This is a genomic window from Pseudomonas sp. SWRI99 (assembly GCF_014270125.1).
Lineage (GTDB): Bacteria > Pseudomonadota > Gammaproteobacteria > Pseudomonadales > Pseudomonadaceae > Aquipseudomonas > Aquipseudomonas hamedanensis.
In genome coordinates, this window is sequence record NZ_JABWQR010000002.1 from 1 (window position 1) to 57,671 (window position 57,671).

The window sequence follows — 57,671 nt, forward strand, 5'->3', positions numbered from 1 at the left end:
GCTCCCGCTGGGCTGCGTAGCAGACCCACGATTCTGGGCCGCTTCGCGCCCCGGCGGGAGCAAGCTCCCTCGCCACACAGGCTCGCTCCCTCAGGAGTTCCTCACAAGATTACGGGAGACCACCATGCCGCGTTTCGCAGCCAACCTGTCCATGCTGTTCACCGAACAGGATTTCCTTGCCCGTTTCGACGCCGCCGCCAAGGCCGGTTTCACTGGCGTGGAATACCTGTTCCCGTACGACTTCAGCTCTGCCGAAATCAAGGCAAAACTGCAAGCCAACGGTCTCACCCAAGTGCTGTTCAACCTGCCGGCCGGTGACTGGGCCAAGGGCGAGCGTGGTATCGCCTGCCTGCCGGACCGGGTCGAAGAGTTCCGAGCCGGGGTCGATCTGGCGATTGCCTACGCGCAAGTGCTGGGCAACACCCAGGTCAACTGCCTGGCCGGTATCCGCCCGCAAGGCGTCGACGATGCCACGATTGAAAAGACCTTCGTCGCCAATCTCAAATACGCCGCCGACAAGCTGCAAGCGGCGGGCATCAAACTGGTGATGGAAGCGATCAACACCCGCGACATCCCCGGCTTCTACCTGAACAACACGGCGCAAGCCCTGTCGATTCGCGAGCAGGTCGGCAGCGCCAATCTGTTCCTGCAATACGACATCTATCACATGCAAATCATGGAAGGCGATCTGGCCCGCACCCTGCAATCGCACCTGGGCGAGATCAACCATGTGCAGCTCGCGGACAACCCTGGGCGCAACGAGCCGGGCACCGGTGAGATCAACTACCGCTTCCTGTTCGAACACCTCGACCGCATTGGTTATCAGGGTTGGGTGGGTTGCGAGTACAAGCCGTTGACCACCACTGAAGCAGGCCTGGGCTGGCTGAAGTCGCACAACGCAATCTGAAATCGAGTTTGGCCTTTTGTGGCGAGGGAGCTTGCTCCCGCTCGGCTGCGCAGCAGTCGCGAACCCTGCAAACCGTTTTTGCCTGATACACCGCAGTGGATGGTCTGGGGGTGCTTCGCCCCCCAGCGGGAGCAAGCTCCCTCGCCACATCAGGTGCCAGGCAGATTATTTGGCTACACAAAAACAAGAGGAATTTCTCATGGCTAAAATCGGATTTATCGGCACCGGCATCATGGGCCACCCAATGGCGGCGAACCTGCAGAAAGCCGGTCACAGCCTGTTCCTGTCGCAGCACCACGACGCTGCCCCGGCCGATCTGGTCGCCGCTGGCGCCGTCGCCTTGGCCAACCCGCGCGAAGTGGCGCAGGAAGCCGAATTCATCATCGTCATGGTCCCGGACACCCCGCAGGTTGACGATGTGCTGTTCCGCGCCGACGGTGTTGCGGCTGGCATCGGCAAGGGCAAAGTGGTCATCGACATGAGCTCGATCTCGCCGACCGCCACCAAGGCCTTCGCGGCGAAGATCAACGAGAAACGTGCGCAGTATCTCGACGCGCCGGTGTCCGGCGGTGAAGTCGGCGCCAAGGCCGCGACCCTGAGCATCATGGTCGGTGGCGATGCCGATGCCTTCGAACGCGCCCTGCCGCTGTTCCAGGCCATGGGCAAGAACATCACCCTGGTCGGTGGCAACGGTGACGGTCAGACCGCCAAGGTCGCCAACCAGATCATCGTCGCACTGAACATTCAGGCGGTCGCTGAAGCGCTGCTGTTCGCCTCGAAAAACGGCGCCGATCCAGCCAAGGTGCGCGAAGCGCTGATGGGCGGCTTCGCTTCTTCGAAGATTCTTGAAGTGCACGGCGAGCGCATGATCAAAGGCACCTTCGACCCAGGCTTCCGCATCAGCCTGCACCAGAAAGACCTGAACCTGGCCCTGCAAGGCGCCAAAGAATTGAACATCAACCTGCCGAACACCGCCAACGCCCAGCAAGTGTTCAGCACCTGCGCAGCCATCGGTGGCAGCAACTGGGACCACTCGGCGCTGATCAAGGGCCTGGAACACATGGCCAACTTCTCGATTCGCGACAAAAAATAATCTGCACCTCTGGCTCGCTCCCTGTGGGAGCGGGCTTGCCCGCGATGACATCGACTCGGTCTGCCTGAAAGACCGCAGCGCCTGAATCGCTGGCAAGCCAGCTCCCACAAGGACCGCGTCGCTGCTCCGTTGTCGCTCTGTCCCAATAACAAGAATTCCGGGAGCCCGCCATGTCGGTCGATCCGCAACAACTGCTGCGCGAGCTGTTTGCCACAGCCATCGACGCGGCCCATCCGAACCAAGTCCTCGAAGCCCATTTGCCCGCCGACCGCAGCGGCCGGGTGATCGTCATCGGTGCCGGCAAAGCCGCGGCCGCCATGGCCCAGGTCGTCGAGCGTTGCTGGGAAGGTGAAGTCACCGGCCTGGTGGTGACCCGTTACGGTCACGGCGCCCCGTGCGAAAAAATCGAAGTGGTCGAAGCCGCCCATCCGGTGCCGGACGCCGCCGGTCTGGCCGTGGCCAAACGCGTGCTGGAACTGGTCAGCAATCTCAGCGAAGACGACCGTGTGATCTTCCTGCTCTCCGGCGGCGGCTCTGCCCTGCTCGCCTTGCCGGCCGAAGGCATCACCCTCGCCGACAAGCAATCGATCAACAAAGCCTTGCTCAAATCCGGCGCGACCATCGGCGAGATGAACTGCGTGCGCAAGCACCTCTCGGCGATCAAGGGCGGGCGCCTCGGCAAAGCCTGCTGGCCTGCCACGGTTTACACCTACGCGATTTCCGATGTACCGGGCGACCTCGCCACGGTCATCGCGTCCGGCCCGACCGTGGCCGATCCGAGCACGTCGGCCGAAGCCCTGGCGATCATCAAGCGCTACGGCATCGACATTCCGGCCTCGGTGCGCAACTGGCTGCAAAGCCCGGAATCGGAAACCGTCAAACCCGGCGACCCGAGTCTGGCGCGCAGCCATTTCCAGTTGATCGCCCGTCCACAGCAATCGCTGGATGCCGCGGCGGTGAAATGCCGTCAGGCCGGTTTCAGCACCTTGATTCTCGGCGACCTCGAAGGCGAATCCCGCGAAGTGGCGAAAGTCCACGCTGGCATCGCCCGACAGATCATCAACCACGGCCAGCCACTCGCCGCGCCGTGCGTGATTCTTTCCGGCGGTGAAACCACAGTGACCGTGCGCGGCAACGGCCGTGGCGGACGCAACGCTGAATTCCTTCTCAGCCTGACCGACAGCCTCAAGGGCCAGGCCGGCGTCTATGCGCTGGCCGGCGACACCGATGGCATCGATGGCTCGGAAGACAATGCCGGCGCGATCATGACCCCGGACAGCTACGCCCGCGCTGCGGCGTTGGGTTTGAACGCCAGCGACGAGCTGGATAACAACAACGGTTACGGCTACTTCCAGGCGCTTGATGCGCTGATCGTCACCGAGCCGACCCGCACCAACGTCAACGACTTCCGCGCCATCCTGATCCTTGAGAACTGCAAATCATGACGCCTGATAAAAAGGTCAAAATCCTCGCCACCCTCGGCCCTGCGGTTGATGACATCGACGACATCCGCGAGCTGGTCGAGGCCGGGGTGAATATCTTCCGCCTCAACTTCAGCCACGGCGATCACGCCGACCATGCCAAGCGCTATCAGTGGATCCGCGAAGTCGAGCGCCAGCTCAATTATCCACTGGGCATCCTCATGGACCTGCAAGGGCCGAAACTGCGTGTCGGCAAGTTCGCCGACGGCAAGGTGCAACTGCATCGCGGTCAGGCGTTCCGTCTCGATCTTGATGCGACGCCGGGCGATGAACGCCGGGTGAACCTGCCGCATGCGGAAATCATCGCAGCGCTGGAAGCCGGTATGGATCTGCTGCTCGACGACGGCAAACTGCGCCTGCGCGTGGTGACCAAATACGCCGATGCGATCGACACCACGGTGCTCAATGGCGGCGAACTGTCAGACCGCAAAGGCGTGAACGTGCCGCAAGCGCTGCTCGACCTCAGCCCGCTGACCGCCAAGGATCGCCGCGATCTGAGCTTCGGTCTGGAGCTGGGTGTCGACTGGGTCGCGCTGTCGTTCGTGCAGCGTCCGCAAGACATCATCGAAGCTCGCGCGCTGATCGGCGACAAGGCCTTTCTGATGGCGAAAATCGAAAAACCGTCGGCGGTCGAACAACTGCGCGAAATCGCTGAACTGAGCGACGCGATCATGGTGGCGCGCGGCGACCTTGGCGTCGAAGTGCCGGCCGAAAGCGTGCCGCAGATTCAGAAAAACATCATCACCACCTGCCGCGCGCTGGGCAAACCGGTGGTCGTGGCGACGCAGATGCTCGAATCGATGCGCTTCTCCCCGGCACCGACCCGCGCCGAGGTGACCGACGTCGCCAACGCCGTGGCCGAAGGCGCCGATGCGGTGATGCTGTCGGCGGAAACCGCGTCCGGCGAGTATCCGCTGGAAGCCGTGCAAATGATGAGCAAGATCATCCGCCAGGTGGAAAACGGCCCGGATTATCAGACCCAGCTCGACGTCAGCCGACCGAAAGCCGAAGCCACCGTTTCCGATGCTATCAGCTGCGCAATCCGCCGTATCAGCAACGTGCTGCCAGTGGCGGTGCTGGTCAATTACAGCGAGTCGGGCGCCTCGACGTTGCGCGCATCGCGCGAGCGACCGAAAGCGCCGATTCTCAACCTGACGCCGAACCTGCAAACCGCGCGGCGCTTGAGCGTGGCGTGGGGGATCCATTCGGTGGTCAATGATCGCCTGCGTCAGGTCGATGAAGTCTGCTCGACGGCGCTGGAGATCGCCCAGGCGCAGGGCATGGCCGAGCGTGGTGACACCCTGCTGATCACCGCCGGCGTGCCGTTCGGACAGCCGGGGTCGACCAATTCGCTGCGCATCGAAACGTTGATCTAAAGATAGTTACACAACCCTGTGGCGAGGGAGCTTGCTCCCGCCTCGGCTGCGCAGCAGTCGTCGGTTTCAGGGACATGACAGTTTTCACAGAAGAACCGCATCAACCCGGTTTGGGGCCGCTTCGCGACCCAGCGGGAGCAAGCTCCCTCGCCACAGTTATTTGCAAGACCTTTTGATTTTCCAACTGCCCAGACTTTCTCAACATGCCTGCCAATCACTTCAACACCCACTGCCCCGACTGGGCCGAGGCCTTGCTCAACGGTTTCAGTCAGATTTTCTTCCAGCGCCATCCGCTGTGCGGCCTGCTGTGTCTGTTGGCTATTCTGCTGACCGCGCCGGTGCTGTTCGCCGGGGCGTTGCTCGGTGGCGTCGCCGGGTTGCTGACCGCGCAACGGCGCAACTACGCCAAGGCCGATCGCCAGGCCGGATTGTTCAGCTATAACGGCGTGCTGCTGGGCCTGCTGCTGAGCCTGTACTTCCCGTGGTCGCCGCTGCTGCCGCCGCTGATTCTGGCGGCCGGTGGCTTGAGCGCGATGCTCACGCAGCAATGGCTCCAACACGTGTACCGCAGCCGCGCCATACCGGCCTACACCTCGCCGTTCGTAGCGATCAGTTGGGTGCTGCTGGTGTTCGCCGAACCGTCCGCGCCAGCGCCCACCATCGAATTGAACACCGTCAATGTGCTGGCCGCTGAACTGCGGGGCTTCGGCCAGGTGATGTTCCTCGACCATCCGTTGGCCGGGGCGTTGATCGCCAGCGGTTTGCTGATGGCCGACCGCCGGGCTTTCTGCTGGGCGCTGTTCGCGTCGGCAATCGGCCTCGGTTCGAGTCTGCTGCACCACGAAACCTCTGCCGCACTGGCCGGACTCGGCAGCTACAACGCCATACTCGCCGCCCTCGCCTTCAGCGCTCAGCGCCAACATCCGTGGCTGCCGCTGCTCGGAATCGTCCTGGCACTGTTGGTGACGCCGTTGTTCGCCGCGCTCGGACTGGCGACGCTGACCGCGCCTTTCATCCTCGCCTGCTGGCTGATCCGCGTCGGCCTGCAGATGCTTGGCAAAGCGTCGCTGGCGCATGAGCCTTGCGCTCACGGGGACAATCACCCTAGGCTGCGCTGATCTTCGATTCAGGCGTTATCCATGGACAGCAGCAACAATTGGCGCGAACGGCTTTTCGTCATGATTTTCCAGAGCGACACCCCGGCCGGGCGTCGCTTCGACGGCATTCTGCTGTTGATCATCCTCGCCAGTCTGGTGATCGTGATGCTCGACAGTATCGACAGCGTCCACCGCAATTACGCCGACCTGCTGGCCTACATCGAGTGGGGTTTCACGGCGATCTTCCTCGGCGAGTACATCCTGCGCCTGTATTGCTCGCCCAAGCCGCTGCGCTATGCCTTCAGCTTTTACGGACTGGTGGACCTGCTGGCGATCGTGCCCGGCATCCTCGCGTTGTATTACAGCGATGCGCAGTACCTGCTGATCATCCGCATCATCCGCATGCTGCGGATCTTCCGCGTACTCAAGCTCAGTCCGTACCTCAAGCAAGCCAACTATCTGATGTCGGCGCTGCGCGGCAGCAAGCAGAAAATCGTCGTGTTTCTGGTCAGCGTCTGCACGCTGGTGACGGTGTTCGGCACGCTGATGTACGTGATCGAAGGCCCGGAACATGGCTTCACCAGCATTCCAAAAGGCATCTATTGGGCGATCGTGACCTTGACCACGGTGGGCTTCGGCGACATCGTGCCGAAGACGCCCCTGGGTCAGGTGATCTCATCGCTGGTGATGATTACCGGTTACTCGATCATCGCCGTGCCCACTGGCATTTTCACCGCAGAACTGGCTAATGCCATGCGCGGCGAGCAGCTGCAACATGACTGCCCGGGGTGTCAGAAAAAGAACCATGAGCAAAGTGCGGCGTTCTGTTCGCGCTGCGGCAGTCAGCTGTTCAAAAAAGTGGAATAAGCACAGAGCTTTTTAATCTTTAAGCGACTATGCCGGCACCGTTATAGTCAGTGGCAATTAAACATCACCCCCGTTTGACGATAATCAACAAGGAATGCGCAGTGAAAAAACTCTTTGGCGCCTCACTTCTCGCCGCTGGCCTGGCCTTGGCCAACATCGCTCACGCAGCCCCGACCCTGCTTAACGTTTCCTACGACGTGATGCGCGATTTCTACAAGGACTACAACACTGCGTTCCAGAAACACTGGCAAGCCGAGCACAACGAAAACATCACCGTACAGATGTCCTTCGGCGGGTCAAGCAAGCAGGCGCGCTCGGTAATCGACGGCTTGCCGGCCGACGTCATCACCATGAACATGGCCACCGACATCAACGCCCTCGCCGACAACGGCAAACTGGTGCCGGACAATTGGGTCACGCGCCTGCCGAACAACAGCGCGCCGTTCACCTCGGCCACGGTGTTCATTGTCCGCAAGGGCAACCCGAAAGCCCTGAAGGATTGGCCCGATCTGCTCAAGGACGGCGTGCAGGTGATCGTGCCCAACCCGAAGACCTCCGGTAATGGCCGCTACACCTATCTGTCAGCCTGGGGCTACGTGCTGAAAAACGGTGGCGACGAGAACAAGGCCAAGGACTTCGTTGGCAAACTGTTCAAGCAGGCGCCAGTGCTGGACACCGGTGGCCGCGCCGCCACCACCACGTTCATGACCAACCAGATCGGCGACGCGCTGGTGACCTTCGAGAACGAAGCGGAAATGATCGCCCGCGAATTTGGTCGCGATCAGTTTGAAGTGGTCTATCCGAGCGTTTCCGCCGAGGCCGAGCCACCGGTGTCCGTGGTCGACAAAGTTGTCGACAAGAAAGGCTCGCGCGCTGCGGCTGACGAGTACCTGAAGTACCTGTGGTCGCCACAAGGTCAGGAAATTGCTGCAGCCAATTACCTGCGCCCGCGTGATCCGGCGGTGCTGGCGAAATACACCGACCGTTTCCCGAAAGTCGATTTCCTCTCGGTGGAGAAGACCTTTGGTGACTGGCGCACGGTGCAAAAAACCCACTTCAATGACGGTGGGGTGTTTGATCAGATTTATACCGGACAGTAAGGCCTGCTCGATCAAAACAAGGCGACCCACTGAGGTCGCCTTTTTCATGCGTCTGCATCACCCTCACTCACTCATTCAAAATTAAGTAACCAATCATTACCACGAGTAATAAGAGTTATTATCCGAAAGCGCCTTCTGCCGACCCGCGCTGTCCATTAGCCTCACCGCTTTCCCTGTGCCCGACCTGAGTAATCCTATGACCGCCCCCCCTCACGCAATGACCCGAGGCATGGTCCTGCTGTTCGCTTTCTGCTGCGGCGCCATCGTTGCCAACATTTACTACGCACAACCGATCATCGGCCTGATCGCGCCAGACATCGGCCTGTCCGACACGATGGCCAGCTTCATCGTCTCGCTGACTCAGATCGGTTATGCGTTGGGCCTGTTCTTTCTGGTACCGCTGGGTGATCTGCTGGAAAACCGACGCCTGATGATCATCACTACGGTGGTCGCGATTGCCAGTCTGCTGGGCGCCGCGTTTACCGAGCAGCCCAATGTGTTCCTGCTGATCTCATTGCTGGTCGGCTTCAGCTCGGTGTCGGTGCAAATCCTGATTCCGCTGGCGGCGCATCTGGCGCCGGAAGAATCTCGCGGTCGCGTGGTCGGCGGGATCATGGGCGGTTTGCTGCTGGGCATTCTGTTGGCGCGACCGGTGTCGAGCGTGGTCGCCGATCACCTTGGCTGGCGGGCCATGTTCATGATCGCCGCCGCGTTGATGGCGGCGATCAGCGTGGTCTTGGCGTTGACCGTGCCCAAGCGCCAGCCCGATCACAGCGCAACCTACGGGCAACTGATCGGCTCGCTGTGGACGCTGCTGCGCCAGCAACCGGTGCTGCGCCAGCGCGCGTTTTATCAGGGTTGCATGTTCGCCACGTTCAGCCTGTTCTGGACCGCCGTGCCGCTGGAACTGGCACGCAACCATGGCCTGTCGCAAAGCGAAATTGCGATCTTCGCCCTGGTCGGCGCCATCGGTGCCATCGCCGCGCCCATCAGCGGCCGTCTCGCCGACGCCGGCCACACGCGCATCGCCTCGCTGCTGGCCATGCTGTTCGCCAGCCTGAGCTTCCTGCCCGCCTTCATTCACCCGGCCTACAGCGTCATTGGCCTGGCCGTGACCGGCGTGGTCCTGGATTTTTGCGTGCAGATGAACATGGTCCTCGGCCAACGCGCGGTGTACTCGCTGGACGCGAAAAGCCGTGGTCGCCTCAACGCGCTGTACATGACCAGCATCTTCATCGGCGGCGCGTTCGGCTCGTCGGTGGCCAGCGCTGTGTACGAACATGGCGGCTGGTTGTGGATCGTGATTGTCGGCAGCGTGTTTCCGCTGTTGGCGTTGTTGCGGTTTTTGAGTGCATCGCGACGTGCTTCATTCGCGACGGCATGAGGCGTCAAAAGCTTCGCGAGCAAGCTCGCTCCCACAGGTCGCTTCCTGAGGTGATGTCATTGTGGGAGCGAGCCTGCTCGCGAAGGCGGCCGTCAGCCGCAGATGGATTGCCTGACCTGACGCCATCCTGACCAGGCTCGCTCCCACAGGTTTTTGCGGTGTACTCCGAATCACTGCAATACACAAAACCAGTGTAGGAGCGAGCTTGCTCGCGAAAGCGGCCGTCAGCCGCAGATGGATTGCCTGACCTGACGCCTTCGCGAGCAGGCTCGCTCCCACCGGTTTTGCGGCACACTCCAATACCACGCAGACGAAAAAACGGCGATCCCAGGATCGCCGTTTCTCATCACTGCCCGAACTTCTTGCCCAACCCCGGCGGTACGCCGTGGATGTTGGTGTCTTCCCACGGGCCGTTGGGGCTGACCGCGCGGCTCCAGCCGTTGTTCCAGCGGTAGTAGGTGCGCTGGCGGTAGAAGGTGTTGGTCTGGTCGTCGAGGACGTAGACGCCGAGCTTCTGGTCCCAGTGGCTGTTGCCGCCTGGAGGCGGAGCGAAGCTGGCCGAGGTGCGCGGGACTGGCTTGGCGGGTTTGGCCGGGATGCTTTTGCCCGGTGTCGGCGAGGTCGAGGGGGTCGGGCCTGGCTGGGACGGCGGGATCGGCGGCAGGCTGGTTGTCGGTTCCGGTCGTTGTACCGCACATGCACTCAAGCCCAGGGCCAGTGTGAGGACTGTGATGCGGGCGATGGTGTGCATGGCGGTGCTTTCCTGTGGTTCCGGTTATAGGTCCGGGCTGTCAATCATGAGTGTTTGTAGCGCAGTGGTGCTAGTGGCCAAAGGGCCGCTGCGACCAACCCATTCACCGGCGGTCGGTTGACCGGCCCGGGAGATGCGCGCAACGAGTTGGACTTCCGGAAAGTTGGACAGTTTCAACTGCGGCATCATTGCGTCGGCATCACCCAGTTCAACGGTCACCGGCAGATCGGCGACGGTCAGGCGCTTGGCCGCCAGCGGTGCCGGTGGGCCGGAGGTGGCGCGGGCGAAGATGAATACGCTGTCGCCCGGTTGCACCTTACCCTTGAGTTCACTGGCGAGATCGACGCTGACTTTCAGCAACGCGGTTTTCGCCGCGGGCGCCTGGGCCACCTTGCCGCCGCTGGCTTGCAGGCGTTCGGCGGCGCGCTGGATGCCACCTTGCAGCGCCGCACGGGAATTGTCATCCGCCGGCAGTTGCGCGAGCAGGCGATTCCAATAGTCGATAGCCTCCTGATAGCGCTGGCCCTCGAATGCGGCGATACCGAGCAGGCCAAGGCTGGTGACTTCTTTCGGATCGGCCTTCAAGGCTTCGTCGGTCAGCGCCTGAATCTTCTCCGACCATTTTTTGCCGTCAGCAAAATACTGCGCCTGCGCCCATTGGCCGAGCAGTTCGGGCTGGCGGCCAGAGAGGTTGGCGGCGCGCTCGAACAACTTCGCCGCCTCTGCCGGGCGCTCCTGAGCCATGTAGGTGCGACCGAGGAAATACAGGCCTTCAGCCGAATCCGGCTGCGCCGCAACGGCACGCTCCAGACGCTGGGTCATCTCTTCCATCGAGCGCGGTGCCTGAGCGAACTCGCGGGTCAGTTCGACCTTGTCGGCGGCACCGAAATGCAGGTAGAGACCAAGCCCCAACACTGGCACCAGCACGGCGGCCAGCAGCGGCAATGGCTTGCCCAGGCGCGAGACACGCGGCGCGGCAACGCCTTCGGTATCGGCGAGCAACTCTCGCGCCGCTTCCGCGCGGCCGCTGTCCAGTTGCGCGGCATCCAACACGCCCTCGGCCTGCTGCGCTTGCAGCTCGGCGACACGTTCCTGATACAGCGCGACGTTCAGGGCAGTACGATCCTCTTCACGCTGAGCGCGACGTTCACGCAGCACCGGGATCAGCAAAAAACTCAGGGCGACCAGAAGCAACAGCCCTGCGGCAAGCCAGAAATCAATCATTCTTGGTTTTTATCCAACAGTTGGTCGAGGCGCTGACGTTCTTCGGCGGACAGCGATGACGGTGTTTCGGCACGTTGCCCGCGACGCCGACGGACAATTAGCGCGATCACCACGAAACCACCGAGCAGCAGACCGGCCGGGCCGAACCACAGCAGCGCGGTCTTGGCGTTGAGCGCCGGTTTGTAGCGGACGAAATCACCGTAGCGATCAACCATGAAGTCGATAATCTGCTGGTTGTCCTTGCCCTCGCCGAGCATGCGGAAAATCTCTTTGCGCAGGTCAGCTGCAATCGGTGCGTTGGAGTCGGCGATGTCCTGGTTCTGGCACTTGGGGCAGCGCAGTTCCTTGGTCAGTTCGCGGAAACGCTCGCGGTCGCCCTCTTTGGCAAACTCATAGGTATCGATGGCCGCGTGAGCGACACCGGCCAGGCTCAAGCCCAATACCACGGCAGCGAGAAAACGCTTCATGGCTGAGCCTCATCAACCAGCGCCTGATACTTGGCCGCCAGTTTCTCGCGCCAGACCTGCTCATCGATCACCCCGACGAATTTGTCGCGAATGATGCCCTTGGCATCGATGAAGAAGGTTTCCGGCGCGCCGTAGACACCGAGATTGAGGCCCAGCGAGCCTTCGTCGTCACGAATATCCAGCGCATAGGGATTGTGGAATTCGGCCAGCCACTTCAAGGCGTCGGCGTTGGTGTCCTTGTAGTTGATGCCGTAGATCACCACGCCGCGCTCGGCGAGTTTGTTCAGCACCGGATGCTCGACCCGGCAGGAAATGCACCAGGTGCCCCAGACATTGACCAGCGCCGGTTTGCCGAGAATGTCGGCCTTCGTCAGCGTCTTGTCGCCCTGCACGCTCGGCAGGGAAAATTCCGGGAACGGTTTGTTGATCATCGCCGACGGCAGCTCTGCCGGATCGAGATACAGCCCACGATAAAGAAACATCGCCACCAGCAGGAAAATCGCCAGCGGCAGCACCATCAACCAACGTCTCATGCCGCCGCTCCCGTCATGCCCAATGCTTCACGCACTTTGCTTTTCACCTTGACCCGATAACGCCGATCCAGCGCCGCCAGCAAGCCACCGAACCCGGTGAGCAAGCCGCCGAACCAAATCCAGCGCACAAATGGTTTGACGTGTATGCGCACCGCCCAGGCGCCGTTGCCCAGCGGCTCGCCAAGGGCAACGTAGAGGTCGCGGGTGAAACCAGCATCGATCCCGGCTTCGGTCATCACCGAGTTCTGCACGGTATACAGACGTTTTTCCGGGTGCAGCACGCTGATTTCCTTGCCGTCGCGAATCACCCGAACGGTGCCTTTGTCCGAGGTGAAGTTTGGCCCTTCGAAATGCTTGGCGCCTTCGAAGACGAACTGATAACCGCCCAGATCCATCGATTCCCCCGGCGCCAGACGCAGATCGCGCTCGGCACTGTTCTGGCTCGACAACACCACCCCGAGCGCGCACACGGCGATGCCCAGGTGGGCAATCTGCATGCCCCAATAGCTGCGGGTCAGTGTCGGCAAGCCTTTGATCAGGCCTTTGTGGCGGGTCTTGTCGACCAGATCGCGCATGCCGGCAAGCAACACCCACGCGGCGAGCAGGAAAGTCGCGATCACCGCCCAGTTGAAATCGCCATACGCCACGCCCGCGACCACCGCCAGCGCGACGCTGCCGAGCAACACCGGGGTGAGCATGCTTGCCAGCCATTTCACCGGGGTGTCTTTCCAGCGCACGATCACACCGACCGCCATCACCAGCATCAACAGGGCCATCAACGGAATGAACAGCGCGTTGAAATACGGCGGGCCGACCGACAGCTTGGCGCCACTGATGGCATCGAGAATCAGCGGATACAAGGTGCCGAGCAGGATCATCGACGCAGCCACGACCAGTACCAGGTTGTTGCCCAGCAATAGAGTCTCACGCGACCACAGATTGAAGCCGACCTGACTCTTCACCACCGGCGCGCGCAGGGCAAACAGGGTCAGCGAACCACCGACGACGAACAGCAGGAAAATCAGAATGAACACGCCGCGCTCAGGGTCCGAGGCAAACGCGTGCACCGACGTCAGCACGCCCGAGCGCACGAGGAAGGTGCCGAGCAGGCTCAGCGAGAATGCGGCAATCGCCAACAACACCGTCCAGCTCTTGAACACGCCACGTTTTTCGGTGACGGCCAGCGAGTGAATCAGCGCGGTGCCGACCAGCCATGGCATGAACGAGGCGTTTTCCACCGGGTCCCAGAACCACCAGCCCCCCCAGCCGAGTTCGTAATACGCCCACCACGAACCGAGGGTGATGCCGATGCCGAGGAAAGCCCAGGCGACGATGGTCCAGGGCCGCGACCAGCGCGCCCACGCCGCATCGAGGCGACCACCGAGCAGCGCGGCGATGGCAAAAGCGAACGCCACGGAGAAGCCGACGTAACCCATGTAGAGCATTGGCGGATGCACGATCAGGCCGATGTCTTGCAGCAGTGGATTGAGGTCGCGACCGTCGGCCGGAATCTGCGGGAGGATGCGCGAGAACGGGTTGGAGGTGAGAATCAGGAACAGCAGGAAACCGGTGCTGATCATGCCCATCACCGCCAGCACACGGGCCAGCATGACTTGCGGCAACTGTCGTGAGAACACCGACACGGCGAAAGTCCAGCCGCCGAGGATCAGCGCCCACAGCAGCAGCGAGCCTTCATGAGCGCCCCACACCGCACTGAATTTGTAGTACCACGGCAGCGCGCTGTTGGAGTTCATCGCCACATACGCGACGGAGAAATCATCGACCATGAACGCGTAAGTCAGGCAGCCAAAGGCAAACAGCAGGAAGGCGAACTGGCCCCACGCCGCCGGTTGCGCCAGGCTCATCCACAAGCGGTCGCCGCGCCAGGCGCCGAGCATCGGCACCACCGCTTGCACCAGCGCGAAACACAGGGCCAGGATCATTGCCAGATGGCCCAGCTCAGGAATAAAAATCCCGGACGTCATTTGATCAACCCTCCTTCACAGGCGTAGGCGCGGATTGACCGCTGTCTTTCAGCGCTTTGGTCACTTCGGGCGGCATGTATTTCTCGTCGTGTTTGGCCAGCACTTCATCGGCCACCACCACGCCGTCGGCGTTAAGCTTGCCGAGGGCGACGATGCCCTGCCCTTCGCGGAACAGGTCCGGGAGGATGCCTCGGTAGGTGATGGTTACGGATTTGCTGAAATCGGTGACGACGAATCTGACGTCCAGCGAGTCCGGCGAGCGTTGCAGCGAACCGGCCTCGACCATGCCGCCGGCACGAATGCGCGTGCCCTGCGGCGCTTCGCCGTTGGCGATCTGGGTCGGTGTGTAAAACAGATTGATGTTTTCCTGCAGCGCGCTAAGGGCCAGGCCGACGGCAGCGCCCACCCCGACCAGAATGGCCAGAATGATGATCAGACGTTTCTTGCGCAGCGCATTCACTTGCCGTTCTCCCGGCGCAGACGACGCGCCTCTTGTTGCAGATAACGCTTGCGCGCCGCAATCGGCGCCACCACGTTGAAGATCAGCACCGCCAGGCAGATGCCGTAGGCCGACCAGACATACAGGCCATGATGACCCATGGCGAGGAAGTCGCCGAATGAAGCAAAACTCATCGCGCGACCTCCAGGCTGTTCTGCACGGTGTCTTTCACCCAACTGGCGCGGGCCTCGCGCTTGAGCACCTCGAGACGCATGCGCAGCAACAGCACGGTGCCGAAGAAGCAGTAGAAGCCCAGCACCGTCAGCAACAACGGCAGCCACATTTCCACTGGCATCGCAGGTTTTTCGGTGAGGGTGAACGTCGCGCCCTGGTGCAGGGTGTTCCACCACTCCACCGAATACTTGATGATCGGAATATTGATCACGCCGACGATCGCCAGTACCGCGCAGGCCTTGGCGGCGCTGTCGCGATTGCTGATGGCATTGCCCAGGGCGATCACGCCGAAGTACAGAAACAGCAGAATCAGCATCGAGGTCAGGCGCGCGTCCCAGACCCACCACGAACCCCAGGTCGGTTTGCCCCAGATCGCCCCGGTGACCAGCGCCACGGCGGTCATCCACGCACCGATCGGCGCGGCGCATTGCAGGGCGACGTCGGCCAGCTTCATCTTCCACACCAGCCCGACCACGCCGCACACCGCGAGCATCACGTAGATCGACTGGGCGAGCAGCGCGGCAGGCACGTGGATATAAATGATGCGAAAGCTGTTGCCCTGCTGATAGTCCGGTGGCGCAAACGCCAGGCCCCAGACCACGCCGACGCCGATCAGCAGCAGCGCTGCAATGCTCAACCACGGCAAGAACTTGCCGCTGATGCCGTAGAACCACTTGGGCGAGCCGAGCTTGTGAAACCAGGTCCAGTTCATACTGTTTCCATCACGGTTGCCGCTCATCATCGCGAGCTGGCAGAGGGTCATGCCTTTCTTCAAAAAGAAGTGGTCAATTTTTGACCAGGCCTCATTATTATTCGCCGACGCTGATCTTCAGGCCAGCGGCTATTGCAAAGGGTGTCAGGGTGATCGCCAGCGCTGTAAGGCTGGCCATCCACAACAGGTATCCGGTCGTCGGCATGCCCTGCAACGCTGCTTGCAACGCGCCGCTGCCAAGGATCAACACCGGGATGTATAGCGGCAGAATCAGCAGCGCCAGCAACAGACCACCGCGCTTCAGGCCGACCGTCAGCGCCGCGCCAACTGCGCCGAGCAGGCTCAATACCGGCGTGCCCAGCAGCAACGACAGCAGCAGCACCGGCAGACACGCCGCTGGCAAACCAAGCATCAGCGCCAGCAACGGTGACAGCAGCACCAGTGCCAGACCGGAGAAAAGCCAGTGTGCCAGCACCTTGGCCAACACCAGAAGTGGCAGCGGGTGCGACGAAAGGACCCACTGTTCCAGCGAGCCGTCTTCGAAATCACTGCGAAACAGTCCGTCCAGTGAAAGCAGGACCGACAGCAACGCCGCCACCCAGACTAACCCCGGGGACAGGTTTTGCAAGACTTGAGTTTCCGGGCCGACGGCCAGCGGGAACAGTGCGATGACGATGGCGAAGAAAATCAGCGGATTGGCCAGTTCCGCCGGGCGGCGGAACAGCAGTCGCGATTCGCGGGCAAGCAGCAGGCCGAACACACTCATACGGCCCAATTCCCCAGATCGATGTCACGATAACCGGCCGGCATCCGGCTCAGCGTGTGGTGCGTGGTCAGCACCACCAGACCGCCGCGCTCACAGTGCCCGGCCAGGTGTTCTTCGAGTTGCGCCACGCCCTGCTTGTCCAGCGCCGTGAACGGCTCATCAAGAATCCACAGCGGTGGACTGTCCAGATACAAACGCGCCAGCGCCACGCGCCGTTGCTGGCCGGCTGAAAGCGTGTGGCAGGGAACGTCTTCGAAGCCGCGCAATCCTGCCGCTGCCAGCGCTTGCCAGATTGCCTCGCGTCCGGCGGGATGATGCAGGGCGCATAGCCACGACAGATTTTCTTCCGGGGTCAGCAGATCCTTGATCCCGGCGGCGTGGCCGATCCACAACAGATTGCGCGCCAGTTCGCTGCGCTGCCCGGTCAGTGGCTGACCATTGAGCAGCACCTGGCCGTCAGTGGGTTGCATCAAACCGGCGAGCAGACGTAAAAGACTGGTCTTGCCGCTGCCGTTGGGGCCGCTGATCTGCACCATGTCGCCGCCGGCCAGACGCAATTCGAAGTTTTCGAAGAGCAGTCTGAGGTCACGTTCACACGCGAGGGCGACGGTTTGCAGGACAGGACTGGTCAAGGGATCACGGGCCTTATACGGTTCAAGTCGGCTCTGGCACGGCCGTTAAAGAGATGCAGCATAGATGCTTTGATCGCCCGATTTGGCGAGCTGGATCAAACAATTGCTATGTTTTTTGAACGAAGCGCACGACGCGCGGCATTATACATGCCGTGCCTTACTCTCAAGAGCGCAATTTCCTCAGGTTGTGTCCGCGTATGACAGGCGAAATGAACATCCTCCCGCTGCCGCCCACCCCCGCGGCGACCGTTCGCCCGCAGGTTGGCGAGTTGCTCAAGCTGCTGACGCCGGTCGAGGGTTTGATCGGTGCCGGACAAAGCGCCAAGGCCGAGGTGTTGTCGCTCAAGCAGGCGGATCAGACCTTTCAAGTGTTGCTCAAAGTGACGCTCGACAATGGCCGCCAGACCACCGTACAAGCGACCAGCAATTTGCCGCTGGCCCAAGGCACCAACCTGGCGATCACCCAGCCGTCGGCGAGCAATCTGGCGATCACCGTGCAGCAAGCGATTGCCAGCAGCGTCGCCACCCTGACCCGCATCGATACCGCGCAGTTGCCGGTCGGTACGCTGCTGCAAGGCAAGGTGCTGACCTCGCAAGTGCTGCCGCAGACGCCGGGACAAGCGACGGTGTTCCGCTCGATGGTCAGCCTGCTCAACACCGCGTTGAGCGGCAGCACCTTGACTGTCGACAGCCCGCAGCCGCTGCGTATCGGTACTCTGCTGTCGGCGCTGGTGGAAGATTCGCAGACCCTCAAATTCCTGCCCATGAGCAGCCGCCAGGAACAATTGGCGGTGAGTCAGCAACTGGTCGGCCAGCAAAGTCGTCAGGCGTCGCTGACCGGTTTGATCAACGCCCTGCAAAACCTGCCGCCAGCGGACGATCCCGCCGCTGCGGATCTGCGTGCCGTGGTCGACAAACTGCTCGCCAGTCTTCCGGATGTTCAGCAAATGAGTACCGCCAAAGGTGTGGCGCTGGCATTGGCCAACAGCGGCGCCTTTCTTGAGGCCAAACTGCTGACCGGACACAACCCGACCCTTGCCCCGGACATGAAAGCCGATCTGCTCAAACTGATCGCGCAACTGACCCCGGGTCTGCCAAGCAGCACCAGTTTCAATGCGATCATCGCTGCCAATACTTTGGCGCAGGCGCTGCCGAGCTTCGTTCGTAACGCCCTTGGCACCCTAGGCCAAGTCAGCGCCAAACCACTGCCGAGCAGCTTCCCCCTGCCCGAGCGTCTGTTGGCAAATCTGGAGGGCGAAGGCGATCTGGAACAACTGCTGCGCCTCGCCGCCGCTGCGGTGTCGCGCCTGCAAAGCCATCAGCTATCGAGCCTGGAACAGACCGGCGTCACCGACGATGGCCGCCTGCTCAGCACCTGGCAGCTGGAAATCCCCATGCGCAACCTGCAGGACATCGTGCCGTTGCAGGTCAAATTCCAGCGTGAAGAAGCACCGGAACGCGAACCGCAACCGAACGAACGCCGCGACGAGCGCGAAGCGAAACAGCAACTGTGGCGCGTCGATCTGGCGTTCGACATGGAACCGCTCGGGCCTTTGCAGATTCAGGCGCAGTTGATTGCCGGCAGCTTGTCGGGTCAGCTGTGGGCGGAACGGCCGTACACCGCCGACCTGATCGAAAACAATCTGTTCGCCCTGCGTCAGCGCCTGCTGGATCGCGGGCTGAACGTCGGCGACATCGACTGCCACCTCGGCACCCCGCCGCAAGGCAACCACACCCGCCTCGAACACCGCTGGGTCGACGAAACCGCATGAACGATTCCACTGCCCCACGCCAGGCCATCGCCCTCAAATACGACGGCAACCACGCCCCCACCCTCACCGCCAAGGGCGACGAGGAACTGGCCGAAGAAATCCTGCGCATCGCCCGCGACTGTGACGTGCCGATCTATGAAAACGCCGAACTGGTGCGCCTGCTGGCGCGGATGGAATTGGGCGACAGCATCCCCGAAGAGCTCTATCGCACGATTGCCGAGATCATCGCGTTTGCGTGGAATCTGAAGGGGAAATTCCCCGAGGGGCACGACCCGGACGCGCCGATGGTCGAGAAGGACATCACCGCCCGAGGGGATGATTATTAAAGTCTGATCAATGCAATCCCCCGTACGCTCCGCATAGACCATTCGTCGCAACTGTCAGATCTGACAGTTGCGCGCGAACTCGTCACGATTGCCATATAGGACAACGGCGGCGCTTTCAAAGCGCTACCGGCGAACCGTCCTTCAGGAGCACTCCGATGAGCTTGACTTCAGACTCGGAAACAACGGTTGCAGATTCCTCTTCGGCAGCCCTCTACGCGCCGGATATACCCTTACTCGTCAGGCCGCTAGAGGGCGATGAGGGGTACCACGGAGGCATTGGTGCCGCAGCCCTGACCGCTGATCTGCTAGTTATCGTTGATCCCTGGCTTGGCCAGGAATTAGGCGACCGATGCTTGCTTTTCTGGCATGACGAAACAACCCCTGTGCTCGCAGAGATAATTGACACGCCTGAAAAGCTCGGCGTATCTCTGTTCTTTTACGTGCCGGCGAGCCAAATCCTGGATGGCACTGCGCTCCCGGTGTTTTATCGCGTCAGACGTCACAGCGGCAACGAGGCGGACTCCCTCAAGCTCAAGATATTGGTCAAACGCACGCTGCCGGGGGGTGTGCTCGAAAGACCCGAACCACTCGGCCACCCCGGACTGCGCTACAGCCTGATCCCGGATATCACCAATGGCATCGACAGTGAGATGGCCAAGCAAGGCATTGTCATGCGTATCGAGCAGTATCAGAACATCACCGTGTTCGACCGAATCGTCGCGCAGTTCGGTGATGAGGAACAGGTCACTTACTATCCCGTCACGCCAGAGCAAATCAGTGATCCGCACAATCACCCGATCGAGATCCTGTTCGACGAACAACTGATCAAGCGCGCCGGTGACGGCAAGCACTCCATTACGTTCCAAGTGGTAGATCGTTGCGCAAACCGGCCACATGTAAACGCTCCATGGGCCATTGCCACCGAAGCCAACGTCCGTCTCAAACACATCCCGGCGCCAAGCGTAACGGGCGAGCAGGCAGGTGTGCTGGATCCAGCATTTGTCGAAAAATTCGAGGTAGTGGCTTCGGGCATCGGGCTCGTCGCCGGCGACAGTGTACGGGTCCATTGGCAAGGACGGGTGGAACATGAGACCGAAGCGACGACTTATGCTGGAAGTGGAGCGCTGGCGTTTCCAATTCCGCTCGAATGGGCCAACGAAAGCGACCAGAGCGTCGTCAGCATCAGGTTACGCGTAGAACGCTCCGAGGAAAAACTCACCTCCGACGCAAAAACCGTGAACATCAAAACCACGATCATCCTCAAGCCCCCCAAGGTATTGGAGGCCTACGGTGAGAATGGCGATCGCCTGAAAATGGGCGACATTTATGAAGCGCGACACGTCACGGTCCAGGTTCAGCAATACGTGGGGATGGCGGTCGGGCAAACGATTCGTGTGCGCTGGGCGTCAGCGCGCCATGTCTATGACAGCGTTATCACCACCGTGACGGCGGTCGGTGCAATGAATATCACCGTTCCGCGCATGGAAGTTGTGGACTCCATCGGCAGTACCGTACCTGTCAACTTCACGGTCCGCACTTACCCCAATGGCCCCCTGCACCGTTCTGCCCCGCTGAATCTGGTGGTCGACGCACAAGCATTCGTTCTGCCGCCACCACGCTTTACCCAAGACCAAACCACCGTGACGGTGTATTACCCGGCGATCGCCAGCGGATACCAGGCGCGTGTGCGCTTTGGAGGCATCGTTACGCGCAGAACAGGGTGGCAAAACATGCAAAACGGAGTCATCGCAGAATTTTCGATCCCCAGCGCATGGGTCGAAGAAAACAAGGGAGGGGTTGTTTTGATCAACTACAGCGTCAACCGGGCCAACGTAAATGAGCAGAGCCAATTCTCTCAGGTATTAAGAGTGCAACTATGACTTGAAACAATCATCGGCATTTGCCCATACATAAGGAGTTAACGACATGACTACTGCACTGACCGTACTCAATCTTGTACCGCCGAGAGTTCTTGAAGCTTATGGCTCAAACGGTGACCGTCTGAATTTTAATGACATCTATACCAGTCCTCACATCAATGTCCGAGTGCAATACGAAGGCATGGCTGATAGACACACTGTGCGTGTACGCAGCGCAACAGGCCGCTACACATATAACACTGAGACATTGACCGTCGGCACGTCCACCTACTTGAGTTTTCGAATTCCTCGACTCGAAGTCATCGATGCAATTGGTAGCGTTATGACCTGCAACTATAGCGTCCGCACGCTCGCTGGTGCACCGCTGATCATTTCCAAATCGTTGTCATTGCATATTGACCCACAGGATTTTGACCTCAGCGAACCAAGGCTTTCAGCAGACAGAAAAAACGTGACAGTCAAATTTCTTAACATGACCCGCGGCTATACCGTCAGAGTCAGATGGCACGGCGTGGTGGTACATGACACCGAAACCCAGCCGATTCTTAACGATTCTTCGATGAGCTTTGCCATCCCCCCCATATGGATTACGGAAAACCTCGGAAAAACCGTAGTGATAAACTACAGCCTTCATCAATCTGGCTCGAATGACAACTTGATGTTTTCGCGACTGTTGCGTATCGCGCTTTGAATGAGCCACGCGGCTATAAATGGCACAGAATGCAAAAGCGCTTGCAGGCTGTGCCGCTATTCTCGCAGAACGCAAAAAACAGCTTCAGTCACCGCCTTATCAGCGCCACCACTTGATCACTCTCGTGATAACTGAACGCCGAAATCGTATCGGGAGCCAGGTCCACTCTGATAACCGGAAGTACCTCGCCCGTCACATTGAAATAATCCTGCTGCATGTACTTTGCCCCCGTCACACCCGAACCACCGTCCTGACGCAGAAGATAGAAGAATGCGTAAAGCGGTAACTGCTTTGGAATATCTTGGGGCCACAGGGAGAGAATTACTTCATTATGTTGCGCCCTCTCATCATCCGGCGACTCAAAATTAGCTCGGGCTTCAAGGCTACTAGCAAACTGCTCAACAGCTGAAGTAAATCCACACTGATGCTTTGCTCGATTTAGATTCGACCCGGCCACCGAGTAAAAATGGGTTTTCCACTGACCCATAGTGTTAACACCTTCCTCTGGACAAGAGCGACTGCTCGTAGGATAAGACTCGTGTGGGCCGCAACCTCCTAAACCGTTTCGGTACCAACTAACACCATCGATGGGAAACGAGCACAGAAGGCTAATCGGATACGTCCCCAGTCGCTCAGCCGTTGCAAAATCCTTGAAAATAAACCCATGAAGATCTCCCCAAGCCAAGGTAGTAATCCCTAGGTCCTTACGCAGAAAGGAAAATGGAACGCCTTCTTTTTGAACTGCGGTGGGGCTGGGATTCCAGGAATGGTAGGAGGCTTTCGCACCGGTTGTACGGACAATGACACCGCTGCAATAATAGGCTGGCTTGCCGCTACAATTGTATGAAAAATTGTTATATCTACTATTCAGTCTTTCAGCGACCAATTGGCCGAACCGTTGCTCGCTTGCGTCATAAATAAATATGTCCCCGTTAGCTGCGAGCATATTGATTTTTACAACAGGTACAAACAAAGAGGTCTCAAGATAATAATCACGCTGAAACTTCTGGGCATCCACCAGCTTGGCGGGTGTCGCAGCATCATAAAACACCGCCTCGACAGGGAGTTTTTCAGGCATTTTTTCATCCCAGGTCTCAACCAAGACCTCGGTAGGTTTCGCCGCCCAAGTGGTATCAATCATATTGTGGACTTCTAGACCGGCCTTGAATTGAGTGGCGACCCTGGTACTTAACGAACATTGATTTTTTGGCAGTGAGCTGTGCTCTTGAAAGTTTTTCAACCAAGCCGCAGCTGTAACAGCAGGGACTGCCAACTTTGCGCAGTTCGCCAGATCCGTATCTGCGCCCTCGACCTTTGGCGCGAATCCACAGCCGTGGTCTGCCCGCTCATCCAGTGATTCGGTGGGAAAGGGAAAGATACATCGCAGGTTGACTGCTTTATCTTCGGCCAGCGCCGAAATCTGATCCTTGAGGATGAAACCGCTTTTCCTGTTGCCGTTCAATGTCGTACTGCCTACATCAGAACGTATATATGTGAACGCTACCGAACCCAGCGTCGTCGCCTTTGAACCATAATCCCAGAACTTGAAATAAGCACTGTAGTCCACTGCTCGCAACAGGATCCCGGAACAATGGTACGCGGGCGCGCCGTTCGAACATTGGGCGACATTGCTATTGAATCTGGCGTTCAAATCCGTCACCAATGCCTGACCGGACATGGCATGAACAGCAGTGGAAAAACCTATTATCAAAAAGAGAAAATATTTCATCTTCATACTTCGCCGAAAGGAAATCCAGCTCAAGTATGTTAGGTACATTTGATCGTTATCTACTGTCAGATCTGACAGTCCCGACGAATGGTTTTTACGCGTAAAGCAAAAGATCGCAGCCTTCGGCAGCTCCTACATCCGATCTCTGTAGGAGCTGCCGAAGGCTGCGATCTTTTGATCTTGCTTGCCACTTGAAGCTTGAAGCTCCTAGCTGCCTTTGTGCAGCTTGCGCATCAACTCCGCCTCAGCCTGGGTCAACCCGCACGACTGAGTCAGTTCATCGACGCTTGCGCCCATGCCCACCAGTTTCGCCGCCTGGGCGAATGACAGGCTCGACGGGTCGCGCTGTTCCAGCGCAACGATTTTGTCCGGCAACGGACTGACCACCGCACGCAGCTCGTGCAGCGCCTCGCCCATGCGCACATTACCGTTCTGGTAATCGTCGACACGCTTGGCCAGGTCCTTGATGCGCTGATCGCGCAGCGCATCGCCCTGGGCCTGTTGCGCAGCGATCACCCGCTGCGCCTTGATGTACGACACAAACATCGCCAGCGTGCCTGCCCAGAACAGGAACAGGACAATGACTGCAACCTCGAGAATCAAATCAGATGCTCTCCAGTTCCGACCATTCTTCTTCGCTCATCATCTTGTCCAGTTCGACCAGAATCAGCAGCTCGTTGTTCTTGTTGCACACGCCCTGGATGAACTTGGCCGATTCTTCGTTACCGACGTTCGGCGCGGTTTCGATTTCCGACTGACGCAGGTAAACCACTTCGGCCACGCTGTCGACCATGATACCGACGACTTGCTTGTCGGCTTCGATGATGACGATACGGGTGTTGTCACTGATCTCGCCGCTGTTCAGGCCGAAGCGCTGACGGGTGTCGATCACGGTGACCACGTTACCGCGCAGATTGATGATGCCCAGCACGTAGCTCGGCGCACCCGGCACCGGCGCGATCTCGGTGTAGCGCAGCACTTCCTGCACGCGCATCACGTTGATGCCGTAGGTTTCGTTATCCAGTTTGAAGGTCACCCATTGCAGGATCGGATCTTCAGAACCTTTTGCATTCGACGCCTGACTACTCATACCCTGACCCCTCGAAAAAACCGCTCTGAGCGGTGTGTGTTCTGTGTGGTGGCACTGAAAAATGCCATCGCCTGATTGTTATGTCGGCTGCTATGTCGGTTTATGTAGCGGCGTGTTGCCGCCCAGGTGCTTTGCCCCGCCGCTGGCGATCAACTCGGCCAGTGCGGCGACATCAAGCAATGCACACATGTGCTCAATCACGGTGCCGGCGAGCCATGGCCGCTGCCCCCGGTGACTTCTCCATTTGATTTCATTCGGATCCAGACGCAACGAGCGGCTGACCTGATGCACCGCCAGGCCCCACTCGTAACCTTGTACCGAAATCACGTATTGCAGGCCCTGACGGAAGTCATCGCGGTAACGATCGGGCATGACCCAGCGCGCTGTGTCCAGAACCTTCAGGTTGCCGGCCTGGCTCGGCAGAATCCCGAGGAACCACTCCGGCTGACCGAACAACGGCGTCAGCTCGTGGCCGGCCAGCGAATAGATCGAACCCAGGCACACCAGCGGCACGGCCAGGGTCAGCCCGGCGACGTCGAACAGCAGGCATTCGAAAGCTTCGGCAGCCCAGGCCGGACGGCCATCGGTTTCCACCGGTGGCGGCGGGTTGTTCGGTGGCAGGTGCACTTCGACCAGCGGCGGGACCAGAACCTGGGGTTCCGCTACTTGCGGCGCTGGTTCTGGCTCTGGTTCCGGCACGTTCAACAATTGCGTTTGCAGCAGCGGTGCCAGGGTCGACAGCGGCGCGCGCGGCTCATCAATCAGTGCAACCGGGGCTTTGGTTACGGGTGCCGGGACGGGCGCGGCAGCCGGACTGACAGTTTTCTGCGCGTCACGGGCCTGCTCTTCCAGCACGGCGGCCTGGAACTCGTCCATGGCCTCGGTGCTTTCGGCGATTGCGGGCTGCACCTCCTGCACGACTTGCGGCGGCGACTCGACCGGCAACGGCAGCGCTTCAGGCACGTCCTGCAGCAGGTCTTCCAGATAAGACTGCAAGGCCTGTTGCGGACGTGAAGTGAGTTTGACTGGGCGGTTCATCGGTCAATGGCGCCAGACAGGGGAACCGCGTTGTCCGCTTCGCGAGCAGGCTCGCTCCCACAGGGTTTGTGCAACGGGCAGATAGGCGATCGGATCGACATCATCTCAAGCCACCTGCTGGACAAGCTGCTGCGCGAGCAGGTGCTTGAGCAGCGCACGATAGGCCAGCACGCCACGGCTCTTGCCGTCGAATTGCGAAGGCGTGACACCGGCACGGCTGGCGTCGCGCAGACGGGTATCGACCGGGATGTAGCCGTGCCAGATGTCGTCAGGGAATTTATCGCGCAACACCCGCAAGGTGCCCATCGAGGCCTGGGTGCGGCGATCGAACAGGGTCGGCACGATGCTGAACGGCAGTGCCTGTTTGCGCGAGCGGTTGATCATCGCCAAGGTGTTGACCATGCGCTCCAGGCCTTTGACGGCCAGGTGTTCGGTCTGCACCGGGATCACCAGTTGCTGGCTCGCGGCCAGGGCGTTGACCATCAGCACGCCGAGCAACGGCGGGCTGTCGATGATCGCGTAATCGAAGTCCTGCCACAGCTGCGCCAGACTCTTGGCGATCACCAGGCCCAGGCCGCTCTGCCCCGGCGACTGCCGCTCAAGGGTCGCCAGTGCGGTGCTTGATGGCAGCAGGGAAATGCGTTCGTCGCTGGTCGACAACAGCAACTGCCCCGGCAGGCCTTGCGGCACGCTGCCCTTGTGCAGAAACAGGTCGTAGTTGCTGTGTTCCAGGCTGTCGGGGTCGTAGCCGAAATAGCTGGTCATCGAGCCGTGCGGGTCGAGATCGACCACAACCACGCGCTTGCCCGCCTCCGCCAGCAACCCGGCTAAAGCGATGGAAGAGGTGGTTTTACCGACCCCACCCTTTTGATTGGCGACTGCCCAGACTCTCATTCGGTTCTTTCCTCCCGGCCGATATGCTCGACCGAGACATGGCTCAGCGTGTTAATGCGGGTGACGGAGAATTGACGGCACTCTCGCGTCCCGGCGTCTTGACCGGGGTCGGTGCAGTTTGTGTGCCAGCACGCTTCAACGCGGCGTCCGGTTGCGCATTGGCGGTTCCGGTGCCGGTGAGGCTGCGGCGCACGTCGAGATTACGCGACACCACCAGCACCACGCGACGGTTCTTCGCCCGGCCTTCAACCGTGGCGTTATTCGCCACTGGCTGGAATTCGCCGTAGCCCACCGACGCCAGTCGACCAGGATTGACGCCCTGCATCGCCAGCATGCGCACGATGCTTGCCGAACGCGCCGAGGATAGCTCCCAGTTGGTCGGGTACTGCGCGGTGCGGATCGGCTGATCGTCGGTGAAGCCTTCGACGTGGATCGGGTTATCGAAAGGCTTGAGGATCGCCGCGACCTTGTCGATGATGCTGAAAGCGATGTCGCTCGGCATGGCGTCGCCGCTGCCGAACAACAGGCTGGAGTTGAGTTCGATCTCGACCCACAACTCGTTGCCACGCACGGTCATCTGGTTGGAGCTGATCAAGTCGCCGAATGCAGCACTGATGTCGTCAGCGATGCTTTTCAGCGGATCGCTGGCGCCGGCGATACCGGCGTCGACTTGCTCGGCATCCTTGACCAACGGCTTGGCCGGGGTCACGGTTTTCGGCCGCTCCTCGCCAATCGGAATCGGCTTGAGCGCGCGATCGGAGTCGGTAAACACGCCGATCAGCGCTTCGGAAATGACTTTGTACTTGCCTTCGTTGATCGACGAAATCGAGTACATCACCACGAAGAACGCGAACAGCAAGGTGATGAAATCCGCGTAGGACACGAGCCAGCGCTCGTGATTGACGTGTTCTTCCTGGTGGCGACGACGAGCCATGAGGTTATTCCCTTAGTCCATGAAGCCTTGCAGCTTCAACTCAATGGAACGAGGGTTTTCACCTTCGGCGATCGACAGAATTCCTTCCAGCAACATTTCGCGATAACGCGACTGCCGCAACGCGATGGACTTGAGCTTGGCCGCCACCGGCAACAGGATCAGGTTGGCACTGGCCACGCCATAGATGGTTGCGACGAAGGCCACGGCAATGCCGCTGCCCAGTTGCGACGGATCGGCGAGGTTGCCCATCACGTGAATCAGGCCCATCACCGCACCGATGATGCCGATGGTCGGCGCGTAGCCGCCCATGCTTTCGAAGACTTTGGCCGCTTCGATGTCGCGGGCTTCCTGGGTGTAGAAATCCACTTCGAGAATGCTGCGGATCGCTTCCGGCTCGGCGCCATCAACCAGCAGTTGCAGGCCCTTGCGCGAGTAGCTGTCGGGCTCGGCATCGGCCACCCCTTCCAGACCGAGCAAACCTTCCTTGCGCGCCGTCAGACTCCAATTGACCACGCGTTCGATGCCGCCGGCCAGGTCCACACGCGGCGGAAAGAAGATCCAGGCGAGAATCTGCATGGCGCGCTTGAACGCGCTCATTGGCGATTGCAGCAGCGCGGCGCCGACGGTGCCGCCGATCACGATCAGCGCCGCCGGGCCGTTGGCCAGCGCGCCGAGGTGACCGCCTTCCAGGTAGTTGCCGCCGATGATGGCGACGAACGCCATGATGATGCCGATGAGGCTGAGAACATCCATCAGAGACACGCCTCGACAATGTGCTTGCCGATATCGTCGAGGCTGTACACCGCGTCGGCGAGATCGGCTTTAACGATGGCCATCGGCATGCCGTAAATCACGCAGCTGGCTTCATCCTGCGCCCACACCGCGCTGCCGCCCTGCTTGAGCAGACGCGCGCCTTCGCGGCCGTCGGCGCCCATACCGGTCAGCACCACCGCCAGAACCTTGTCGCCGTAGGATTTCGCCGCCGAACCGAAAGTGATGTCCACGCACGGCTTGTAATTCAGACGTTCGTCACCCGGCAGGATTTTCACCGCGCCACGGCCGTCGATCATCATCTGCTTGCCACCCGGCGCCAGCAGCGCCAGGCCCGGACGCAGAATGTCGCCGTCCTCGGCTTCCTTGACGCTGATGCGGCAGAGCTTGTCGAGACGCTCGGCAAAAGCCTTGGTGAACGCCGCCGGCATGTGCTGGATCAGCACGATCGGCGCCGGGAAGTTGGCCGGCAATTGCGTCAGTACGCGTTGCAGCGCGACCGGGCCGCCGGTTGATGTACCGATGGCAACCAGTTTGTAGGCTTTGCGTTTTGGTGCTGACGACGAAGCGCTGGCAGCCGAGGCACGCGCCGGAGCTGGCGCCGGTGCCGGACGTGTCGGAACAGGGTTGCTGTGGCTGCTGTAGCTCGGCGCTGCTGGCGCGGACGTCGGTGCTGGCGCGGCGGCAGGTGCCGGGGCGCTGTAGGCACTGAAACGACGGTTGCTGCGCGAGATGCTGTGGACTTTCTCGCACAGCAATTGCTTGACCTTCTCGGGGTTGCGCGAGATGTCTTCGAAATTCTTTGGCAGGAAATCCACCGCGCCGGCGTCCAGCGCATCGAGGGTGACTCGGGCGCCTTCGTGGGTCAGCGAGGAGAACATCAACACCGGGGTCGGGCAGCGCTGCATGATGTGCCGCACCGCCGTGATGCCGTCCATCATCGGCATCTCGTAGTCCATGGTGATCACGTCCGGCTTGAGCGCCAGGGCCTGATCGATCGCCTCTTTACCGTTGGTTGCGGTGCCGACCACCTGGATGCTCGGATCCGCTGAAAGAATTTCCGAGACGCGGCGGCGGAAAAAACCCGAATCGTCCACCACCAGGACTTTGACTGCCATAAACACTCCATTAGGTGCGGCGCGGCGTTATCGCCGCACGGCCCCGGATTCAAATACGCTTTGTGGCGTAACGCTTGAGCATGCTTGGAACATCGAGAATCAACGCAATGCGGCCGTCACCGGTAATGGTGGCGCCGGACATGCCCGGAGTCCCCTGGAGCATCTTGCCCAATGGCTTGATGACCACTTCCTCCTGGCCGACCAGTTGATCGACGACGAAGCCGATCCGCTGAGTGCCCACCGAAAGGATCACCACATGGCCTTCACGCTGCTCTTCGTGAGCGGCGGAGCTGACCAGCCAGCGCTTGAGGTAGAACAATGGCAGCGCCTTGTCGCGCACGATCACCACTTCCTGACCGTCGACGACGTTGGTGGTCGACAGGTCGAGGTGGAAGATTTCGTTGACGTTGACCAGCGGGAACGCGAACGCCTGATTGCCGAGCATGACCATCAGCGTCGGCATGATCGCCAGGGTCAGCGGCACCTTGATAACGATCTTCGAGCCCTGGCCCTTGGTCGAGTAGATGTTGATCGAACCGTTGAGCTGGGAAATCTTGGTCTTCACCACGTCCATGCCGACACCACGACCGGACACGTCGGAGATCTCGGTCTTGGTCGAGAAACCCGGGGCGAAAATCAGGTTGTAGCACTCGGTATCGCTCAGGCGATCGGCCGCGTCCTTGTCCATCACACCGCGTTTTACCGCGATCGAACGCAGGACGTTCGGGTCCATGCCTTTGCCGTCGTCGGAGATCGACAGCAGAATATGGTCGCCTTCCTGCTCGGCCGCCAGCACCACACGACCGCCACGGGCCTTGCCCGACGCTTCGCGTTCTTCCGGCGACTCGATGCCGTGGTCGACGGCGTTGCGCACCAAGTGGACCAGCGGGTCGGCCAGGGCCTCGACAAGGTTTTTGTCGAGGTCGGTTTCTTCACCGACCAGTTCCAGGTTGATCTCTTTCTTGAGCTGACGCGCGAGGTCGCGAACCAGACGCGGGAAGCGCCCGAAGACCTTCTTGATCGGCTGCATCCGCGTCTTCATCACGGCGGTCTGCAAGTCAGCCGTGACCACGTCGAGGTTCGACACGGCCTTGGACATGGCTTCGTCGCCGCTGTTGAGGCCCAGGCGCACCAGACGGTTACGCACCAGTACCAGCTCGCCGACCATGTTCATGATTTCGTCGAGACGCGCGGTATCGACGCGCACGGTGGTTTCGGCTTCACTGGCCGGTTTTTCTGCCGGGGCAGCGGCTGGCGCGCGGGCCGGCGCCGGGGCAGCAGCGGCCGGCTTCGGCGCTTCGGCCTTCGGCTCAGGCTTGGCGGCAGGTTTCGGCACAGCAGCGGCAGCAGCCGGTGCTTTGGCAGCCGGCGCGGCAACGCTCGATGCGGAGCCGGCAGTCGCAGCCCCGGCGTCAAACTTGCCTTTGCCGTGCAATTCGTCGAGCAGCGATTCGAATTCGTGATCGCTGATCAGATCGCTGCCGGCAGCCGCGGCTTTCGGTGCGGCAGGCGCAGGGGCCGAGGCAATCGCCGATTCCAGCGCGTCGACGGCGAAGTTGCCCTTGCCATGCAACTGATCAAGCAGTGCTTCGAATTCGTCGTCGGTGATGTCCGAGCTGTCGCCCTTGGCAGGTGCTGTCGGAGCCGCTGCCGCCGGGGCCACCGCATCGACGGCGAACTGGCCTTTTCCGTGCAGTTGATCAAGCAGCGATTCAAACTCGGCATCGGTAATTTCATCGCTGGCCGCTTGCGCAGCAACCGGCGCAACAACAGCCGCCGGAGCCTCGGCCTGGGCCTTGACGGCATTCAGCGAGTCCAGCAGTTGTTCGAATTCGTTGTCAGTGATGTCGCCCGAGTCGCCTTCTACGACCAGCTCTTCGATCATCTCGGCCACCGGCGAAGCCGGGGCTTCATCGGCCGTTTGCGGCTCGGCCAGACGTGCCAGCGCGGCCAACAATTCTGGCGTTGCGGCCGTAATCGGTGCGCGCTCACGGACTTCGCTGAACATGCTGTTCACCGCGTCCAGTGCTTCGAGTACAACGTCCATCAGTTCTGCATCAACGCGACGCTCACCCTTGCGCAGGATGTCGAACACGTTTTCGGCGATGTGACAGCACTCCACCAGCTCATTGAGCTGAAGGAAGCCGGCGCCCCCTTTTACAGTGTGGAAACCGCGAAAAATTGCATTGAGCAGATCTGCATCATCCGGACGGCTTTCCAGCTCGACCAGTTGTTCGGACAGTTGCTCAAGAATCTCGCCGGCCTCAACCAGGAAATCCTGAAGGATCTCTTCATCGGCGCCGAAGCTCATTAATGGGGTGCTCCTAACAGGTCTAAAAACCTAAAACATCAAAATCCAAGACTGGATAGCAAATCGTCCACATCGTCCTGACCGGACACAACGTCTTCTCGTTTATCGGCATGAATCTGCGGACCTTCACCCTGCGAGAGATGTTTTTGTGGATCTTTTTCGGCGAGCATTGCGGCGCGGTCATGTTCGATGCCCGCAAAGCGGTCGACCTGACTGGCCATGAGCACGAGTTTGAGCAGATTGCTTTCGACTTCGGTGACCAGTTGGGTCACGCGCTTGATCACCTGACCGGTGAGGTCCTGGTAATCCTGGGCCAGCAGGATGTCGTTGAGATTGCTCGACACCGCACGGTTGTCCGTGCTGCTGCGTGACAGAAAACCGTCGACCCGGCGCGCCAGTTCGCGGAACTCTTCAGCCCCGACCTCGCGACGCATGAAGCGACCCCAATCGGCACTCAACGTCTGCGCTTCATCCGCCAGACTGTTGACCACCGGCGTGGCGCTTTCCACCAGATCCATGGTGCGGTTGGCCGCGGCCTCCGTCAGCTTGACCACATAGCCCAGGCGTTCGGTGGCGTCGGTGATTTGCGACACTTCCTCGGCCTGCGGCATGTGCGGATCGATCTGGAAATTGACGATCGCACTGTGCAGTTCACGTGTGAGCTTGCCCACTTCCTGATACAGGCCGCGGTCACGGGTCTGATTGAGCTCATGGATCAGTTGCACCGCGTCGCCGAACCTGCCTTTTTCAAGGCTTTCGACCAGTTCGACCGCGTGTTTTTTCAGGGTCGATTCAAAATCGCCCTGTGAAGATTCGTTATGCTCCATAGCTCCCCCGCGCATTCATCAGCCGATGCGTTCGAAAATCTTCTCGATTTTGTCTTTCAGCGCCTGAGCCGTGAAAGGTTTGACCACGTAACCGTTCACGCCGGCCTGAGCGGCCTCGATGATCTGCTCGCGCTTGGCTTCAGCAGTCACCATCAACACGGGGAGATGCTTGAGTTTTTCATCGGCACGCACGTGACGCAGCAGGTCGATACCGGTCATGCCCGGCATGTTCCAGTCCGTTACCAGAAAGTCGATGCTGCCGCTGTTGAGCACCGGAATGGCGGTGGTGCCATCGTCGGCCTCGACGGTGTTGGTGAACCCAAGATCGCGCAGCAGGTTCTTGATGATCCGCCGCATCGTTGAGAAGTCATCAACGATGAGGATTTTCATGTCTTTGTTCAATTCGACCTCCAAGCAGTCTTAAACGCGCCCAGCACCTGGACGCGCCACTTCAATCAATCGGCATAGCACTCGAAGTTTGTCTGGAACACAACAGATCGAGACCGGCGCCGTTCATCACCGCACCAGCCTCGTTTCGCAGTGTCCCCACACTGCCTTCAGCGCGCTCGCCACTCCCCTAAACGCCCCCGCAAACGGGCCGCGCACTGGCTGTGTAACTGGCTGACCCGCGATTCACTGACGCCAAGGACTTCACCGATCTCCTTGAGGTTCAGCTCTTCGTCGTAGTACAGCGCCAACACCAGTCGCTCACGCTCCGGCAAATTGGCAATCGCGTCCGCCAGCGCCGCCTGGAAGCGTTCATCTTCCAGATCGCGTGACGGCTCCATATGAGCACTGGCGCCATCCTCATGCAGCCCTTCGTGTTCGCCGTCCTGCAAGAGGTCGTCGAAACTGAACAGGCGGCTGCCCAAGGTGTCATTCAGAATCCCGTAATAATCGTCGAGACTCAATTGGAGTTCGGCCGCAACCTCGTGATCTTTAGCATCACGGCCGGTTTTAGCTTCAATTGAGCGAATCGCGTCGCTGACCATACGGGTATTACGGTGAACCGAGCGTGGCGCCCAGTCCCCTTTGCGCACTTCGTCGAGCATCGCGCCGCGGATTCGAATGCCCGCGTACGTTTCGAAACTGGCGCCCTTGCTGGCGTCGTATTTGGTCGAGACTTCAAGCAGGCCGATCATTCCGGCCTGGATCAGGTCTTCCACCTGAACACTGGCCGGCAATCGCGCCAGCAAGTGGTAGGCAATGCGTTTGACCAGTGGCGCGTAACGCTCGATCAACTCGTACTGCGCGTCACGCGCCGACTTCTTGTACAGATTCATGCCACTGGCGGTCATAACACGGGCCCTGCGGTTTGCTGCACGAGGCGCTCGACGAAAAATTCGAGGTGGCCTCGCGGGTTGGCCGGCAACGGCCAGGTGTCGACTTTCTGCGCGATCGCCTTGAAGGCCAGGGCGCACTTGGAACGCGGAAACGCTTCGTAGACCGCACGCTGCTTCTGCACGGCCTTGCGCACGCTTTCGTCATAAGGCACGGCGCCGACGTATTGTAGGGCGACGTCAAGAAAGCGGTCCGTGACCTTGGTCAACTTGGCGAACAGGTTGCGCCCTTCCTGCGGGCTCTGCGCCATGTTGGCCAGGACGCGGAAGCGGTTCATGCCGTAATCGCGGTTGAGTAATTTGATCAGTGCGTAGGCGTCGGTGATCGAGGTCGGCTCGTCGCAGACCACCAGCAGCACTTCCTGGGCGGCGCGGACGAAACTGACGACTGAGTCACCGATACCGGCAGCGGTGTCGATCACCAGCACGTCGAGATTGTCGCCGATGTCGCTGAACGCCTGAATCAGGCCGGCATGTTGCGCCGGGCTCAGGTGCACCATGCTCTGGGTGCCGGAGGCGGCCGGCACGATGCGGATCCCGCCTGGCCCCTGCAACAGCACGTCGCGCAGTTCGCAACGGCCTTCGATCACATCGGCCAGCGTGCGCTTGGGTGTCAGCCCCAGCAGGACGTCGACGTTCGCCAGGCCCAGGTCGGCGTCCAGCAGCATGACCCGACGGCCAAGCTCTGCCAGCGCCAGCGACAAGTTCACTGACACGTTAGTCTTGCCGACGCCACCTTTGCCGCCGGTCACCGCGATCACCTGTACGGGATGCATGCTGCCCATGTTATTTCTTTACCTTGTCTTGCATAGACGGAGGCCACATTACTGGCTGCGCGTTCCGGATCGGAACAATGCGTGGCAGACCATCGATGTAGGTACAAAAACTGTTCATGAATACCTCAGCCAACCTGCTTGGTCGGGCTGTGATAGATATCAGCGAACATGTCAGCCATGGCTTCTTCGCTGGGTTCTTCCTGCATTTGCACGCTGACGGCACGGCTGACCAATTGATGACGGCGCGGCAGATGCAGATCATCCGGAATCCGTGGGCCATCGGTCAGGTACGCGACCGGCAATTCATGACTGATCGCCAGGCTCAACACTTCACCAAGACTGGCCGTTTCATCCAGTTTAGTCAGAATGCAGCCGGCCAGCCCGCAACGCTTGTAGCTGTGATAAGCGGCCGTTAGAACCTGTTTCTGGCTGGTGGTTGCCAATACCAGATAATTTTTTGAGCGAATGCCACGCCCGGCCAGGCTCTCAAGCTGCATGCGCAACGCCGGATCACTGGCTTGCAGACCTGCAGTATCGATCAAAACCACGCGTTTGCGCAGCAATGGATCCAAAGCCTGAACCAGCGACTGACCCGGATCGACGTGGGTCACTGGCACGTTGAGGATGCGGCCGAGAGTTTTCAACTGTTCCTGCGCGCCGATGCGGAAGCTGTCCATGCTCACCAGCGCGACGTTCTGCGCGCCGTACTTGAGCACGTAGCGTGCGGCGAGTTTGGCCAGCGTGGTGGTCTTGCCCATGCCCGCAGGGCCTACCATCGCAATCACCCCGCCCTCTTCCAGCGGCTCGACTTCCGGCACGGCAATCATCCGTGCCAGGTGCGCCAGCAGCATGCGCCAGGCCTGACGCGGTTCTTCGATATCGGTGATCATTGCCAGCAGGTCGCGGGACAACGGACCGGACAGACCGATGCGCTGCAAGCGGCGATACAGATTGGCCTGGGCCGGACGGCTGCCTTGCAACTGATTCCAGGCCAGTGTGCCGAGCTGCACTTCCATCAACTCGCGCAGGCTGTTCAGCTCAAAACGCATCGAATCCAGCGCACGCGGATCAACCCCGGCGGAGGCTTGTGCAGGCGCCGGAGCAGGACGCGCCGGTGCGGCGTAGGTCGGCTCGCTCAGCGGCTCGGCAGCGGTCAGCGGCAGGCCCGCCGTCAAAGGCAGCCCGGCGAACAACTGACGATTGGTGTTGCCGTCGGCTTCGCCGCGCATGCTCAATTCGGCCTGGGCGGTGACGATGCGCGACTGGGTCTTGCGCAACTCGTCTTCGAGTTCCATGTTCGGCACCCGCGGCGTCAGTGCCGAGAGTTTGTAATCCAGCGCCGCCGTCAGCTCGACGCCGCCGGCGATGCGGCGGTTGCCAATGATGGCGGCATCAGCGCCCAGCTCATCACGAACCAGCTTCATGGCCTGACGCATATCGGCGGCGAAAAAACGCTTAACTTGCATAAACCACTACCTCAGCCGTTGGGCCCTACTGTCGCAACGATGGTCACTTGCTTGTTGTCCGGTATTTCCTGGTAGGCCAGCACATGCAGTCCGGGGACGGCGAGGCGGCCAAAACGCGAGAGCATCGCGCGTATCGGGCCGGCGACCAACAGGATCACCGGCTGCCCTTGCATTTCCTGACGCTGCGCCGCTTCGATGAGCGAACGTTGCAGCTTCTCGGCCATGCTTGGCTCCAGCAGAACGCCCTCTTCCGAGCCTTGTCCTGCCTTCTGCAGACTATTGAGCAATATCTGTTCCAACCTTGGTTCCAATGTGATCACAGGCAGCTCGGACTCAGTGCCTACAATGCTTTGGACGATGGCGCGGGATACGCCAACCCGTACAGCGGCCACCAACGCGGCGGTATCTTGACTCTTGGCGGCGTTGTTGGCGATGGCTTCCGCGATGCTGCGAATGTCGCGCACCGGCACGTGTTCGGCGAGCAGCGCTTGCAGGACTTTGAGCAACTGCGACAGCGAGACCACGCCTGGCACCAGCTCTTCAGCCAGTTTCGGCGAGCTTTTGGCCAGCAACTGCATGAGTTGCTGCACTTCTTCGTGGCCGATCAGCTCACTGGAGTGTTTGTACAAAATCTGGTTCAAGTGGGTCGCGACCACGGTGCTGGCGTCGACCACGGTGTAGCCGAGCGATTGCGCCTGGGCGCGCTGGCTGATTTCGATCCACACCGCCTCCAGGCCGAAAGCCGGATCTTTGGCGTTGATGCCGTTGAGCGTGCCGTAGACCTGCCCCGGGTTAATCGCCAGTTCGCGGTCCGGATAGATCTCGGCTTCGGCCAGGATCACACCCATCAGCGTCAGGCGATAGGCGCTTGGCGCCAGGTCGAGGTTGTCGCGGATGTGCACGGTCGGCATCAGGAAGCCCAGATCCTGCGAGAGCTTCTTGCGCACGCCCTTGATCCGCGCCAGCAATTGCCCGCCCTGATTGCGATCGACCAGCGGAATCAGGCGATAGCCGACTTCCAGGCCGATCATGTCGATCGGCGTCACGTCATCCCAGCCCAGCTCTTTGGTTTCCATGGCGCGGGCCGGCGATGGCAGCAGCTCCTGCTGACGCTTGACCTCTTCCAGCGCAACGACCTTGGCGACGTTCTGCTTTTTCCAGAACAGGTATGCACCACCGGCAGCCAGCGCAGCCATGCTCAGGAAGGAAAAGTGTGGCATGCCCGGCACAAGGCCCATCACCGCCATCAAACCAGCCGCCACCGCCAGCGCTTTGGGCGAGGCGAACATTTGGCGGTTGATCTGTTTGCCCATGTCTTCCGAGCCGGAAGCACGGGTCACCATGATCGCTGCCGCTGTTGATAACAACAGTGATGGCAATTGCGCCACTAAACCGTCACCGATGGTCAACAAGGCGTAAACCCGGCCGGCATCGCCGAAGGTCATGCCGTGCTGGAAGATACCAACGGCCATGCCGCCGATAAGGTTGATGAACAGAATCAACAGACCGGCGATGGCGTCACCACGGACGAACTTGCTGGCACCGTCCATCGAACCGTAGAACTCAGCCTCCTGGGCGACTTCCTGGCGACGGGACTTGGCCTGGTTCTGATCAATCAGACCGGCGTTGAGGTCGGCGTCGATCGCCATTTGTTTGCCGGGCATTGCATCGAGGGTGAAACGCGCGCTCACCTCGGAAATCCGCCCGGCGCCCTTGGTCACCACGACGAAGTTGATGATCATCAGAATCGCGAACACCACGATACCGACCACGTAGTTACCGCCGATCACCACCTCACCGAAGGCCTGAATCACCTTACCGGCGGCGGCGTGGCCGTCCTGACCGTGGAGCATTACCACGCGCGTAGACGCTACGTTCAGCGCCAGACGCATCAGCGTTGCCACCAGCAGAATCGTCGGGAACACGGCGAAATCCAGCGGCCGCAGGGCATAGACGCAGACCAGCAATACCACGATCGACAACGCAATGTTGAACGTGAAAAACACGTCCAGCAGGAACGGCGGGATCGGCAACATCATCATCGCCAACATGACCAACAGCAGCAACGGCACGCCCAGATTGCCCCGACTGAGGTCGGCAACGTTTGTGCGAGCAGTGTTGATTAACTGAGAGCGATCCACCGGTTTTCCCCGTTCCTTTAAAGCAAACTTTTGACGCCCCGAACGGGCGCAGGGCGGCTATTGCAAGAAGCCTTCCAACTTTTGCCGAGGAATGAAATAGCGAGGTTTTGCTTGGGATTATCTGCTGATTGGACTGGCCCCTTCGCGAGCAAGCCCGCTCCCACAGTCTGGAATGTATTTCAATCTGATATTTGGAATACGGTCCCCTGTGGGAGCGGGCTTGCTCGCGAAGAGGCCATCAGGTCCGACGCAATTTTTTGGTTTAAACGAAGCGGTTTAAAATACACCTCCAGACACGCCTTGCAGGCTACGAACCCTTGCGCCATTGCCTACAGCCAAGCCAGAATCCGCCGGCTTGTGCGCTTTGGGGTCGGGATCTATTGTGGATCGGTCGCTGACGAATCAGTGATCGGGTTTAGCGACTCGGACCATCTCAGTGCATCAGCGTTCGTGGCTTCGTTGTGGGACTTTTCGCCCGCAATTACGTTATGGCGGCTGTATGCGGGAGACCTTTGGGTCTACCGGGGTGCCTGTGACCGGTTCGCTAACCTGCGTACAGCTGCCACCTTCACTTGTTTAGCGACAGGGAAAGAGTGGCTCCATAACCTCAGGAGCTTCACCATGATCAAACCCACACCCAACCCACCCGAAACCGACCCCACCTCCCCCTACGAATCCCTCGATTCAAGAAAACTCCACCAAGCCGCCGACCGCGCCCTCGATCACTACCTCTGCCCGCCCGGCTCTACCCCGCCGCCTCGTAGCGGCCGCGCAATGTATGCCGTCACCGCCGACACCAAAAACGAAGACCTGCTGGCCAACGCCTGCGAAACCCTCGCCTGCGCCAAAACCATCGCCCAGGAATTCGCCGGGCTGGTCAAGCCATCGCAACGCCGGACACTGATGGGGATTGCGCAATTGATCATGCTCAGCGAGCTGGCGGTGAATCGGGTGCTGGATAATCTGGAGTTGCCGGGGTAATGCAGGCAGGCTGAGTTATTCGGGGTTCATGCCGGCCTCTTCGCGAGCAAGCTCGCTCCCACATTTGATCCTTGCAGGACACAAAACCTGCGGTCATTGAAGATCCCTGTGGGAGCGAGCCTGCTCGCGAAGGCTGACTGACAGGCAACACATCTTTCCAGACAGAAAAAACCCGCCGCCCCTAAAACCAGGACGGCGGGTTTTGTTGATTCGCCCAGCGGAACCATTCGTCCGAAACCCAACGACACCTGTCAGATGTGACAGGTGCGCAATCTGCAGTCATGCGCTCTGATGAGGCCAGTACTTACCCCCATCGCACAGGAGTCTCAATCATGGCCGCCTCAACCCCACCGGACAACACCGTTCTTGTCCTCAGCCCGCCAATCGTCAACGGTCACACTGCCCCCGTGGTAGGTGCCCACATCGGCGTGCCCTTGGTGGCCTATGACCTGGTCACTGACGGTGAAGGCGCGGTGGTCCTCGTCGATCCACCGTTGTCGGGCACCATGGATCCCGGCGATGTCATGGAGCTTTGGCTTGTGGGTGAGTCAGCTGTGCTGGACAGCGAAACCATTGTCGATCCGAACGTGCGCACTACGTTGCGCATTCCAAAAGGCCGACTGCATCCTGACAAGGTCAACAAGCTGTACTACACCATCAGACGCGGCAGCAGCAATATCGGCACCTCCGAACCACCCTTTGAAATGCTCTACAACCGCATCCGCCCTGGCCTGAAGGATCGCCTGACCGACCCCGGTGGCCACTCCGAACTCAAGCTGCTACTGCCCGACGAGATCAAGAATGGCGTCGGCCCGGACTTTGTCAGCGCCGACGTCTGCGTGGCCTACCCCTATTGCCGCGCGTACGACCTGATCACCCTCAAGTGCAACGGCGAACTGCTCGAACCCAAGCCCCGGGTCAATCCGAATCAGGCACCGCAACCGCCAAATCCCGGTGACGAAACGCCCATCACCATTTGCTTCACCATCACCCGCGCCTTTCTGGACCAGGCGAAACGGCTGGATCACAAACTGCATTTTTCCTACACCGTCACCGACCAGATCGGCAACGGCCCGGACACCGATGCCCCGTGGTCGCCGTTGCAGAGCGTGGATGAGGATCTGGACGGAGTCCTGCTGCCGATGCCGATTCTGCTGGAACGCAAAGAAGATTATCCCGGTGATGACACGAGCATCATTGATCTGGAAAGACTCGCGGGCAATCCTCTGTTAGTGGTCGTTCTGACAACCGATAACCGTTTTGTCGTGGGCTACGACGTTATCGCGACCTATACCGCGACGAACACGGGGCAACCTGCTGATGTGGTGGTGACAGTTGGCGGCAAAGTCGAAGCGGATCCGTTTGGAGCGAAACAAACCCTGTTTCTTGAGGTGCCCAACGACAAGGTCTTCGCTGACAGTACCGTCAATGTGATCTATGAACTGCGCAGGCCCAATGGCGATCTGGTGGGTAGTTCGAAACCCGCGAACGCCACGGTGACGGGACCCGCTCCGGTTGATCTGCTGCCGCCGAAAATCAAGGAAGCGCCGAACGACACCAGCCTGAATCCCGTGGACGCCCAGACCGGCCTCACGGCCTTGGTGGACTATGTGGGGATGCTGGCCGGAGACAAGATCACCGTGACCTGGACCGGCGCCCCCGGCACGCCTGCCGGCGGCTCGCACACCACCGCGCCGTGGCCGGTGACGACGGTCGGGGTGCAGGAGATCGCGCTAGTGAACTCGGTCATTGCCTTCAACCTCGGCAAACCGGTGACGGTGAGCTACACCGTGACCGGTGGCAGCAGTGAACCGGTACCATCGCAACTTCGTACCCTGGCGGTTGGGCGGCTGCCCGACAGCGCGTTGCGTGCACCCACCATCCTCCAAGCCGCCAACAATGGCGAAGGTCCGGAATTCGACGTGACCAGTCTTACCCAAAATGCCGTCATCCGGATCCTCAACTGGCCGCTGATTGCGCTGGGTCAGTATGTGTGGCTGCGCCTGCAGGGCACGAAGGCGGACAATACTGCCTGGAGCAAAACAGTGTTTCAGCCGCCGAGCGGGCAGACCAACCCTACCTGGATCGCCGCTGGCCGCTATGAGCACGCAACCGACAAGGCCGAGCTGCAAGAGTTGAAGGACGGCTCAAGCCTGACCCTGGAGTTCAAGGCCGCGCTGGGAGGCAGTCAGGTGGAAGCCGAAGCGGTGACCTTACCGGTGAGAACCTATATCGTGGCGCTCAAGCCTGTAATCACCTCAGTGAAGGACTCCAAAGACGTCGAGATTCCCAACGCAGGTTCCACCACCTACTACAGCGTGACACTGACCGGTACAGCGGAAAAAGGCCAGAGGGTGCAAGTGTTGGATGGTGACACGCCGAAAGGCGAGCCGACTGTAGACACGGCGACAGGGATCTGGGTATTGCCGGTATACGCCCTCAGTCCTGGACATCACAGTTTTACCGCCAAGGCGCTGTATGGCGCGGGACACACCTCTCAACCACCTCGGACCATTACGGTCGTTGACTACACCTCTTTTGATGGTGGGGATTGGAATGGGTGGCAGCCGGTTAGAACTCAGCTAGTAAATGAAGGGGGTAACTATTTTGTTCGCCTGATTCCGGACAAGGACTCATGGTTTGACGGGATAATTAAAGATTACAGCTACTTAGTAAACGGAAGTAGATACAAAATCAGTTTCAAATTCCGATCAAGCCACGCGGGACACAATATCCTTATATATGCTGGGTATAAAGCTGAGTATGTAGAAATAAGGCAGCCGACAATCGGATGGGAAAGTCACTCTGTGTCGATTACCTACGGTTTCGATGCATCGGGTTCACGGTATCACTTTAGATTTGCCTTTACTCCCGGTGTTGTGGAAGGCGCCTCATATGATTTAGATGATATAAGAATTGAACGCTTGGAATAGTATATAAATATTTATTATTGCTTGATTCTGTTGGCTTTAAAAACTGCATCTATTTTTAATGCTTTTATACAAAGCTGTTAGGCCTGAGCGGAAACCAGGGACAGGAAAACCAGGGACAGACCAATCGTGGTCTGTCGTTTCATGCTCCGGAAGGCGCACCAGGGTCTTATCGTTAAAACTAAGAAAAAGGGACACCCGTAGCCGGTCACGTCGTCAAGCAACGCTGACTTTATTCACGCTGGTGATTGATCCGTTCCAGATCATCTCGTAGTGGGCTGTTTGAATGACCGATAAGATGGGTCTGGGGGGCATCAGCGCCCAGCAGTAGTTGCCCTGCAGACGCACGGAGTTGTACCGTAAATAAGGCCATTATTCCAAGGCAGGAACGGTGCCCATGAGCACTTTCAATTCCCTTCTGTTTCCTCTGATCGAGCCCAATACTGACCTTGGACTTTTCGCGCTCTGGCCATTGTTTATTGCGGGCATGACCCGACCCGTGGTGGATGGCGACGGGGGCATCAACATTGCTGTGGTGAGCGACTATCCCGACGGCGTGCTGTGCGTCATCGATCCGTACATCGGCATGCAAGCCGGAGATCAGCACGCTATTTACTGGGGCGCACTGAAGATCTGGGACAAAGAGGTGGGGGCCGATGAAGTTGATAAACGCCTGTTTTTCTATCTGCCCACCGATCCGATCAAACCCGATCCTCTCGAGCCCGTTTGGGTCGAGGAAGTTTATTACCGGTTGACCCGCAAAGGCTCGACCACACCTGATGACCCTTCGGTGCCGTTGCGACCGCTGGTCAAGCTCGACGAGCCGGGTGGGTACGATAAATTTCCTCATCTGCCCGGTCACTCGGAGTTCAAACCGGTCATATTGCCAGACGATGTGATTCAGAACGGCGTCACCGCCGAATGGGCGGAAAAAGGTGTGCCGATGACCGTGCCGGTTTATCCCGGTATCTATTTGCGCGATGTCATTTATCTTTGGTGGGGCAGTGTCCGTCTTGCTCCTCATGTGGTGACCCAAAAGCAGGTCGATGGCGCCGACCCCATCATCATTGTCGCCGATCAGGAGGCGATTCTCGCCGGGGGGGACAGTAACGCGCTGACGGTGGAGTATGAGATGCGCGATGAGGTCTGGAACTGGTGCCAGAAGCGCTCTTTGAGCACCACGGTACTGGTCGATGCCGGCGCCTGGCGGCTGGAGCAGCCAATTATCAAGGAATCGATCAATGAGGTGATCGACCTGATCACGCTGGGCAAGGCCGATGCCACGGTACAGATTCATGTCCGCACGGACGATTTTGATATTGGCGATACCCTGGTGATGACCTGGATCGGTACGCCGTTTCAGGGCGAACAGTTGGTTCACCGTAGCCAGCCCACGCCAATCGACAATATTCCGAGCGTCCTTGAACTGATGGTGCCAAACGCCGATGTTCGCGCCATTGCCATGGGCAAGGCGGATGTTTCCTATGTGTTGACCAAAAAAGACGGCGGCCCGCCGCTGTCATCCAAACGCACCTTTGCCAATGTGGTCGGTGAAATCTTGCAGTCGGAAAAAGGGGACCGGAAAAAGGGGAAAAAGGGGACGGGGAAAAAGGGGACGGATTTATTTACCACTGGGAAAAAGGGGACGGATTTATTTACCACAACTTTTGCCGGGGAATGAAATAGCGAGGTTTTGCTTGGGATTATCTGCTGTTTGGACTGGCCTCTTCGCGAGCAAGCTCGCTCCCACATTTGATCCTTGCAGGACACAAAACCTGCGGTCATTGAAGATCCCTGTGGGAGCGAGCCTGCTCGAAGGCTGACTGACAGCCAATACAGCGTTCCAGAGTACGAAACCCACCTGCATATCAACCGCAGTGACGTTTCCTCAACATTACCGTCCATCGAAAATGTCTGCCTACCTGTAATTTATGACAGTAGACGAGGGGCAGCCAGGCAAGCCCAATGACGCTTCCAATCGCCAACGCTGGAGTGACGACATGAGCACCAACGTATCCGCCGTACACGCGTCTGACATTACTGCGATTCTGACAAAGCGCTTCTCTTCCATCGACTCGTTGAATCTCGGTGCCAGGCTTACTGGCTTGCTCGGATCAAGTCCATCAATACCCCGCCGTACCGATCCGGCCATTAAGGTCGAGACGTTAAAAACGACGACACCCGCCAATACGAAAATCAGCCTCATTCAAGGCATACAAGTCGTTTGTAATCGCAAGGCCACGCATCTTTATGTCAGCAGAGCTGAAAACACGATCAGCATGCTGGACATCGAAACGCTCGCCCCACGTCATACTTACGCGCTGGCGCATGCCAGTCCGTCCCCACAAGCATTCAGTCTTGATGACGGATTGGTATATATGAACGATCTTCACTCAGCCAGACTTTGGCTGATAGACACAGTCGCTCGACGGGTGTTTGAGGGAGCCCTAGTAGGCAAAGGGAGTTTTGATCTTTGCGTGACGCCCGATGCCAAATACCTTTTAAGCTGCGGCGGACTGGCCGAGGGACGTTTGCAGGTGATCGACGCCTGCGAACAACAATTGATCACCAGCGTCGCGACCGATATATATCCATACGCGGTGACCACACGTCACGATGGCGCTTACGCGTACGTTGTCTGCTGGACAGAAAGAGACGGAGCAGCATTTTCCACTGTCCAGGCGTTCGACACGGCGACATGGCAACTGGAAAAAAGCATCACTGTGCGAGGCACCGTATTCGACCTGGCAGCCCACCCGCGAAACCAACATCTTTATCTCATCAACTTCACACGCGATGAACTCACGGTCATAAACACGGCGTCCTATGCAATCGTAAAGACAATCGTTGTGGCGAACCTGCCGGAAACCCTGTGCATCAGCCCTGATGGAAAGCATCTTTACATCACCAGTTTCAGTTCAATCATTACGGTGATTGACACTGAGACATTTCAGGCAGTGGAGATCGACACCGAGAAAAACCGCCTGCACTCAATCACGGTCAGTCCGAAGTCCGGCGATATCTTCGTGACCTATATTGATTAACGATGACAGCGCGCAGACGATGAATCGGTACCGGATAATCCGGAGTTGCCGGGGTGATGACTCCCGCCGGGTGAGTTTATCGGCGTCAGGCTGACTCTTCGCGAGCAAGCTCGCTCCCACAGTTGATTGTTGCCCGACACAAAACCTGCGACCGCTGAAGATTTCCTGTGGGGGCAGTTGCAGCACCGATCACTTCGCGGTCAGTATCTGCTTGGGCGCAATATTGCCGAAGCCGAGTCCTTTGCGATCAATGTAGTGTGTCCCTCGCAGCAATTGCTGACCCTCAACATCAACCCAGTCCTCATCCATATACATAAGCACAACTTTGGTCACCGGCGCGCTGATCTCCGGCATCATCAGATCACTTTGCAGCAGGTTGAGCGCCCAATGAAACTGGATGATCGGCAAATCACCGATTTCAATCTGGCGCGTGGCATCCAGCAATCGGAAGTCTCTGCGTGCAGTGATGCGTAACTTGCCGCCGACCTCTTCAAACACCGGTTTGCCATAACGCACTTCCAAGTCAGCGCCGGTCGCCCATTGATCCATGTAATACCCGGAGAAGGCGAAGAGTTTGAACAAGGCCTGTTTGTCGCGGATAGTTCCCGCCGCATCGAACAGGTAGTTGTAGGAATAGTGGTAAGCGAGACCGTCCAGCTCGGGCCGAATGGCGTTGACCGGATTATCGAGATACCCCGGGATGTAGACGTTGGCCATCTGCACAAAACGGGTAAAGTCCAGATCCATGTCAAAGCTGGCTGAGTAACGGATAGACCTTTCCTTCGGACTTTCTTCCAACAACCCTGATACAAACTCCAGCGTCATGCCTTCAAGCTTGCGATAGATGCGCTCCGCCATGATCGTGCTCCATGTATTGCTGAGAAATTCCGCACTACATGTCATCGGCTTTCAGGGTAGGCGTCTACTGTCAGATCTAACAGGTAGCGCAGCCTTTCAGACAAACGGCACGTCAGGAATCGCGCCGCAAATCCGGCGGAATCGGCAAATCATCCTTCAGCGGATCCGGGCGTTTGCCCTTGCCAGCGCGGTGCTGGCGGATCTGGTAGACGTAGGCCAGCACCTGAGCAACCGCCAGGTACAGCCCGCCGGGAATTTCTTCGTCGAGTTCGGTGGAGTAGTAGATCGAACGCGCCAGCGCTGGCGACTCGAGGAGCATGACGTTGTTGGCGACGGCGATTTCACGAATCTTCAGCGCGAGAAAATCGCTGCCCTTGGCCAGCAGCATCGGTGCACCGCCCTTTTCGGCGTCGTACTTGAGCGCCACGGCGTAGTGGGTCGGGTTGGTGATGACCACGTCGGCATCAGGGATTGCCGCCATCATGCGCCGCTGGGACATTTCGCGCTGGGTCTGGCGGATGCGCTGTTTGACCTCTGGCCGACCTTCCTGATCCTTGTGCTCGTCGCGCACTTCCTGCTTGGTCATCTTGAGCTTTTTCATGCTCTCCCAGATCTGCACCGGCACGTCCACCGCGGCGATAATGATCAGGCCGCAGGCCAGCCACAGCGAACTCCAGCCGACCAGCACGACGCTGTGAATGATCGCCTGTTCCAGCGGTTCATGGGCGATCCGCAGCAGGTCATCGACGTCTGCCGACAACACCATCAAGGCCACCGACAGGGTGATCAGAAACTTGGCCAGCGCCTTGAGCAACTCAACCACGGCCTTGAACGAAAACATCCGCTTGAGGCCTGCCGCCGGGTTCATCCGGCTGAATTTGGGCGCCAGGGAGCTGGCGGCGAACAGCCATCCACCCAAAGAAATCGGCCCGATCAGCGCGGCCAGCAACAAGGTGATCATGATTGGCTGAATCGCCAGCAGCGCGATCAGGCCCGACTGCAACAAAAACCGGCCCATGGCGCCCTGATCCATGACCACTTCGCGCGATAACGTGAAGTTCAGGCGCATCAGGTCCATCAATTCTTCGGCGAGCATGCCGCCGAAGATCAGCAGCGCACCGGCACCGGCCATCATCACCGCAAGGGTGTTGAGCTCTTTGGAGCGGGCAATTTCACCCTTCTCACGGGAGTCCTTTTTTCGTTTCTCCGTGGGGTCTTCTGTTTTGTCCTGACCGCTTTCGCTCTCTGCCATGACTCAGCGCGCCCGTGCCAGTTCGCGTAGCAACTGCAAGGCCTCAGTGGCCAGCGGTTGATACTGGTTGAGAATGTCCGCCAGGCCGACCCAGACGATAAACAGCCCGAGCACCAGGGTCAGCGGAAAGCCGATGGAGAAAATGTTCAACTGCGGCGCCGCCCGGGTCATCACACCAAACGCGATGTTGACCACCAGCAGCGCGGTCACCGCCGGCAACACCAGCAACAGTGCGGCCCCCAGAATCCAGCCGAGCTTGCCGGCCAGTTCCCAGTAATGCGCGGTCATCAAGCCGCTGCCTACTGGCAGCGTGGTGAAGCTTTCGGTGAGGACTTCGAATACCACCAGATGGCCGTTCATCGACAGGAACAGCAACGTCACCAGCATGGTGAAGAACTGCCCGATTACCGCCACCGAGACGCCGTTGGCCGGGTCGACCATCGAGGCGAAGCCCATGCCCATCTGGATCGCGACAATCTGCCCGGCCACCGCGAACGCCTGGAAAAACAGTTGCAGGGAAAAGCCGAGCACGGCGCCGACCAGAATCTGCTCGGCAATCAGCAGCAAGCCGCTGAGATCAAGGGGGCTGACGGCCGGCATCGGCGGCAGCCCCGGGACAATCACCACGGTGATCGCCACGGCGAAATACAGGCGCACCCGCCGCGGAATCAGGGTCGTGCCAAATACCGGCATGACCATCAGCATCGACGCCACGCGAAACAGCGGCAGCATGAACGTCGCCACCCAGGTACTGATCTGGGTGTCGGTCAGCTGAAGCAGCGACTGCATGGCTTAGCCGATGACCAGCGGAATGTTTTTGTACAGGTCGATGATGTATTCCATGAACGTCTGCACGATCCACGGGCCACCGACGATCAGGGTCACCAGCATCACCAGCAGACGCGGCAGGAAGCTCAAGGTCTGTTCGTTGATCTGCGTGGCGGCCTGGAACATGGCGACCAGCAGACCGACCAGCAGGCTCGGCACCACCAAAATCGCGACCATCAACGTGGTCAGCCACAGCGCCTCGCGAAAGATATCGACCGCGACTTCCGGCGTCATGGCGAGACACCTCCAAAACTGCTGGCCAGCGTGCCGATGATCAACGCCCAGCCATCGACCAATACGAACAGCATGATTTTGAACGGCAGCGAGATGATCAGCGGCGAGAGCATCATCATACCCATGGCCATCAGCACGCTCGCCACGACCAGGTCGATGATCAGGAACGGGATGAAAATCATGAAGCCGATCTGGAACGCGGTTTTCAGCTCGGACGTGACAAACGCCGGCACCAGAATGGTCAGCGGCGCCTGATCAGGCGTGGCGATATCGGTACGCTTGGACAGACGCATGAACAGCTCAAGATCGCTGGTGCGGGTCTGCGCCAGCATGAAGTCCTTGATCGGGACCTGAGCCTTTTCAACAGCCTGCTGAGCGGTCAGGGTTTCCGCCAGGTACGGCTGCAACGCGTCTTTGTTCACCCGGTCGAACACCGGCGCCATGATGAACATCGTCAGGAACAGCGCCATGCCGGTGAGGATCTGGTTCGACGGCGTCTGTTGCAGGCCGAGGGCCTGTCGCAGGATCGAAAAGACAATAATGATCCGCGTGAAACTGGTCATCAGGATGACCGCCGCTGGAATGAAGCTCAGCGCGGTCATGATCAGCAGGATCTGCAGGCTGACCGAATACTCTTGCGCGCCGTCGGCGTTGGTGCCCAGCGTGATCGCCGGAATCGACAACGGATCGGCGGCGAACGCCAGTGGCGCGGCCAGCGACAGGGCCAGCGTCAGGACGATGCGGAGCGCAGCCATTACTTCTTATCCTTCTGATCCTTGCCGAGAATCTTCAGCAACTGCTGGGCGAATTCCGGCGTGGCTTTTTCGCTGTTATCGGGTACTTCGACCGGCTCTTTGAGCACATGCAGCGCCGTGATGGTTCCGGGACTCAGGCCGAGCAGAATCTGCTCGTTGCCGACCTGCACCAGCAGCAGGCGATCACGCGGGCCGAGCGCGCGCGAGCCGATCAGCTCGATCACCTGCCCCTTGCCCGCCGGCCCCGCCTGCTGGACCCGGCGCAGCAGCCAGGCGAGGAAGAAGATCAACCCCACCACCAGCAGCAAGCCGAACACCAGTTGCGTCAATTGCCCGGCCACGCCGCTGTTGACCATTGGCGCCGCCGCGACAGGCGCGGTGGCGGTGGCGCTCGGCTCGACGGCCAGCACGCTCAAGGGCAGTGCCAGCAGCGCCCAGAGAAACCGCTTCACTCAGCGCAGCTTCTTGATGCGTTCGCTTGGGCTGATCACGTCGGTCAGGCGGATGCCGAACTTCTCGTTGACCACCACCACTTCGCCGTGCGCGATCAGCGTGCCGTTGACCAGCACGTCGAGCGGCTCACCGGCCAGACGATCGAGTTCGATCACCGAACCCTGGTTCAGTTGCAGCAGGTTGCGGATGTTGATGTCGGTGCTGCCCACTTCCATGGAAATGGACACCGGAATGTCGAGGATCACGTCCAGGTTCGGACCGTCCAGCGTCACCGGATCGTGATTCTTCGGCACGCTGCCGAACTCTTCCATCGGCAGACGATTGGAGCTCGACACGCCGGCATCGGCGGCCAGCAGTGCATCGATGTCGGCCTGACCGGCGTCACCGGTCTCTTCCAGGGCAGCAGCCCATTCATCGGCCAGTGCCTGATCGTCCTGGGCGTTCATATCGTCGTTCATCATGTGTCCTCGGCGGGCAACAATTCAGTTAAATACGGGGGTGAAAACGCCGCCTCAGCGACGCTCGATCGGCTCGATCACCTGCAACGCGAGGTTGCCTTTGTGCGAGCCCATCTTGACCTTGAAGGCCGGTACGCCGTTGGCGCGCATGATCATGTCTTCCGGCATTTCCACCGGGATCACATCGCCCGGCTGCATGTGCAGGATGTCGCGCAGTTTCAACTGGCGGCGAGCCACGGTGGCGCCAATCGGCACGTCGACATCGAGCACGTCCTGACGCAGGGCGTTGACCCAGCGCTCGTCCTGATCGTCGAGGTCCGACTGGAAACCGGCGTCGAGCATCTCGCGCACTGGTTCGATCATCGAGTACGGCATGGTCACGTGCAAATCACCGCCACCGCCATCGAGTTCGATGTGGAAAGTCGATACGACAATGGCTTCGCTCGGGCCGACGATGTTGGCCATGGCCGGGTTCACTTCCGAGTTGATGTACTCGAAATTGACTTCCATGATCGCCTGCCAGGCTTCTTTCAGGTCGACAAACGCCTGCTCCAGCACCATGCGCACCACGCGCAGTTCGGTCGGGGTGAATTCACGCCCTTCGATCTTGGCGTGACGGCCGTCGCCACCGAAGAAGTTGTCCACCAGTTTGAACACCAGTTTGGCGTCGAGGATGAACAGCGCGGTGCCGCGCAGCGGTTTGATCTTGACCAGGTTGAGGCTGGTCGGCACGTACAGCGAGTGTACGTATTCGCCGAACTTCATCACCTGCACACCACCGACAGCAACGTCCGCCGAGCGGCGCAGCATGTTGAACATGCTGATGCGGGTGTAACGGGCAAAACGCTCGTTGATCATTTCCAGGGTCGGCATGCGTCCACGGACGATGCGATCCTGGCTGGTCAGGTCGTAGCTTTTGACACTGCCGGGTTCGGCAGCGTTATCGGTCTGTACCAGACCATCGTCGACGCCATGCAACAGCGCATCGATTTCATCTTGGGACAGCAGATCCTGCACGGCCATGTCGTGTTCCTACTGCAGTACGAAATTAGTGAAAAGCAACTGTTCGATCACCACTTTGCCCAGCTCTTTCTGCGCCACTTCCTGGACGCTGGCGGTGGCCTTCTGGCGCAACATCTCCTGACCGACCGGCGTCGCCAGTGTGGCGAAATCCTGACCGGAGAAGAGCATCACCAGGTTATTGCGGATCACCGGCATGTGCACTTTGAGCGCTTCCAGATCGGCCTGGTTACGCGCCAGCATGGTGATGCTCACCTGCATGTAGCGCTGACGGCCATTCTGGTTGTAGTTGGCAACGAAGGCCGGCGCCATCGGCTCGAAGATCGCCGGTTGCTTGCCGACCGGCGCGGCATCGGCCGCCTCGGCGGGTTTGCTCTGGGCGCTGTGCATGAAGAACCAGGTCGCCCCCACGGATGCACCAATGGCCACCAGCAACGCCAGCACGATCACGATGATCAGCTTGAGTTTGCCTTTGGTTGCGGGGTCTTTTACTGCTGCAGCTTCGCTCTTCGCCATGCCAATAATCCGTCACTAATCGGGGGTTTCACAGTCGCACGGCAAGGCAAGAGCAAGTGTTATGCCAGAAGTGTCAGCGCTATCTGAACGGCGCTATAAAACCAATGTGGGAGCGGGCTTGCTCGCGAAAGCGGTGTGACAGACAACATCAATGTTGAATGTGACATCGCATTCGCGAGCAAGCCCGCTCCCACAGGGGGTACAGCGTCGTGTCAGGCGTAGTAGTCGACAGCGCTGCTGCCAATCACGCTTGTGGTTTGAGCAGCCACTTCAGCCACGGTCGCCGGGGTCAATTCTTCGTCCGCCGAATCCAGACGCCCGCCGGCTGCGCGGGCACGGCCCTGCTGATCCTGTTGCGCCTGTTCCTGGCCCTGCCAGCCACGATTCTGATCAGACACGTTGACGTCGACCTGGCCCATGCCCTGCTGGGTGAACATCTCGCGCAAGCGGTGCATTTGCCCGTCGAGGGCTTCGCGCACACTCGGATGCGCACTCATGAACGTCACCTGGGTCTGCTGATCCGGGACCATGTTCACGCGGATATCCAGACGGCCCAGTTCAGCCGGCTGCAACTGAATGTCGGCGGCTTTGAGATTGACGCTGGACAGGTACATGACGCGGTTGACCACTTCCTCGGTCCAGCCGCTCTGGTGCATGGCGATCGGTTGGTTCACCGGCAGCGCATTCGCGGTTTTCGGTGTCGCGGCCTGGGTCAGCGCTGCCAGACGGTTGGCGAAGTCGTCGACGCGGGTGTCGCTGGTGGCTGCTTTCAAATCTTTCAGGCCATCGTCGATCAGTCCGCTGAAAGCCTTTTCGCCGCCTTGGCTGGTGCTGTCCTTGTCGGCCTGTACATCAAGCATGCTGGCCATGCCGGCGGCAAAGTTCTGTGCCGAGGTCAATTCGCCATCGGCCTGAGCCTGGGCAGGGGATGCTTTGGGTTGCGCCTGGCTGGCAGCGGAAATGTGCCCGCCCTGCTCCATCGCCATGCGCACGGCCGGCAATGCATCGAGCGGGTCGGCCGAGGGGTCGAATTCGCTGTCGGTCGGCGCCGGATCTTTGACCATGCCCGGTAAGACCGCCAGCGCAGGGGCTTCGGTTTCCGGCTGGGCTGGCGTTGCGACTACCGGCGCTTGCACGACAGGTGTCGCCACCAGCGGTTGAACGACTTGCACCAACGCAGGGTCAAGCGCCGGGTCTACAGGCGCGGCATCCACCACAGGGGTTTGCACAGTTTCTGCGGCAGCGTCATCGGGGACCGTCTCGCCGTCGCTGGCAACCGGTTTTTCGGCAGGCAACGCTTTGCCGCTATCGGCAACCGTCGGCTCAGGCGCGGCAGCGTTATCGTTACCGACATCCTTTTTGCCGCTGTTGTCAGTGACCTTGTCACGTGCCGGTTTGACTGAACTGTCAGGGTTCACGGCAGGCTTGGCCGGCGCCTGATCGGCAAACACCTTTGCGAAGCTGGAAGCCTTGTCCCCGGCATCTGCGGCCACTGTCGACGTTTTGGCAGAGGCGGCTTGCGCCTTGGCCTGGGCGGCGGTCTGAAGAAGAATGTTAGGGGTCGCAGGCATGACACGGTCTCCGCTGCACTGGGATCGTAGGTACAGTTACGGAAGATGGCTGCAAGTGCCGGGCCAGTTTAGCCCGGCGCTTGAGAAAAGTGCCGGACGGCGGCGCTTAGTGAGTGTGCGTGTGGTGTTTTTCGTCTTCGTACACAGAGCGCACGTCAGAAAATTCCTTGTGGATGTCGGCGACCAGTTGAGCGAGTGCTTGCGGATTTTTGTCTTTGGCGTTCGACTCCAGCTCCTGGCACAACGCAGCCAGCCAAACCGCACCCATGTTGCTGGCGCTGCCCTTGAAGCTATGGGCGATATCGGACAAGGCTTTGGCGCTGGTGGTGCCCTGCAACTCCTGCAGGCGGCTTTCCGAATCCGCCAGAAAGGTTTCCAGCAACTCCTGATAGCCGTCTTCCATCACCTCACGCAAGGTGTCGAGGACGTCGCGGTCTACATGTGGGTCAGTCACTTGCTCACTCCTTGATCAAGAATGGGCGGATTATGCCTCAATCTCCCAGAAAAACTCCACGCGAGCACTACGACCTTGGTCCGACCACCGGGCGTTATGCCCTAATTGGCGTACCAGACTGAGTCCGCGCCCCGACAAACGGACAGCGTCCAGCGGTCGCTCCATGACCTGATCCACATCGAAGCCCTTGCCGCTGTCTTCGACCCGGACGACCAGACGTCCGCCCTCGCCCAGCGGCTCAACCTGCAGATGCACGCGGACGAAACCGTCCTGCAGAGCCTGTAGCCGTTCGTTGCGCAATTCGTAGTAACGGGCGAAACCCGACGCATCGCGCTTGAGACTGGAATCCAGCCCCAACACACCGTGCTCCAATGCATTGGAATACAACTCGGCGAGCACGCTGTACAACGCGCCGCTCTGCGCGCGCAGTCCATGTACCTCCTGCAGCAATTGCAGGAGAAACGGTAACGGATTGAAACGCTTGAGCGTGGCGCCGCGAAATTCGAAGCTGACCGACCAGTCCAGAGGGCTCGACTGGCCACTGTCGGAATACATCGGCGCCGAGCCTTGCGCCTGCGCCGATTCGAGCAGGCTGACTTCAACCATGCTGACATCGTCGCGCGCCTGCCCGCGAAAATCGCGCAGGGCTTGTTCAATGTCCTCGAACAGCCGGTCTGGCTCTCGATTAGCGGCAAAAACCTGCTGCAAGCGCTCGACGCCGAACAACTGATCGTTGGCATCGCTGGTATCGATCACCCCGTCGGACAACAGAAATACCCGATCTCCGACCGCCATCGAATGCACTTGAGTGCGGTCGTCGAACGCCTGCGGACTCAGCACCCCCAACGGCAAATGGCGCGCGGCCAGCGGTTCGCGCTCGCCAGTGGCAAGGCGGTGCAGATACCCGTCGGGCATGCCGCCGTTCCACACTTCCACCGAGCGCCGCTCGGAACTCAGGCACAGCAAAGTCGCGCAGCAGAACATGTCTACCGGCAGGATGCGCTTGAGCTTGGCGTTCATCTCGCGCAACGTTTCGGCCAGGCCGTAGCCCTTGGCGGTCATGCCATAAAACACTTCGGCCAGCGGCATCGCGCCAACCGCCGCCGGCAAGCCATGCCCGGTGAAGTCGCCAAGCATGACGTGCATGTCGCCGGCCGGCGTGTAGGCCGCCAGCAGCAGATCGCCGTTGAACAGCGCGTAAGGTGATTGCAGGTAACGGATGTTCGGCGCGCTCAGGCAACCGGAATGCGCGACCTTGTCGAACACTGCCTTGGCCACGCGCTGTTCGTTAAGCAGGTAATCGTGGTGCCGGGCGATCTGGTCACGTTGTTCCAGCACCGTCGCCTGCAAACGGCGCAAGCGATCCATCGCCTTGATTTTGGCGGCCAGGATCACCTGGTTGTACGGCTTCGCCAGAAAGTCGTCGCCACCCGCCTCCAGGCAACGGGCCAGCGCCTCGCTTTCGGTCAACGAGGTGAGAAAGATGATCGGCACCAGCGCTTCCCCTGCCAGTGCCTTGATCTGCCGGGCGGCCTCGAAACCGTCCATCACCGGCATCATCGCGTCCATGAGTACCAGATCAGGCTGCTGCTGGCGAAAAACCGCAACGGCTTGCGCGCCATCAGCCGCGGTCAGCACTTCATGGCCTTGGCGACGGACGATCGTCGACAGCAGCAACCGGTCGGCCGCACTGTCTTCCGCGATCAGGATCGTCAGCGGCTCAAGCGCCTGCATGGCCGTCAACTGATGTCGAACAGTTTGTCGAAATTGGAGATCGCGAGGATTTTCTTCACGTCGGAGCTGCTGTTGACGACGCGGATGTCCGCGTCGTCGCCGCCCGCGTGGTCACGCAGCAGAAGCAACATGCCCAGCGCGGAGCTGTCGAGGTAGGTGGCTTCTTTCAGATCGACCACAATGGATTCGGGTTTCGTATTGAGTTTTTCATACGACTCGCGAAATTCCTGGTGGCGACCGAAATCGAAGCGCCCTTTGATCGCGATTGTCAGCTTGTGACCATCTGGCGACACTTCTGTAACGACTGACATTGACTGGCTTCCTTGTCATTGACGAACCTGTACAAGGTTTAGCATCTGTCTGACCCTGGGGCAAGAAACAAGCAAAATCAAAAGATCGCAGCCTTCGGCAGCTCCTACAGGGGAATGCATTCCAAATGTGGGAGCTGCCGAAGGCTGCGATCTTTTGTCTTTAAAAGTCATCACGCCGTGGCAAGCGCTGCGACAGTTCATCGAGCAGCTTCTGCTCGCGCTTGTCCTCAAGGCGTTGCGCCTCGTCGCGATAGCGCTGGACCAGCTTGCGCAGGCCTTCGACGCGAGCGAAGGCCTGTTGCCAGGCTTCGCGGGCCTTGTCCAGATTGTTCTGGTGCCAGACCAGACTCTGACGCTGTTGATCAACCGCAGTATCGAGTTGCGCCAGAAAGCCCTGGAAGCCGAGCAGCCACTGCCCGCTCACACCGGTGCTGCCGCGCACGATCCATTGCTGCGAATAATCCAGACGAAAGGCATTGAGGTCGGCCAGTTTGCTTTCAGCAACCTTCACCTGCCCCTGAAAATAGGCGAGGCGCTGCACGGCGGTTTTCTCGGCCTTCTCGGCCATGTCCACCACCGGTGCCAGGCGCGCGGCGCGGCTGACGGCCATGAGCGGTTACCCGCCTGCCGCGGGGGCGAACAGGGTTTCGAGATAAGCCTGGCTTTCGCCCATGTTGATTTTGTCGTTGAGGCCCTGGCGCTGATACCTGACCAACTGCGGTTGCAGGGAAATCGCCAGGTCGGTCTCGCGATCGCCGCCGGCGACGTAGGCGCCGACGCTGATCAGGTCGCGGCTCTGTTGATAGCGCGACCACAGTTGCTTGAAATACTGCGCGCGCTGCATGTGCTCGGCCGAAACCACCGCCGGCATCACCCGGCTGATCGACGCTTCAATATCGATGGCCGGATAGTGCCCTTCCTCGGCCAGACGCCGCGACAGCACAATGTGGCCATCGAGCACGCCCCGCGCCGAGTCGGCAATCGGGTCCTGCTGGTCATCGCCCTCGGACAACACCGTGTAGAACGCCGTGATCGAACCACCGCCCTTCTCGGCATTACCGGCGCGCTCGACCAGTTTCGGCAGTTTGGCAAATACCGACGGCGGATAGCCCTTGGTCGCAGGCGGCTCGCCAATAGCCAGGGCGATTTCCCGCTGGGCCTGAGCGAAACGCGTCAGCGAATCCATCAGCAGCAAAACGTTCTTGCCCTTGTCGCGGAAATACTCGGCGATGCGCGTGCAGTACATCGCCGCGCGCATACGCATCAGTGGTGCATCGTCCGCCGGCGAGGCGACCACGACCGAACGCTTGAGGCCTTCTTCGCCGAGGATGTGTTCGATGAACTCTTTAACTTCGCGACCGCGTTCACCGATCAGACCGACGACGATAATGTCGGCCTCGGTGAAGCGCGTCATCATGCCCAGCAACACCGATTTACCGACACCGGTACCGGCGAAAAGACCCAGACGCTGACCACGGCCGACCGTCAGCAAACCGTTGATGCAGCGGATGCCGACGTCCAGCGGCACGCTGATCGGGTCACGGTTGAGCGGGTTGATTGTCGGGCCATCCATCGGCACCCAGTCTTCGGCCTTCATGCCACCCTTGCCGTCCAGCGCACGCCCCGCGCCATCGAGTACGCGGCCGAGCATGCTCATGCCCATCGGCAGGCGCCCGGTATCGGCCAGCGGCACCACACGGGCACCGGGAGCGATGCCGGCGACACTGCCGACCGGCATCAGAAAGACTTTGCTGCCGGAAAAACCCATGACTTCCGCTTCCACCTGGGACGGGTGGTAGCTGTCGTCATTGATCACCATGCAGCGGGTGCCCATGGCGGCGCGCAGGCCTTCAGCCTCAAGGGTCAGGCCGACCATGCGCAGCAGACGGCCTTCGAGAATCGGCGCACCGGCAATCTCGGTGGCCTCGGCATAGGTGCTCAGGCGCTTGGCGAAGCTGGTGCGTTCAAGGCGCATCGCTGGCGTCCGCGCGCGGCTCGTCAGGGTCGACAGCCGCTGGGGTGTCCTCAGGGATTTCCAGGCTCAAGTCAGGCGCTGCGGGGTGCAGAGCCTGCTCGTGCAACTGGTCGAACAGTTTCGCCATAACCTGCGTCACCCGCGA

The 57,671-nt window shown here is 59.8% G+C and carries 57 protein-coding genes and 1 pseudogene (1 of these 58 running past the window's edge); 16 read left to right on the top strand and 42 right to left on the bottom strand.

Annotated elements, in window-relative coordinates:
* Positions 1–124 precede the first annotated feature (124 nt).
* The 8 genes from hyi (at position 125) to HU743_RS01655 (ending at position 9,305) form a co-directional block, all read left to right on the top strand.
* On the top strand, positions 125–907 hold the full coding sequence (gene hyi / locus HU743_RS01620) for a hydroxypyruvate isomerase (protein ID WP_186646448.1): 783 nt from the start codon (positions 125–127) through the stop codon (positions 905–907).
* Positions 908–1,106: 199 nt separating this feature from the next.
* Complete coding sequence (locus HU743_RS01625) at positions 1,107–2,000, top strand: 2-hydroxy-3-oxopropionate reductase (RefSeq protein ID WP_186646456.1); 894 nt, start codon at positions 1,107–1,109, stop codon at positions 1,998–2,000.
* Positions 2,001–2,170: 170 nt separating this feature from the next.
* On the top strand, positions 2,171–3,445 hold the full coding sequence (locus HU743_RS01630; protein ID WP_186646458.1) for a glycerate kinase: 1,275 nt from the start codon (positions 2,171–2,173) through the stop codon (positions 3,443–3,445).
* On the top strand, positions 3,442–4,857 hold the full coding sequence (gene pyk, locus HU743_RS01635) for a pyruvate kinase (RefSeq protein ID WP_186646460.1): 1,416 nt from the start codon (positions 3,442–3,444) through the stop codon (positions 4,855–4,857). The genes HU743_RS01630 and pyk overlap by 4 nt, the downstream gene beginning before the upstream one ends.
* Before the next feature lie 203 nt (positions 4,858–5,060).
* Positions 5,061–5,975, top strand: coding sequence for an urea transporter (locus tag HU743_RS01640; protein WP_186646462.1), 915 nt, complete (start codon positions 5,061–5,063; stop codon positions 5,973–5,975).
* 21 nt (positions 5,976–5,996) lie between these two features.
* Positions 5,997–6,821, top strand: a complete 825-nt coding sequence (locus HU743_RS01645) for an ion transporter (RefSeq protein WP_186636020.1) — start codon at positions 5,997–5,999, stop codon at positions 6,819–6,821.
* A gap of 101 nt (positions 6,822–6,922) precedes the next feature.
* On the top strand, positions 6,923–7,921 hold the full coding sequence (locus tag HU743_RS01650; RefSeq protein WP_186646464.1) for a sulfate ABC transporter substrate-binding protein: 999 nt from the start codon (positions 6,923–6,925) through the stop codon (positions 7,919–7,921).
* 196 nt (positions 7,922–8,117) lie between these two features.
* Positions 8,118–9,305 (top strand): MFS transporter, encoded by a 1,188-nt coding sequence (locus HU743_RS01655; RefSeq protein WP_186646466.1) that lies wholly within the window; start codon positions 8,118–8,120, stop codon positions 9,303–9,305.
* Between the two features lie 346 nt (positions 9,306–9,651).
* On the opposite strand, the gene HU743_RS01660 is transcribed toward HU743_RS01655, so the two are convergent.
* The 10 genes from HU743_RS01660 to ccmA all read right to left on the bottom strand — a co-directional run bounded on the left by HU743_RS01660 (position 9,652) and on the right by ccmA (position 17,048).
* A complete protein-coding gene (locus HU743_RS01660; RefSeq protein ID WP_186552061.1) occupies positions 9,652–10,056 on the bottom strand; it encodes a hypothetical protein in 405 nt (134 codons plus the stop codon).
* A gap of 24 nt (positions 10,057–10,080) precedes the next feature.
* Entirely contained in the window at positions 10,081–11,280 is a 1,200-nt protein-coding gene (ccmI, locus tag HU743_RS01665; protein WP_186646474.1) for a c-type cytochrome biogenesis protein CcmI, read from the bottom strand.
* Complete coding sequence (locus tag HU743_RS01670) at positions 11,277–11,747, bottom strand: cytochrome c-type biogenesis protein (RefSeq protein ID WP_016771041.1); 471 nt, start codon at positions 11,745–11,747, stop codon at positions 11,277–11,279. Before HU743_RS01670 ends, ccmI begins: the two co-directional genes overlap by 4 nt.
* Positions 11,744–12,280: a DsbE family thiol:disulfide interchange protein gene (locus tag HU743_RS01675; protein ID WP_186646476.1), complete on the bottom strand. Its 537-nt coding sequence runs from the start codon at positions 12,278–12,280 to the stop codon at positions 11,744–11,746. Before HU743_RS01675 ends, HU743_RS01670 begins: the two co-directional genes overlap by 4 nt.
* On the bottom strand, positions 12,277–14,265 hold the full coding sequence (locus HU743_RS01680) for a heme lyase CcmF/NrfE family subunit (RefSeq protein WP_186646478.1): 1,989 nt from the start codon (positions 14,263–14,265) through the stop codon (positions 12,277–12,279). Before HU743_RS01680 ends, HU743_RS01675 begins: the two co-directional genes overlap by 4 nt.
* A gap of 4 nt (positions 14,266–14,269) precedes the next feature.
* Positions 14,270–14,725, bottom strand: a complete 456-nt coding sequence (gene ccmE / locus HU743_RS01685) for a cytochrome c maturation protein CcmE (RefSeq protein WP_186620271.1) — start codon at positions 14,723–14,725, stop codon at positions 14,270–14,272.
* Complete coding sequence (gene ccmD / locus HU743_RS01690) at positions 14,722–14,898, bottom strand: heme exporter protein CcmD (RefSeq protein ID WP_186552056.1); 177 nt, start codon at positions 14,896–14,898, stop codon at positions 14,722–14,724. Before ccmD ends, ccmE begins: the two co-directional genes overlap by 4 nt.
* Complete coding sequence (locus HU743_RS01695; RefSeq protein WP_186620268.1) at positions 14,895–15,650, bottom strand: heme ABC transporter permease; 756 nt, start codon at positions 15,648–15,650, stop codon at positions 14,895–14,897. Before HU743_RS01695 ends, ccmD begins: the two co-directional genes overlap by 4 nt.
* 97 nt (positions 15,651–15,747) lie before the next feature.
* A complete protein-coding gene (gene ccmB, locus HU743_RS01700) occupies positions 15,748–16,416 on the bottom strand; it encodes a heme exporter protein CcmB (protein WP_186646480.1) in 669 nt (222 codons plus the stop codon).
* Positions 16,413–17,048 (bottom strand): cytochrome c biogenesis heme-transporting ATPase CcmA, encoded by a 636-nt coding sequence (gene ccmA / locus HU743_RS01705; protein ID WP_186646482.1) that lies wholly within the window; start codon positions 17,046–17,048, stop codon positions 16,413–16,415. The genes ccmB and ccmA overlap by 4 nt, the downstream gene beginning before the upstream one ends.
* Before the next feature lie 197 nt (positions 17,049–17,245).
* Between ccmA and HU743_RS01710 the strand changes: the two genes are divergently transcribed.
* From HU743_RS01710 to HU743_RS01725, 4 genes are all read left to right on the top strand, one after another.
* Positions 17,246–18,820 (top strand): flagellar hook-length control protein FliK, encoded by a 1,575-nt coding sequence (locus HU743_RS01710; protein ID WP_186646484.1) that lies wholly within the window; start codon positions 17,246–17,248, stop codon positions 18,818–18,820.
* Positions 18,817–19,146: an EscU/YscU/HrcU family type III secretion system export apparatus switch protein gene (locus HU743_RS01715; protein WP_186620262.1), complete on the top strand. Its 330-nt coding sequence runs from the start codon at positions 18,817–18,819 to the stop codon at positions 19,144–19,146. The genes HU743_RS01710 and HU743_RS01715 overlap by 4 nt, the downstream gene beginning before the upstream one ends.
* A 155-nt stretch (positions 19,147–19,301) precedes the next feature.
* A complete protein-coding gene (locus HU743_RS01720; protein WP_186646486.1) occupies positions 19,302–21,026 on the top strand; it encodes a hypothetical protein in 1,725 nt (574 codons plus the stop codon).
* A gap of 46 nt (positions 21,027–21,072) precedes the next feature.
* Positions 21,073–21,717 (top strand): hypothetical protein, encoded by a 645-nt coding sequence (locus tag HU743_RS01725; RefSeq protein WP_186646488.1) that lies wholly within the window; start codon positions 21,073–21,075, stop codon positions 21,715–21,717.
* A gap of 88 nt (positions 21,718–21,805) precedes the next feature.
* Here the strand turns inward: HU743_RS01725 and HU743_RS01730 are convergent, their stop codons facing one another.
* From HU743_RS01730 to flhA, 15 genes are all read right to left on the bottom strand, one after another.
* Positions 21,806–23,446, bottom strand: a complete 1,641-nt coding sequence (locus HU743_RS01730; protein ID WP_186646490.1) for a hypothetical protein — start codon at positions 23,444–23,446, stop codon at positions 21,806–21,808.
* 207 nt (positions 23,447–23,653) lie between these two features.
* A complete protein-coding gene (locus HU743_RS01735; protein ID WP_137216006.1) occupies positions 23,654–24,049 on the bottom strand; it encodes a DUF2802 domain-containing protein in 396 nt (131 codons plus the stop codon).
* 1 nt (position 24,050) lies between these two features.
* Positions 24,051–24,536: a chemotaxis protein CheW gene (locus HU743_RS01740; protein WP_186552045.1), complete on the bottom strand. Its 486-nt coding sequence runs from the start codon at positions 24,534–24,536 to the stop codon at positions 24,051–24,053.
* A gap of 90 nt (positions 24,537–24,626) precedes the next feature.
* Positions 24,627–25,574, bottom strand: coding sequence for a CheW domain-containing protein (locus HU743_RS01745; protein ID WP_186646492.1), 948 nt, complete (start codon positions 25,572–25,574; stop codon positions 24,627–24,629).
* Positions 25,575–25,679: 105 nt separating this feature from the next.
* Positions 25,680–26,468 (bottom strand): ParA family protein, encoded by a 789-nt coding sequence (locus tag HU743_RS01750; RefSeq protein ID WP_186646494.1) that lies wholly within the window; start codon positions 26,466–26,468, stop codon positions 25,680–25,682.
* Positions 26,469–26,511: 43 nt separating this feature from the next.
* Positions 26,512–27,402, bottom strand: coding sequence for a flagellar motor protein MotD (gene motD / locus HU743_RS01755; RefSeq protein ID WP_186552042.1), 891 nt, complete (start codon positions 27,400–27,402; stop codon positions 26,512–26,514).
* Between the two features lie 12 nt (positions 27,403–27,414).
* Entirely contained in the window at positions 27,415–28,155 is a 741-nt protein-coding gene (locus tag HU743_RS01760; RefSeq protein WP_186646497.1) for a flagellar motor protein, read from the bottom strand.
* A complete protein-coding gene (locus tag HU743_RS01765) occupies positions 28,155–29,291 on the bottom strand; it encodes a chemotaxis response regulator protein-glutamate methylesterase (RefSeq protein WP_186646499.1) in 1,137 nt (378 codons plus the stop codon). Before HU743_RS01765 ends, HU743_RS01760 begins: the two co-directional genes overlap by 1 nt.
* 49 nt (positions 29,292–29,340) lie before the next feature.
* Complete coding sequence (locus HU743_RS01770) at positions 29,341–31,602, bottom strand: chemotaxis protein CheA (protein WP_186646501.1); 2,262 nt, start codon at positions 31,600–31,602, stop codon at positions 29,341–29,343.
* Between the two features lie 38 nt (positions 31,603–31,640).
* Positions 31,641–32,429, bottom strand: coding sequence for a protein phosphatase CheZ (locus tag HU743_RS01775; protein WP_042607546.1), 789 nt, complete (start codon positions 32,427–32,429; stop codon positions 31,641–31,643).
* 18 nt (positions 32,430–32,447) lie between these two features.
* Complete coding sequence (locus HU743_RS01780; protein ID WP_024012118.1) at positions 32,448–32,819, bottom strand: chemotaxis response regulator CheY; 372 nt, start codon at positions 32,817–32,819, stop codon at positions 32,448–32,450.
* 167 nt (positions 32,820–32,986) lie between these two features.
* Positions 32,987–33,727: an RNA polymerase sigma factor FliA gene (fliA, locus tag HU743_RS01785; RefSeq protein WP_016771059.1), complete on the bottom strand. Its 741-nt coding sequence runs from the start codon at positions 33,725–33,727 to the stop codon at positions 32,987–32,989.
* Positions 33,724–34,554 (bottom strand): flagellar synthesis regulator FleN, encoded by an 831-nt coding sequence (fleN, locus tag HU743_RS01790; RefSeq protein ID WP_003222917.1) that lies wholly within the window; start codon positions 34,552–34,554, stop codon positions 33,724–33,726. The genes fliA and fleN overlap by 4 nt, the downstream gene beginning before the upstream one ends.
* A 116-nt stretch (positions 34,555–34,670) precedes the next feature.
* Positions 34,671–36,011 (bottom strand): flagellar biosynthesis protein FlhF, encoded by a 1,341-nt coding sequence (gene flhF, locus HU743_RS01795; RefSeq protein WP_186552038.1) that lies wholly within the window; start codon positions 36,009–36,011, stop codon positions 34,671–34,673.
* Positions 36,012–36,022: 11 nt separating this feature from the next.
* The gene (gene flhA, locus HU743_RS01800) at positions 36,023–38,152 is read right to left on the bottom strand and encodes a flagellar biosynthesis protein FlhA (protein ID WP_186552037.1); all 2,130 of its coding nucleotides are present in this window, start codon (positions 38,150–38,152) and stop codon (positions 36,023–36,025) included.
* A 621-nt stretch (positions 38,153–38,773) separates the two neighbouring features.
* Between flhA and HU743_RS01805 the strand changes: the two genes are divergently transcribed.
* Both HU743_RS01805 and HU743_RS01810 read left to right on the top strand, forming a co-directional pair.
* Positions 38,774–39,133 (top strand): hypothetical protein, encoded by a 360-nt coding sequence (locus HU743_RS01805; RefSeq protein WP_186646503.1) that lies wholly within the window; start codon positions 38,774–38,776, stop codon positions 39,131–39,133.
* Positions 39,134–39,465: 332 nt separating this feature from the next.
* Positions 39,466–42,066 (top strand): hypothetical protein, encoded by a 2,601-nt coding sequence (locus tag HU743_RS01810; protein WP_186646505.1) that lies wholly within the window; start codon positions 39,466–39,468, stop codon positions 42,064–42,066.
* A gap of 213 nt (positions 42,067–42,279) precedes the next feature.
* Here HU743_RS01810 and HU743_RS27100 read toward each other — a convergent pair.
* Positions 42,280–42,432 (bottom strand): annotated as a pseudogene (locus tag HU743_RS27100) (RES domain-containing protein); the annotation flags it as partial.
* A gap of 28 nt (positions 42,433–42,460) precedes the next feature.
* Between HU743_RS27100 and HU743_RS01815 the strand changes: the two are divergent.
* Both HU743_RS01815 and HU743_RS01820 read left to right on the top strand, forming a co-directional pair.
* Complete coding sequence (locus HU743_RS01815) at positions 42,461–43,744, top strand: hypothetical protein (protein WP_186646507.1); 1,284 nt, start codon at positions 42,461–42,463, stop codon at positions 43,742–43,744.
* 319 nt (positions 43,745–44,063) lie between these two features.
* Positions 44,064–45,107 carry a hypothetical protein gene (locus HU743_RS01820; protein WP_186646508.1) on the top strand — a complete coding sequence of 348 codons (1,044 nt, stop codon included), beginning with the start codon at positions 44,064–44,066 and terminating at the stop codon, positions 45,105–45,107.
* Positions 45,108–45,296: 189 nt separating this feature from the next.
* Here HU743_RS01820 and HU743_RS01825 read toward each other — a convergent pair whose 3' ends face one another.
* The 16 genes from HU743_RS01825 to fliH all read right to left on the bottom strand — a co-directional run.
* Positions 45,297–45,965 (bottom strand): hypothetical protein, encoded by a 669-nt coding sequence (locus tag HU743_RS01825; RefSeq protein ID WP_186646510.1) that lies wholly within the window; start codon positions 45,963–45,965, stop codon positions 45,297–45,299.
* Between the two features lie 112 nt (positions 45,966–46,077).
* Positions 46,078–47,217: a flagellar biosynthesis protein FlhB gene (flhB, locus tag HU743_RS01830; protein WP_186550680.1), complete on the bottom strand. Its 1,140-nt coding sequence runs from the start codon at positions 47,215–47,217 to the stop codon at positions 46,078–46,080.
* Between the two features lie 3 nt (positions 47,218–47,220).
* The gene (fliR, locus tag HU743_RS01835; protein WP_186550682.1) at positions 47,221–48,006 is read right to left on the bottom strand and encodes a flagellar biosynthetic protein FliR; all 786 of its coding nucleotides are present in this window, start codon (positions 48,004–48,006) and stop codon (positions 47,221–47,223) included.
* 3 nt (positions 48,007–48,009) lie between these two features.
* Positions 48,010–48,279 (bottom strand): flagellar biosynthesis protein FliQ, encoded by a 270-nt coding sequence (gene fliQ, locus HU743_RS01840; RefSeq protein ID WP_186550684.1) that lies wholly within the window; start codon positions 48,277–48,279, stop codon positions 48,010–48,012.
* Complete coding sequence (gene fliP / locus HU743_RS01845) at positions 48,276–49,034, bottom strand: flagellar type III secretion system pore protein FliP (protein ID WP_186646518.1); 759 nt, start codon at positions 49,032–49,034, stop codon at positions 48,276–48,278. Before fliP ends, fliQ begins: the two co-directional genes overlap by 4 nt.
* Positions 49,034–49,486: a flagellar biosynthetic protein FliO gene (gene fliO, locus HU743_RS01850; protein WP_186550688.1), complete on the bottom strand. Its 453-nt coding sequence runs from the start codon at positions 49,484–49,486 to the stop codon at positions 49,034–49,036. Before fliO ends, fliP begins: the two co-directional genes overlap by 1 nt.
* Positions 49,487–49,948, bottom strand: a complete 462-nt coding sequence (fliN, locus tag HU743_RS01855) for a flagellar motor switch protein FliN (protein ID WP_186550690.1) — start codon at positions 49,946–49,948, stop codon at positions 49,487–49,489.
* Positions 49,949–49,999: 51 nt separating this feature from the next.
* Positions 50,000–50,968: a flagellar motor switch protein FliM gene (gene fliM, locus HU743_RS01860; protein WP_003222890.1), complete on the bottom strand. Its 969-nt coding sequence runs from the start codon at positions 50,966–50,968 to the stop codon at positions 50,000–50,002.
* A gap of 9 nt (positions 50,969–50,977) precedes the next feature.
* Positions 50,978–51,481 (bottom strand): flagellar basal body-associated protein FliL, encoded by a 504-nt coding sequence (fliL, locus tag HU743_RS01865; protein WP_186550692.1) that lies wholly within the window; start codon positions 51,479–51,481, stop codon positions 50,978–50,980.
* 212 nt (positions 51,482–51,693) lie between these two features.
* On the bottom strand, positions 51,694–53,052 hold the full coding sequence (locus HU743_RS01870) for a flagellar hook-length control protein FliK (RefSeq protein ID WP_186646523.1): 1,359 nt from the start codon (positions 53,050–53,052) through the stop codon (positions 51,694–51,696).
* A gap of 106 nt (positions 53,053–53,158) precedes the next feature.
* On the bottom strand, positions 53,159–53,506 hold the full coding sequence (locus HU743_RS01875) for an Hpt domain-containing protein (protein ID WP_186621804.1): 348 nt from the start codon (positions 53,504–53,506) through the stop codon (positions 53,159–53,161).
* A gap of 30 nt (positions 53,507–53,536) precedes the next feature.
* The gene (locus HU743_RS01880) at positions 53,537–55,240 is read right to left on the bottom strand and encodes a fused response regulator/phosphatase (RefSeq protein WP_186646524.1); all 1,704 of its coding nucleotides are present in this window, start codon (positions 55,238–55,240) and stop codon (positions 53,537–53,539) included.
* Positions 55,241–55,245: 5 nt separating this feature from the next.
* A complete protein-coding gene (locus HU743_RS01885; RefSeq protein WP_186550701.1) occupies positions 55,246–55,551 on the bottom strand; it encodes an STAS domain-containing protein in 306 nt (101 codons plus the stop codon).
* 160 nt (positions 55,552–55,711) lie between these two features.
* Positions 55,712–56,161, bottom strand: a complete 450-nt coding sequence (gene fliJ, locus HU743_RS01890; protein ID WP_186646525.1) for a flagellar export protein FliJ — start codon at positions 56,159–56,161, stop codon at positions 55,712–55,714.
* 6 nt (positions 56,162–56,167) lie between these two features.
* Complete coding sequence (gene fliI, locus HU743_RS01895) at positions 56,168–57,526, bottom strand: flagellar protein export ATPase FliI (protein WP_186550705.1); 1,359 nt, start codon at positions 57,524–57,526, stop codon at positions 56,168–56,170.
* Positions 57,516–57,671, bottom strand: partial view of a flagellar assembly protein FliH gene (gene fliH / locus HU743_RS01900; RefSeq protein ID WP_186646529.1) — the 3' end only. Its footprint extends 651 nt past the window's final position; 156 of the gene's 807 nt are visible here — the last part of the coding sequence; its start codon lies beyond the right edge, outside the window; its stop codon occupies positions 57,516–57,518. Before fliH ends, fliI begins: the two co-directional genes overlap by 11 nt.

Bases quoted from the DNA above. Each gene is read 5' to 3' on its own strand.
- HU743_RS01640 (WP_186646462.1), top strand. From the start codon at position 5,061: ATGCCTGCCAATCACTTCAACACCCACTGCCCCGACTGGGCCGAGGCC.
- HU743_RS01645 (WP_186636020.1), top strand. From the start codon at position 5,997: ATGGACAGCAGCAACAATTGGCGCGAACGGCTTTTCGTCATGATTTTC.
- fliP (WP_186646518.1), bottom strand. From the start codon at position 49,034: ATGGCTGCGCTCCGCATCGTCCTGACGCTGGCCCTGTCGCTGGCCGCG.
- HU743_RS01810 (WP_186646505.1), top strand. From the start codon at position 39,466: ATGGCCGCCTCAACCCCACCGGACAACACCGTTCTTGTCCTCAGCCCG.
- HU743_RS01775 (WP_042607546.1), bottom strand. From the start codon at position 32,429: ATGGAGCATAACGAATCTTCACAGGGCGATTTTGAATCGACCCTGAAA.
- HU743_RS01885 (WP_186550701.1), bottom strand. From the start codon at position 55,551: ATGTCAGTCGTTACAGAAGTGTCGCCAGATGGTCACAAGCTGACAATC.
- HU743_RS01765 (WP_186646499.1), bottom strand. From the start codon at position 29,291: ATGGCAGTCAAAGTCCTGGTGGTGGACGATTCGGGTTTTTTCCGCCGC.
- HU743_RS01720 (WP_186646486.1), top strand. From the start codon at position 19,302: ATGAGCTTGACTTCAGACTCGGAAACAACGGTTGCAGATTCCTCTTCG.
- HU743_RS01715 (WP_186620262.1), top strand. From the start codon at position 18,817: ATGAACGATTCCACTGCCCCACGCCAGGCCATCGCCCTCAAATACGAC.
- HU743_RS01750 (WP_186646494.1), bottom strand. From the start codon at position 26,468: ATGAGAGTCTGGGCAGTCGCCAATCAAAAGGGTGGGGTCGGTAAAACC.
- HU743_RS01725 (WP_186646488.1), top strand. From the start codon at position 21,073: ATGACTACTGCACTGACCGTACTCAATCTTGTACCGCCGAGAGTTCTT.
- ccmD (WP_186552056.1), bottom strand. From the start codon at position 14,898: ATGAGTTTTGCTTCATTCGGCGACTTCCTCGCCATGGGTCATCATGGC.
- HU743_RS01670 (WP_016771041.1), bottom strand. From the start codon at position 11,747: ATGAAGCGTTTTCTCGCTGCCGTGGTATTGGGCTTGAGCCTGGCCGGT.
- HU743_RS01660 (WP_186552061.1), bottom strand. From the start codon at position 10,056: ATGCACACCATCGCCCGCATCACAGTCCTCACACTGGCCCTGGGCTTG.
- HU743_RS01730 (WP_186646490.1), bottom strand. From the start codon at position 23,446: ATGAAATATTTTCTCTTTTTGATAATAGGTTTTTCCACTGCTGTTCAT.
- fleN (WP_003222917.1), bottom strand. From the start codon at position 34,554: ATGGGCAGCATGCATCCCGTACAGGTGATCGCGGTGACCGGCGGCAAA.
- HU743_RS01695 (WP_186620268.1), bottom strand. From the start codon at position 15,650: ATGAACTGGACCTGGTTTCACAAGCTCGGCTCGCCCAAGTGGTTCTAC.
- pyk (WP_186646460.1), top strand. From the start codon at position 3,442: ATGACGCCTGATAAAAAGGTCAAAATCCTCGCCACCCTCGGCCCTGCG.
- ccmI (WP_186646474.1), bottom strand. From the start codon at position 11,280: ATGATTGATTTCTGGCTTGCCGCAGGGCTGTTGCTTCTGGTCGCCCTG.
- fliN (WP_186550690.1), bottom strand. From the start codon at position 49,948: ATGATGAACGACGATATGAACGCCCAGGACGATCAGGCACTGGCCGAT.
- fliM (WP_003222890.1), bottom strand. From the start codon at position 50,968: ATGGCCGTGCAGGATCTGCTGTCCCAAGATGAAATCGATGCGCTGTTG.
- flhB (WP_186550680.1), bottom strand. From the start codon at position 47,217: ATGGCAGAGAGCGAAAGCGGTCAGGACAAAACAGAAGACCCCACGGAG.
- HU743_RS01870 (WP_186646523.1), bottom strand. From the start codon at position 53,052: ATGCCTGCGACCCCTAACATTCTTCTTCAGACCGCCGCCCAGGCCAAG.
- ccmB (WP_186646480.1), bottom strand. From the start codon at position 16,416: ATGAGTGTGTTCGGCCTGCTGCTTGCCCGCGAATCGCGACTGCTGTTC.
- fliI (WP_186550705.1), bottom strand. From the start codon at position 57,526: ATGCGCCTTGAACGCACCAGCTTCGCCAAGCGCCTGAGCACCTATGCC.
- HU743_RS01625 (WP_186646456.1), top strand. From the start codon at position 1,107: ATGGCTAAAATCGGATTTATCGGCACCGGCATCATGGGCCACCCAATG.
- fliQ (WP_186550684.1), bottom strand. From the start codon at position 48,279: ATGACGCCGGAAGTCGCGGTCGATATCTTTCGCGAGGCGCTGTGGCTG.
- HU743_RS01880 (WP_186646524.1), bottom strand. From the start codon at position 55,240: ATGCAGGCGCTTGAGCCGCTGACGATCCTGATCGCGGAAGACAGTGCG.
- HU743_RS01825 (WP_186646510.1), bottom strand. From the start codon at position 45,965: ATGGCGGAGCGCATCTATCGCAAGCTTGAAGGCATGACGCTGGAGTTT.
- hyi (WP_186646448.1), top strand. From the start codon at position 125: ATGCCGCGTTTCGCAGCCAACCTGTCCATGCTGTTCACCGAACAGGAT.
- motD (WP_186552042.1), bottom strand. From the start codon at position 27,402: ATGGCTCGTCGTCGCCACCAGGAAGAACACGTCAATCACGAGCGCTGG.
- HU743_RS01815 (WP_186646507.1), top strand. From the start codon at position 42,461: ATGAGCACTTTCAATTCCCTTCTGTTTCCTCTGATCGAGCCCAATACT.
- fliL (WP_186550692.1), bottom strand. From the start codon at position 51,481: ATGGCGAAGAGCGAAGCTGCAGCAGTAAAAGACCCCGCAACCAAAGGC.
- HU743_RS01710 (WP_186646484.1), top strand. From the start codon at position 17,246: ATGACAGGCGAAATGAACATCCTCCCGCTGCCGCCCACCCCCGCGGCG.
- HU743_RS01680 (WP_186646478.1), bottom strand. From the start codon at position 14,265: ATGACGTCCGGGATTTTTATTCCTGAGCTGGGCCATCTGGCAATGATC.
- fliJ (WP_186646525.1), bottom strand. From the start codon at position 56,161: ATGGCCGTCAGCCGCGCCGCGCGCCTGGCACCGGTGGTGGACATGGCC.
- HU743_RS01740 (WP_186552045.1), bottom strand. From the start codon at position 24,536: ATGAGTAGTCAGGCGTCGAATGCAAAAGGTTCTGAAGATCCGATCCTG.
- fliR (WP_186550682.1), bottom strand. From the start codon at position 48,006: ATGCAGTCGCTGCTTCAGCTGACCGACACCCAGATCAGTACCTGGGTG.
- flhF (WP_186552038.1), bottom strand. From the start codon at position 36,011: ATGCAAGTTAAGCGTTTTTTCGCCGCCGATATGCGTCAGGCCATGAAG.
- HU743_RS01780 (WP_024012118.1), bottom strand. From the start codon at position 32,819: ATGAAAATCCTCATCGTTGATGACTTCTCAACGATGCGGCGGATCATC.
- HU743_RS01820 (WP_186646508.1), top strand. From the start codon at position 44,064: ATGAGCACCAACGTATCCGCCGTACACGCGTCTGACATTACTGCGATT.
- fliA (WP_016771059.1), bottom strand. From the start codon at position 33,727: ATGACCGCCAGTGGCATGAATCTGTACAAGAAGTCGGCGCGTGACGCG.
- HU743_RS01770 (WP_186646501.1), bottom strand. From the start codon at position 31,602: ATGAGCTTCGGCGCCGATGAAGAGATCCTTCAGGATTTCCTGGTTGAG.
- HU743_RS01655 (WP_186646466.1), top strand. From the start codon at position 8,118: ATGACCGCCCCCCCTCACGCAATGACCCGAGGCATGGTCCTGCTGTTC.
- HU743_RS01745 (WP_186646492.1), bottom strand. From the start codon at position 25,574: ATGAACCGCCCAGTCAAACTCACTTCACGTCCGCAACAGGCCTTGCAG.
- HU743_RS01630 (WP_186646458.1), top strand. From the start codon at position 2,171: ATGTCGGTCGATCCGCAACAACTGCTGCGCGAGCTGTTTGCCACAGCC.
- HU743_RS01675 (WP_186646476.1), bottom strand. From the start codon at position 12,280: ATGAGACGTTGGTTGATGGTGCTGCCGCTGGCGATTTTCCTGCTGGTG.
- HU743_RS01760 (WP_186646497.1), bottom strand. From the start codon at position 28,155: ATGGATGTTCTCAGCCTCATCGGCATCATCATGGCGTTCGTCGCCATC.
- HU743_RS01805 (WP_186646503.1), top strand. From the start codon at position 38,774: ATGATCAAACCCACACCCAACCCACCCGAAACCGACCCCACCTCCCCC.